The sequence below is a fragment of the Mesorhizobium robiniae genome (assembly GCF_040545535.1).
In the GTDB taxonomy this organism is placed as follows: domain Bacteria; phylum Pseudomonadota; class Alphaproteobacteria; order Rhizobiales; family Rhizobiaceae; genus Mesorhizobium; species Mesorhizobium robiniae.
Map to the genome: position 1 here is coordinate 113,608 of NZ_JBEPMC010000011.1, position 56,699 is coordinate 170,306.

Genomic DNA, 56,699 nt, shown 5'->3' on the forward strand with positions numbered 1-56,699 from the left:
ACCTATATCGAGCTCAAGCTCGCTGATATCGAGCGGCTGTTCGGCAGGCGCTAGCTTGAATGCGAAAAGAGCCGCTCTGCGGCGGCTCTTTGAGTCACCCCAAGCGTTTGAATCACCTATTCAAATTCACCACGATCACGCCGCCAAGCGCCAGCGCTCCACCGAGAATGCCGAGCAGTGTCGGTACCTCGCCCAACCAGAAAAAGCCGATCAGCGTCGCCACCGGCGAAACCAGATAGAGGAAGTTCGAGGCGCGCGCCGCCGGCAGCCGGGAAAGTGCCGTTGCCCAGGCGGCGTAGGCGATGAGGCTCGGCACGATGCCGAGAAAGATGACGGCGCCAAGGCCGGCGGTGTCGGCGACCGCTGCTTGCGAGAGTGCGTTCGGCAGGAATGGTGCAAGGCAGAGCGCGCCGAGCACCATGTTGGAAGCGGCAATGGTCAGCGGGTGATGGCGGGCAAACAACGGTTTCTGGACGATGGTGTTGACGGCCGAGCACAGGGCTGAACCAAGCACCAGCAGCGCACCGATGTTGAAATGCAGGCCCTGCCCCTCGCCCATGGCTATAATTCCGATGCCGGCGAAGGAGATGGCGGTGCCGGCCCAGGCCATGCCCGAAAAGCGCTCGCCGAGCAGCGCCATGGCCATGATGGCGGTGAAGATCGGGCTGACATTGATGATGAAGCCGGCCGCACCCGCCGAGACCGTCAGCTCGCCGAAATTGAGCATTGCCGTGTACAGCGCGACGAAGATGGCGCCACCGAAGGCAAACCGCCACAATTCGTCGAGCCGGGGCAGCGCCGGCCGCTTGACGGCAAGGAAGATCGCCGCCGGCACCGCCGCGATGGCAAAGCGCAGCGCGCCGAGTTCCAGCGGATCGAAGGCGGCGAGACCGGCGCGGATGGCCGGGAAAGCGGAGGCCCAGCCGATGACTGTGAGCGCCACCGCGATGGCCGCCGTGGTATCCATGCGCTGTGTCGGATTCAACGTGCCGGTATAGACGCTCATCTCGCTGTCCTTGCTCTTCGATGCCATGAAGAGAGAAAACGCCATTCCGGGGCGGTTGACAAACGACCAAATCGAGAGCCACCTGTGAGTATGGATCACAGCTCAGAACCGATGCTGCCGCTAGAGACCTTGCGCGCCTTCGACGCCGCAGCGCGAACAGGGAGTTTTTCTGCCGCCGCAGAAAAGCTCAACCTCACCCATGGTGCCGTCAGCCGGCAGATCGCCAAGCTCGAGGACTGGCTCGGGCTGAAAGTGTTCGACCGTGGCGCGCGCGGCGTCTCGCTCACCATCGAGGGGACTCGCCTGCATCTGCGGACCACCGAAGCCTTCTCGCTGATCGCAAGCAATTCGGACCGTTGGATCGAGCCGCGCGGCACCGCGGTGGTGCGGCTGGCCTCGATCCCCTCGGTCAGCGGCCTGTGGTTGATGCCGCGTATGGCCGCGCTTGAGAACAACCCCAGCAAGCTGCGCATCGTGCTCGATGTCGACAACCGCCAGGCCGACCTTGCCGACGAGGGCATCGATCTTTCGGTCCGCTGTGGACGCGGCCGTATTCCGGGCCGCGTCTCGGTGCGGCTTTTCGAGGAACATGTTTTCCCCGTCGCCTCGCCGGAACTCGCCAAGGAAATCGGGCGCGGCGACCCGGCCCGGCTGCTCAAATTTCCGCTGATCAACGATTCCGACGCCTCGGCCTGGCGCGCCTGGTTTGCCGCGCAGGACATGGACTACCGCCCTCGCCCGCAGGACCGCCGCTTCGAGGACTACAATCTGGTGCTCGATGCGGCAGCCCACGGGCTTGGCATCGCGCTGGCACGGCCACCACTGACCGTGGATCAGCTAAAGTCGGGCCGCATCGTCGCAGCCGACCAGCGCAGCGTTCTGAGCCCAATATCCTACTGGCTCGACCGGCCGCTGGGACGACCTCGCGCCGCCGCAGCCGAGCTCGCCCGGCGCATCGCGATGCAGGCCGGGCTGCCGGCGGAGAAGATCGAGGATTTCATCGTGGCCGAACAGTAAGATGCCCGGCGTCCGCTTTGCCGGCTTGCTAGGCTGGTTGTCGTGCAAACGGAGCCGACTAAACCCAACCTGCCTCGCTCCAAGCTTGACCTTGCCGGCAATTTGTGGCGATGACATCGTCATGAACCTTGGCTCCATGTCATGATGAACCGTTTCGAAGGCCCCGGCGGCAAGGAAGCCCGTATCCGCTACCTGGACGGCGACTTCCAGGTGACCAGCCCCGGCGCCTTCGTGCGCTGCGCGGTCACCGGCGAAAGCATCCCGCTCGATGAACTCAAATACTGGAGCGTCGCCAGGCAGGAGCCCTATGTGAGTGCCGCGGCCTCGCTGCGCCGCGAGATCGAGGCACATCCCGAATTGCGCAGCCGACGGTAGGACGCCAGCGCAGAACGAAACCTGTTCTGTAGCGATCCGTCGCGCCCCCCTCTGCCCTGCCGGGCATCTCCCCCTCAAGGGGGGAGATTGGCAGTTTCGGCGCTACGCCCTTTCTTGCAACGATGGAGATTGGCGAAGGCCCGAGATGACAGCTGATCTCCCCCTTGAGGGCAGGGCAATCGCATATGGCGCTCCCCCTCTCCGTCTCGGCTTCGCCGAGCCACCTCTCCCCCACTTTGTGGGGGCGAGGAACCAAGCTTTCCATGGCTGCGAGCTCGGCGATTGGCGCTCCTCGCCCCCATGAAATGGGGGAGAGGTGGCCGCGCAGCGGCCGGAGAGGGGGCTGGCGCTGCCATATGCGATTCCCCTGCCCTTGAGGGGGAGATGTCCGGCAGGACAGAGGGGGGCGCTGTCCCGCTGCATCAAAGGTCGGCATCGCCGCGACGCTGGAAAATCACCCCCGCAACTTGCGCTGCCGCCAAGCATCCAGCGTCTCTTCGATGATGCGTTCGGGCACGTGGTCGGGATCGAACACGGTTTCAATCTTCAGCACATCGAGCTGTCGGAGGAAATCAGCGAGCGCGGCATCGTGGCGCAGCCGGGCGGCGTCCTTGGCGGTGGTGATGAGGGCAAGTCCGGCACCTCGCGCTGTCGTTGCCAGTTCGGCAAGCTCGTCCTCGCCATAGAAATGATGGTCCGGAAACGACCGGGTCAGCACGACTTCACCGCCAGCTTCACGGACCGTGTCGAAGAACTTGTCGGGATGGCCAATGCCGGCAAAGGCCAGAAACCGCTTGCCGGCCAGCCCCGCCGTGCTGCTTGGCCGCGTATACGCCTCGAAGATCGGCCGGCCGGCACGCGCCGCCTGGCGCACGACCGCGTCGGCAGCAAGGCCCTCGCCCATTTTCAGCAGCGCGCTGGTGAACACCAGCTGGTCGACGATACCAGCCCTGAGCGGACCGCCAGGAATGACGCGGCCGTTGCCGACGCCATAGCGCGCGTCGACGACGACCAGCGCGTAATCGATATGGATGCGCGCGCTCTGGAAGCCGTCATCCATGATCAGGAAATCACAGCCATGCTTTTCCAGCAGAAGACGCGCGCCGGCTGCGCGATTCGGCGTCACCGCGACCGGTGCGTGCTCGGCCAAAAGCAGCGGCTCGTCGCCGACATGCTTGGCGGCGTCGTGATGCGGATCGACGACATGAGGCTGTGCGAAGGAGCCGCCATGGCCGCGCGACAGGAAACCGGGATTGAGCTGCATGCGCCTCGCCTGTCCGGCGAGCGCGATCGCCACCGGCGTCTTACCGGTGCCGCCAACGGTGAAGTTACCGACGCACAGCACCGGCGCCCCAACTTTTTCACGTGCCGCCGAGCGCATGCGGCGGCCGGCAACGAGGGCATAGATCGCGGACAGCGGCGCCAGCGCCAGCGCGCGCCAGTCCGGTTCTTCCCACCAGAAGGGTGGTGCTTCGCTGGCCACCTTAGCGGCCGTTGGCGCCCTTGAGGCGCGACTTGACGACCAACGGCTGGATGTAGGGCTCGAGCGATTTCAGCGTGCACGCCAGCGCGCCGCGCATCTCTTCGACGGTCGCCGCACCGGCTGCCATCATCTCGTGGCGAGCCACCTCATTGCTCAAAAGGAAATTGACCGCGCCGGCAAGCATGTCGCGGTCGCGCACCAGCTTGGCGCCGCCGCTGTCGAGCAGGCGCTGATAGGTCTCGCGAAAATTCTGAACATTGCGGCCGGCCAGAACTGCGGTGTCGAGCATGGCCGGCTCCAGCGGGTTCTGGCCACCCTCGGAGGTGAGCGAACGGCCGACGAAGGCGATCTCCGTCAGCCGGAGATAAAGCCCCATCTCGCCGATCGTATCGCCGAGCAGAATGTCCGTATCGGCGGTGATCCTGTCGCCCTTGCTGCGCCGAGCGACTTTCAGGCCCATCCCGGAAATCTGCGCGGCAAGCGCTTCGGCACGATCGGGATGGCGCGGGACGACGATCGTCAAAAGGCCATGGTGCCGCTTGTGCAGCATCGCGTGAACTTCGGCGGCCACCGTCTCTTCCCCTTCATGGGTCGAGATCGCCGCCCAAGTCGGGCGCGCGCCGATCTGACGCTTGAGCGCGTACAACGCCTTTTCATCGGCTGGCGGCGGCGTGGTGTCGACCTTGAGGTTGCCGGATACGGTGACCGGCCGGGCGCCCAGCGAGAGAAAGCGCTCGCCGTCGATTTCCGACTGGGCGACGACATGAGCGAGATTTTCGAACAGCGCCTCGGCGATGTTGGCGCGCTTTTTCCAGGATTTGAAGGAACGGTCCGACAGCCTGCCATTGACCAGCACCTGCGGCACACGGCGCGCGCCGAGCTCTAGGATGGTCATCGGCCAGATCTCCGATTCGGCGATGATCGCCAGATCCGGCCGCCAATGGTCGAGGAAACGGCTGACCGCCGGCTTGAGGTCGAGCGGCACATATTGATGGATGATGCGATCGCCGAGCCGCTCTTCGGCAACCTGAGCCGAAGTGACGGTCCCCGTCGTCAGCACGATGTTGACGCCGTAGTCGAGAATGCTCTCGACCAGCGGCACGACGGCAATGGTCTCGCCGACGCTCGCCGCATGAATCCAGATCACCGGCCCTTCGGGGCGCTCGCGCCCGGCGATGCCATAGCGCTCACGCCGGCGAACTCGGTCCTCCTTGCCCCTGGAGGTGCGCCAGGCAACATAAGGCCCGACCAGCGGATAGGCGGCTGCGCCTGCGAAACGATACGCCGTCAGGAAGGTGCGCGCCCAGCGCCCGCTCATTTCGAGCCATCCACGAGGCGGTAGGCTTCGGCGGTCGCGGCGTTGAGCGCGTCCGTGACCTCTTGGCGCTTGCGTTCCATTTCGGTCTCGTCAGCATTGGCCGGAACGAACACCGGCGTTCCCACGACGATCGAGGAGCGGCCGAACGGCAGATTGATCGTGGTCTTGTCCCAGCTGCGCTCGAGCACCTTGCGGCGGCTGGTGGCGATGGCGGCGGGCAGAATCGGCCGGCCTGAAAGCCGCGCCAGGAGAACGATGCCAAGCCCCGCATCGCGCGGCGTGCCATGCGGAATGTCAGCGATCATGGCGACGTTCTTGCCGGTGGCGAGCGACTTTTTCAAGGCAATCAGTGCCTTGGCGCCGCCCTTGTCGAGATGCTTCGAGCTTTCGCGCCCACCCGAGCCGCGCACTGCCTCGATGCCGAATTTCTCGATCATCAGCGCGTTGAGCTCGGCATCGGCACTGCGCGAGACCATGGCGACCAGCGGTCGCCCCTTTGGATAGTAGGCCGGAGTCAAAAGATGCTGGCCGTGCCACAGCGCAATGATGCCCGGCTCGAACTGCGAATAAGCGCCGCCCGATATCTGCGCCGATCCGTCGACAACACGATTGGTCAGGCGGATGAGACGAACGAACTGCGCAAACAGGCTGGCGATGGCGTTCTTGACGAATCGCGATTGCGCCAGCGGTTCGCGAATCTTGCGCCAGAATGTCCGTGGGGTGCCGCCAGGATGCCTTCTGACGCCGGACCTCGTCGCCGGTCCTTTCACCGCTTCATGATCCATCGATTTCAATCGGCAGCCTTGGTGTCGGGGTCGAGCAACCGATGCAGGTGAACGACGAAATACCGCATATGGGCATTGTCCACGCTGGCCTGGGCCTTGGCCTTCCATGCCGTTTGCGCAGATTGATAATCCGGATAGATGCCGACGATGTCGAGCGCGTCGAGATCACGGAATTCGGTCCCGCCTAGCGTCTTCAGTTCGCCGCCGAACACCAGGTGCAAAAGCTGCTTCTTTCCGTCTTCCGCGGTCATGTCGGTCCTTCACATATCGTGAGTTTGTGACAGGTCTAGACCAAAGCCGCCGACTTTGGAACCATTGATGATATGTTCAACCGTCCAGCCCGGCGATGATGCCGGCGAGGACGGCAAGCAGTTCGCCGCTGCCGGCCACCAGGGCGCCGTGGCTGATCACTTCGCCGGCATAGCGCGGTGCGCGGCCTTTCTGGTCGAGCAATGCGCCGCCTGCCTCGCGCAAAATGAGGTCCGCCGCGGCGATGTCCCAATCATGTGCGTTGGGTTTGACGAAGGTTGCATCGAGCGCGCCATTGGCGACCATCGCCAGCCGGTAGGCGAGCGAGGGAATATAGGGCACGCGGCTCAGCCGGCCCTGCCATTCGGCCGGCAGCAGGCCGACCAATGGCTTCGGCCCGCCGATTTCGACCATCGCTGCCGGACCGCGCACGGCGATGCGACGGCCATTCAGGAACGCCCCTTCACCGGGCAACGCCCAATAGGTCTCCTGCGTGGCTGGACATTCGAGCACGCCGGCAAGCGTGCGGCCGTCCTCGACCACGGCGACGCTGACGCACCACGAGCGAAGCCCGTCGAGGAAGCCGCGCGTGCCGTCGATCGGATCGACGACGAAGGTGCGGCGGGCAGCAAGCCTTGCGGGATCGTCGGCCGTCTCCTCCGAGAGCCAGCCATAGTCCGGCCGTGCCGCAAGCAAGGTCTCGCGCAGGTAGGCGTCGGCAGCGTGATCGGCCTCGCTTACCGGCGAGGTCCCGCCCTTCATCCACACTTGCGGGTTGTTGCCGAAATAGCGCATGGCAATGATGCCCGCCTCGCGGGCAGCGTCGCGAAGCAGCGGCAGATCCTCGCGGGCTCCGGCCGAGGTGACTTGGTCAAGCTCCGGCAAGGGTCATGCCTTCGATCAGAAGCGTTGGTGCGGCGGTGCCGAAATTGCGATCGAGATCGCTCGCCGGAACCATGTTGAGGAACATGGTCTTCAGGTTCGAGGCGATGGTCACTTCCGCAACCGGATAAGCGAGCTCTCCGTTCTCGATCCAGAAGCCGGAAGCGCCGCGGCTGTACTCGCCGGTCACCATGTCGACGCCCTGGCCGAACACTTCGGTGACGTAAAAACCTGATTTGAGCGACTTGATGAGGTCTTCGGGCGTCCGCTCGCCCGGCTCGATGGCGAGGTTGGTCGATGACGGGGAGACGGAGGAGCCGTTGCGCGAGCCGCGCCCGTTGGTGGTCAGTCCCAATTCCCGCGCGGCCGAGGTTGAGAGGAACCAGTGGTTCAAAATGCCTTTTTCGACCATGAGCAGTCTTTCGCCCTCGACGCCTTCACCGTCGAACGGACGCGACGCCTGGCCACGGCGCCGGAGCGGTTCATCGGTGACGGTGATCGCGGCCGCCGCTACCTGCTTGCCCATCATGTCGCGCAGAAAGCTGGTCTTGCGTGCGACGGACGCGCCGTTGATGGCGCTGGCGAGATGGCCGGCGATGCCGCGGGCGACACGCGGGTCGAATACCACATTGACCGGCCCGGTCGCCGCCTTGCGCGCGCCGATGCGGCGGGCAGCGCGTTCGCCGGCCTTGCGACCGATGTCCTCCGGCGCGTCGAGATCGGAATAGTGCTGGCGCGAGGAAAATTCATAATCGCGCTCCATGCCGGTGCCCTCGCCGGCGATGACACTGGCCGAGCGCGAAAAACGCGACGCGACATAGTGGCCGACAAAACCGTGCGAGGTGGCGAGCACCAGCCCGCCAAGACCGGCGCTGGCGCCGCTGCCGGCCGAATTGGTAACGCCATTGACGGCAAGTGCCGCCGCTTCCGCAGCCAGCGCTGCTTCCTTCAACTGGTCGGCCGAAACTTCGGTCGCGTCGAACAGATCGAGATCGCGCGGCTTCTTGACCAGCAAAGCCGGATCGGCGAGGCCCTGATAGGGATCTTCGGGCGAAACCTTCGCCATCGCAACAGCGCGCTCGGCCAGCGCTTTCGGGTCGGAGGCAGCGGTTGCCGAGACGCTCGCCACCCGCTTGCCGACGAAGACGCGCAGCGAGACATCCTCGCTCTCGGACGCTTCGGTCCCCTCGACCTTGCCAAGCCGCACCGACACACCGGTCGAGCGGCCGCGCACCGCAACCGCGTCGGCGGCGTCGGCGCCGGCCCGCTTGGCAGCCTCAACCAGGGCCGCGACGCGGTCGGTCAATTTCGCTGAGTCCAGCGTATCGGTCATGCACATAGTCCTGTTTTTCCGCCTGACATTAGTGGCGGCCGCTCCGCACCATCTATTGTTCCGATGTGGCTTGTGCAATGGCAGAAGTGGCAAGCAGAATAGATCGGCCAGCGGACATCGGCTTTAGGCGGCATGATCGAAGCGGCTCCTCAAAGGCTGCTTCGCGCCAGGTGCGGACTGGCCGACAGCCCCTTTGATGCCGTTCCTCGATCACGTGTGGACGTTCGATTGCGGTAACGTCGCCCTCGTCCTTTTTCCACTCATGATCGACCTCTGACCCAACCATTAAATTAGCAATTTCTTGTGCATCCTTGGAACTTTGTAGCTTGCGTTCCATTTTCAACCGCATGCGAGACTCTGTGATCCAAAGCATCAGGACTGCGGTGAACGTGTCGCCGCCGCGGTACTCGCTGGTCCTTCCCATATACAATGAAGAGCAGGTGCTGCCTAAACTGATCGAGCGGATCAGCTGGCTGATCTGCCGGTTGGACGGAGAGGCTGAGGCGATCTTCGTCGATGACGGAAGCCTCGATGGAAGCGTCGAATACCTTCAGAAGGTGGTCGCTGCCGAGCCGCGCTTCCGGCTGATCGAGCTTTCCCGCAATTTCGGCCACCAGGTCGCGATCACGGCCGGCATGGACGCGGCTGCGGGTGATGCGGTCATCGTCATGGATGCCGACCTGCAAGACCCGCCGGAGGTGGTTCTCGATCTGGTGGCGAAGTGGAAGGAAGGTTTCGAGATCGTCTATGCCCGCCGGGTCAAGCGTGAGGGCGAATCCTGGTTCAAGCGCATTACGGCGAATCTCTTCTACCGTCTGCTGGAGAAAATGACGTCGGTCGACATCCCGCGCGACGTCGGCGATTTTCGCCTGGTTGGCCGTAAGGCTCTGGAAACCTTCAAGCAAATGCCCGAACACGACCGCTTCGTCAGGGGCATGTTTGCCTGGATGGGGTTCAAGCAGACGGCGGTGCCTTTCGAACGCCCCGCGCGGACCCTGGGCCAGACCAAATATCCCTTCTGGAAGATGATGCACCTTGCCGTTCACGGCATCGTCAGCTTCTCCGAGAAGCCGCTGAGAATGGCGCTGTGGGGCGGATTGGCCATCTCCGCGCTTGCGGTACTGTTCGGTGCTTACGCCATCTTCGCCTGGATTTTTGAAACCGGCATCATCGCAGGCTGGACATCCACGGTGGTGATTGTGTCGCTCCTTTGCGGCATCAATCTTTTCATGACCGGCGTAGTCGGGCTTTATGTCGGCGGCATCCACGCCGAGGTGAAACGCCGTCCGCTTTACGTGATCGATCGGGCCACCGGCTTCGACAAGGCGATGCGTATCGCCACCCCTGGTGAGAGCCGTCGTTCAATCCGAAAACCCAGGAACGGAGCCTCGGCTGATGGCCGAACTCTTCGACAGCTATAAATCAAACTATGGCGAGGTGGTCGCAGGATCTGTCCGGTTTTCCGGACTCAAGCACGACTTCTTTCTGGCCGCCAAGGCCGACCTGCTGCGCCGCCTCATCGTCGAGCGAAAGCTTCGGCAGGGCGGGGCTGATGTGCGGGCGCTGGATGTCGGCTGCGGCGTCGGATCGCTCCACCCTTATCTCGAAGGCGCGTTCGAGAGCCTGGATGGCTGCGACGTCTCGAAGGAATCGATCCTGCGCGCCGGCCAAGACAATCCATTTGTGGCCTACAGGGCCTGCACCACGCCGGGCCTGCCTTATGAAGACGGCACGTTCGATCTGGCTTTCGCCAGTTGCGTCGTCCATCACGTTCCGCCGATCTCCTGGCTCGATTTCTTCCGGGAAATGCGGCGCGTCGTGCGGCCGGGTGGCGTCGCCTGCATCATCGAGCACAATCCCTATAATCCGCTGACGCGTCTTGCGGTGTTGCGGTGTCCATTCGACCAGGACGCGATTCTGCTCAACGCCGCCAAGGCAAGGTCCCTTTTTAAGGAGTCGGGTTTTCGGGACATCCGATCCGAGCACTTCCTGCTGCTGCCCTCGACCAGGTCTTTCGCCAGAAAACTCGAGCGCGTGCTCGCGCGCCTACCGCTCGGAGCCCAGTATGCGTGCAGCGCGCATGTCTGAGGGCCGTTCGACGGCCAGCGCCGGGCTGAAGCTGCTGGCACGCTTCGGATTGGTCGGCATCGCTGCGACGATCCTTTACGCTGGCTTGGCTACCGTCTTGATCAAATCGGAATGGATCGGCGTCACGCCCGTCCAGGCGTCGCTTTCGGCTTACGCCGCGGCCGCCGTGTTTTCATATCTCGCCCACAAGTCGGTAACATTCATGTCGAGCGGCTCGCATCGATCGGAAGCTGCGCGTTTTGTCCTGCTGACGGCGACAGGCTTCGCCATGGCATACGTGGTGCCGGCGCTTTTGACGATGAAACTCGGCCTGTCGCCCATCATTGGCATTCTGGTTACATGCTTGCTCATTCCGGCGATCAATCTTCTCATGCTCGACCGATGGGTTTTTGCGCAGGGAAGACCCGGCCGGCAAGGCGACCGCTAATCCGTCTCGACGGCATCCAGCCGGAACGACACCAGTTTGATGGCGCGGTTGTATATGTTGCTGGCTGCCGGAGTTTGCGGAATGCCGTCGAGATAATCGAAGGCGATGTCGAGTGCCTTGCTCTCGCCGAGAGCCGCCGGTGGGATGACGAACGAGACGATTCGTGCTTCCTTGCCAGACAGCGTCACCGCATGCGCCCGAACGCCGTTCACCGAGATCACAACCCTCTGCGTGATCTGTGGCGGACGAATGACGGCGGCCATTTGCAGCGTGGCAGCCAAGCCGTGACCGAGCGGCGGTATCCCCACGCGAAGCCGCGAGGTCTCGCCCAGCGAATGGGTGCCGTCGCCTGCCGGCCCCGACCAGCCGCAGACTTTCATGCTGGCTGCCTGTTTGGCGCCGTCGCTGCGGAAGGATACCGTCTGGCCAAGTATGTAGCCGCCGATCGCATCGCGGTTGAGGCAGGTCGTCGTCCGATCGATGTAGTAGGCGCGATAGTCGGCGTTGACGTTCGGATTGAGAGCAAGCGCAAGAATGACAATCTCGGACCCGGCCAGAACCGTCGCGAGCGCATAGCCGCTGAGCCAGGCGGCGTGCCGATACGGGGCCGGAATGCTAGACCAGGGCAAGGTAGCCTCCGATCCACGCCACGGTCATGAAATAACAGGCACCCAGGAAGAGAACCAAAGCAACTGGGTAAGTCAGCCTCGACGCCGATAGCAGGACGGCGAGCAACATTGTCAGAGGTGCAAGCCCAACCACATATCTGACCATGGAGGCCAGGTTGGTGATCAGTGGCAGGATGATGCAGAGCGCGCAGAACAGCGCAGCGCCATATTGCCTGCGAGCCGCCAGCACCGCCGACAGCGCCAATCCGGCAATTGCGGCCAGCGCGCTCCATTGCGGCGCGGTGGGCAGCCATCCTGTGGCCGGAACGGCGGAGAGCCCGTCCCATAGAAAGACGAGCGGATTGCCCGCTACCCGTCCGAATGCGCGCTGGACATGCAAGAACGCAAAGCCGTCCCCGATCGTCAGATAAAGAAACAGGATGTAGGCGAACAAGCCGGCGGGCGAGATGAGGATAGCGACGAGCAGATCCGGCCTGCCAAGCAGCCAGCGTGGAAAAGACAGCGCCGATCCGCCCTGCTCACGGTGTTGCCTGAACATCTGAATGACGGTCGCAAATACGACGAGGACCCCGACCAGCCTCGTCGCCGAGAGGAGCGCGGATGCAACGCCCGCGGCGAGATAGCTGGAGCGGTTTAGCGCGAGAAAAACGCATGAGGTCAGCAGCACGAAAAGAGGTTCGGTCAGGAAAGTGGTGAAATGGAAGGAGAACGGGCCGCTGAGCAGAAAGGCGCAGTACAGCACATAGGCCCGCATGTTCTTCTCCAGCAGCGGCCATGCCACCAGACAGGCGGCGTAGCTGCAAACAATGGAGGTGATGGTGGCGACCAGTATCGTCTGGAAAGGGAAAACGACCCGGATCGCCGCCACCAACATCGGATAGAGTGGAAAGAAGCCCCAGCGACCGACATTGCTTTGGTTTGGAATGGGAAAGCGTTCGTAACCTTGTTCGCTGATGTCAATGTACCAGGCGCAATCCCACCGGCAGAGCGCACGGGCATAAGCCGCGAAACCCGGCTCCTCCGATACAGAAGCAAATGCTGCATAGCGTATGGCCAGTCCGCTGACCACGAACAGCAACGGCACCGCCGCGACGGCTACGGCAATAGAGCGACCGCCAGCGCTCGGACGCGCGACATCTTCGAGCGCCAACTCTGCCTCCACCCAGTCGAGTGGCTGGAGCCACTCTCCCCTTTAAATTAGCGCCGTGGCGGCAAATTCAAGACGCTGCGTTTGCCGGCTCAAGATCCGCGGATCAGGAATCCCTCAGCCAGACGAGCATCTCGCCGGGATCGCGGTTGTCCCAGGCGAAATAGGGAACGGCGGTGACTTTCGCCTCCTCCACCGCCGGCGGTTCGGTGCGATACAGTCCGTCCTGCCAATTTTCAGAGGCTTCTTTGCTGGCGACGGCCGAGAGCGTGACGATGCCACCCAGAAGGTTCGGCTCCTCACGCACCTCGATCTTTGCCGTCCGTGGCAGAGCGATGCGGTGCAACTGGCCGGCATTGTCGGTCTCCTCGACGCAATAGATCAGCGGACCTCGGGCGAGCGCGACGCGGCCGATATCCTGCCGCACCTCAGGGTTGGCGTAGAGGCGGTCGACCGCCATTTCGAGGTCGAGCTCGACCCGATCGCCCTTGCGCCATTCGCGGCGGATTGCGGCATAGCCGTCGCTGGTTATGTCATCCAGATCGACTGCCTCTCCGTTCACCTTGAGCGCCGCCTTGCGGCACCAGGCCGGCAGCCGCAGGTGCAAGGTGAATTCGGTCGGCGCCTCGGGCTCGACGCCGATCCAGACCGCGCCGTCCCATGGATAGTTGCTGGTCTGGATGAGCTCTACCGGTCGGCCAGCGATATCGAAACGAGCCGTTCCGTTTCCATAGAGGTGGACGGCCAGCGCGTCATCCGACAGGCTGTAGAAATAGCTGCCGATCGAGGCGACCATGCGCCCGATATTGGGCGGGCAGCAGGGGCAGCGATGCCATTTCCAGCGGTTGTGCTTGCCCCGGCTTTCCAGCGGGTTCTCGTAGAAAAACAGCGAGCCGTCGAGCGACAGGCCCGAGATCGAGCCGTTGTAGAGCGCCCGCTCCATCATGTCGGCGTAGCGCGCGTTAGGGCCCATGCCGAGCATGCGGCTCGCCCAGAACACCAGTCCGACCGAAGCGCAGGTCTCGGCATAGGCGGTTTCGTTGGGCAGGTCGTAGTCTGATGTAAAGCCCTCATTGTGCGACGACGGTCCAAGTCCGCCGGTGATGTAGAGGTTCTTGGTCATGAGATCGTCCCACAACCGGTCAAGCGTCACCCGCAGCGTGTCGTCGCCATATTCGGTGGCGATATCGGCCATGCCGGAATAGAGATACATCGCCCTCACCGCATGACCGACGACCTTGTCCTGCTCGCGCACCGGTCTGTGCGACTGGCTGTATTCGTAGGTCTTGAAATGATAGGCCTTCGGGTCTTCACCCCGGGCCCGCGCCTCCTTGTCGAAATAGTGCGGCTCAAGCCCGCGCTGGTCGATGAAGTATTTTGCAAGGTCCATGTACTTCTGCTCGCCCGTGACCCGCGCGAGCTTGACCAGCGCCAGCTCGATCTCCTCATGGCCGCAATAGCCCTTTTTCTTGCCGGGCTCGGGGCCGAAGGTTTCGGCGATGTGGTCGGCGTAGCGGCACATGATGTCGAGCAGCTTGCGTTTTCCCGTGGCCTGGTAGTAGGCGACCGCGCCTTCGATGAGATGGCCGGCGCAGTAGAGCTCGTGACAATCGCGCAGATTGGTCCAGCGCAGGCCGGGCTGGATGCGCTGGTACCAGCTCGAGAGATAACCGTCGGGCTGCTGCAGCTTGCCGTACATGTCGATGACGGCGTCGATCTTCTTCTCCAGCTCGTCATTGCGTCGGCGATAAAGCGAATAGGCCGCGGTCTCGATGGTCTTGCCCCAATCTGAGTCCCAGAACATCTGGGTGGTCACCGTCGAGCCGGTGAACTCGTTGCCGGCGGCAGCGGCCTCGTCCGGCGAGGGTGAGTGGAACGGAATGACGACGCCGGGCGATGGCCGGTCCGGGTCGATCTGCTCCAGCATGCGCGCCTCGACGCAGCGGTCATAGAGGATGTCGGCGGTCCTGGTGGCGACGGCATCGACACGGTCGCCCCAGAAGCCTCTGATATCGACCTGCGGCACCGGCAGCGGGCGGAAGGCGAGCTTCGGCTTGCCCGAATTGGCGGCCGGTTTGGCGGATTGCGATGCGGTCATGATTTACTCCGTTCGATTGGTCACTTGACGGCCCCTGCCATGAGGCCGCGGATGTAGAAGCGCTGCAGCAGCAGGAAGAGCACCAGGCATGGCACCATCATCACGGTGACGCCGGCCTGCACCGCGCCCCAGTCGATGGCGCCGAAGCGGCCGGACTGAAGCGCCGTCATCATGATCGGCAGCGTGAATTTGGACTGGTCCGTCATCAGCACCAGGGCCGCCAGGAACTCGTTCCAGGCGCCGAGGAACGCGAACAGCGCGATGGTGACGATGCCTGGCCAGACCAGCGGCAGCATCACTTTCAAGAGCATGGTGACATTGTTGGCGCCGTCCATGCGGGCGGCTTCCTCGATCTCGCGCGGCACAGCGTCGAAGGCGTTACGCATCATGAAGATCGAGAACGGCAGCTGCAGCGTGACGTAGACGCAGACCAGCCCGGTCAGCGTGTTGTGCAGGCCGATCTTGGTCAGCACCAGGAAGATCGGCGTCAGGATCGACTGGAACGGGATCATGATCGTCGACAGGATGACGACGAACAGCAGGTTCTTCAGCGGAAAGCGGAAGCGTGAGAAGCCGTAGCCGGCCAGCACGCTGACGATCACCGACAGCACCACCGTCATGACAGAGACATAGATGCTGTTTTGCGCCGGCAGCCAGAGCCCGTCGCCGAACGTGTTGAGCGTGGCGTAGTTCTCGACCGAAAAGCCCGTCGTCGGCCAGGGCGGCAGCGGCGGCTTACGCGACTCCTGCGCCGGCTTGAACGCCGAAAGCACGGTCCAGACGATCGGCGCCAGGAACAGCAGCGAGGCGATGATGCCCGTCGCGTGCTCGGCAATCTGCATGCCGAGGCGGGTTTTGCGGCTGCGTGCCTGCGCCATCAGTCAACGCCCTCCGGTTGGCGCAGCAGCCGCAGCTGGATGAGGCTGAGCGCGACCAGGATAACCAGCAGAACCATCGACAGGGCGGCGCCGTAGCCGAGCTTGAACGACACGAACGACTGGTTGAAAATCCAGTAGACGGCGGTCAGCGTCTGGTTGCGCGGCCCGCCGCGCAGGATGATGTAGAACTGGTCGAAGGCGAGCACCGAGCCGGCAACCGACAGGATCAGCGCCAGCGCCAGCGTGCGGCGCATCAACGGCAGGGTGATGGCGCGAAACCGCGCCAGCGGCCCTGCCCCATCGATCATCGCCGCCTCCTGCAGATCCGGCGGGATGGATTGCAGGCCGGTCATCAGGATGATCATGGTGAAGCCTGCCACCTTCCAGACGACCATGGCGATGATCGACCAGAAGGCCGGCTGGAACGTCGCCAGCAGATTGACCTTCTTCTCGGTCAGGCCGAGTTCGAAGGCGGCCGGGCTGAACAGGCCGGAATCGACATTGAGCAGCCACGACCAGAGCAGGCTGGCCGAAGCGAAACCGATGACGGCCGGCATGAAGAAGGATGTCCGGTAGAAGCCGGTCATCTGCCGCGGCCGTTCAATGAACAGCGCCAGCGGAAAGGCGACGACGAAGATCGCGATGGTGACGATCACCGTGTAATAGCCGGTGAATTTGAGCGCGTTCCAGAACCTGGTGTCGCGCAGGATCGCCCAGTAATTGTCGAGACCAATGAAGGAGTGCGCGCCCATCAGCGGCCAGTTGTGCAGCGACATCCACGCGGTCATGCCGAGCGGGATGATGAAAAAGACGACGACCAGCGCCACGGCCGGCGCGACATAGAGCAGGCCGATCCACTGCCGACGGCCGGCGCCGACGAGTTTGCGGCGGCGGGCTGGGGCGGAGGTTGCTGCGATGGAGGTCATGGCTGGCCGCTCCCCTCCCCCTCGAGGGGAGGGTCCGGCCGAAGGCCGGGGGTGGGGTCCTGCGTGCAGCGCGCCGACGAAAAAGAACGTCGAGCACTTCGCAGACGACCCCACCCGGACCTGCGGTCCGACCTCCCCTCAAGGGGGAGGTGGGGCTGGCGCTCATCCGCCGAGGTGGTTGTAGTGATTAAGGTCATGCCAGTTCTTCCGTTAGCGCCAACGTCCCCCTCGAGGGGAGGGTCCGGCCGAAGGCCGGGGGTGGGGTCCTCTGCGAAACGCGCCGACGCAAAGAGAACGTCGAGCCACTGCCGCAATGACCCCACCCGGACCTGCGGTCCGACCTCCCCTCGAGGGGGAGGTAAGGCCGGCGCTTACTGCTGCGGCGCCGAGTCGATGATCGACTGCATGGTTTCCTGCGCGTTGGCGATGGCGCCATCGACGTCTTCGCCGAAGAAGACCTCGTTGACCATCTGGTTCCACGGACCGTTGGCGGAGTTGATCAGGTCGTTGAACACCACCGAATAGGGCGTGCGGCCCTTGGCCATGGCTTCTGCGGCGACCTTGTAGCGCGGGTCGAGGTCCTTCAGCGCCTCATTGGCGATGTCGCCGCGCACCGGAAGGCTGCCGTATTTCGCCAGGATGGTTTGGCCTTCCAGCGAGTAGGCGAAATCGAGGAACTCCTTCACCACCGCGATTTTCGTGGTGCCCTTGGTGACGACGAAATTGTCGCCGCCGGCAAAGGACGACCAGCCGCCATCCTTGCCCGGCAGGAAGGTGACGCCGTAGTCGATGTCAGGGTATTGAGTGTTCAGCGCGCCGATGGCGAAGGCGCCGGACGGCGAGATGCCGATATTGCCGCCGGCAAACGCCGCAAAGAAGTTGGAGCCGGTATCGGTCTGCGCGCCTGATGGCACCAGATCCTTCTTGACCATCGAGCGGTAGAGATCGATGGCGCCGCGCAGCTGCGGGCTGTCGAGCGTCGCCTTCGAGCCGTCCTCGGTGAGGATGTCGCCGCCCGAGGCCCAGATCAGCGGCGTGAAGGTGAAGATGTTGCAGCCGCCGCAATTGCCGGAGAAATAGAAGCCTTTTATATCGCCGCCAAGCGCGTTGACCTTTTCGGCATAGGCTTCGATGTCGGCCCAGTTGGTCGGGCCTTTTTCAGGGTCGAGACCGGCCTGCTTGAACAGCTTCTTGTTCCAGATCAGCACCGAACTATCGGCGGAGAACGGCAGCCCGTAGATGCGGTCCTTGTAGGTGCCGGTCTTGACGTGCGCCGGCGACAGGCTGTTGAAATAAGGCAGCGATTTCGCCCAGTCGGTGATGTCTTCCAGCTGGCCGGCGGCGGCGAAGGACGGCGTGTAGATCAGGTCGAGCGAGAGTGCATCGGGTGCCGTGCCGCCGGCGGCGGCAGCGCCATATTTCGGGATGATCTCGGCATTGGGGATGATGTCCAGCTTGACCTGGTTCTCATGCCCCTTGTTGAAGGCATCGACGATGCGCGGCATGAAGTTCGAGCCGTCGGCGCGAACCCAGATGTTGGCGGTCTCGGCTGCGGCGGACGGCCCGACTGTTGCCAGCGTGCCCAAAACGCTCGCGGCAAAGGCGAGCCCGGTAATGACAGTCCTCATGTTCTCCTCCTCATGGTTCTGTTTTCCTGAGGCCGCGCTCCCCGCGCGGCATCTTGATCTCAGCCGTCCGGCGGACGGCCGCATGACTGACGCACCACCAGCCGGCACGGCAGTTTTCGGATGCCCGGCGCGGCGGGTTGGCCGCCGACGAGCGAAAGCAAGGTAAGACCGGCCTCGCGCCCGAGTGCCGCCAGGTTCATGTCGACGGAGGTCAGCGGCGGGCGCGTTGCCTCGGCCACGATCTGCCAATTGTCGAAACCGATGACGCCGACATCATCAGGCACATCAAGCCCGCGCTCGCGCAGCGCATCGATGACGCCGCGCGCGATCTGGTCGTTGCCGCAAAAAACGGCATCGGGCTTTTCGCCCCCACTCTTCGACAGCTTGCCGTCGAAGAGCTTCTTCACCGCCTCGTGACCCCACGCTTCCGACCACGAGCCGAGCAATGGTTCCATGACCGGCAAGCCTTTCTCGGTCAGCACGTCACGATAGGCCTGTGCCCGCGCGTGCACCACCGCAAAACTCGCCGGCCCGGTGACATGAGCGATGCGCCGCCGCCCAAGCCGCCAAAAGTGCTCGACCGCCAGGCGCGCTCCGCCAGCGTCGTCAGACACGAACGCGATGGCGTCGGGATCGGGCTGGGTGAAGGCGTAGATCACGGGAACGCCGAGATTGGACAGGTCGACCGGCAGATGGCGGTCGATGCGCTTGCCGGTGGCGATGATGCCGTCGACGCGCTTGTCGAGCATGGCATCGACATGGAGCTGGCCGAGGCGCTGGTCGTCCTCGACATTGCACAGAAACACCGAGACGCCCTTGTCGACCAGCGCATCCGAAATGCCCGACATGACCGGCAGCGAAAAGCGGCCATAGGTGTCGTTGGTCAACAGCCCGACGGTAAAACTGCGCCGGCGCAACAGGCTCTGCGCCAGGCTGTTCGGGCGAAAGCCGAGACGCTGCGCCGTCTCGCGAATGCGCTCGCGCGTCTCGGCAGTCATCCGCCCCTGCCCGTTCAGCGCTTTTGAGGCTGTGGCGACGCTGACGCCGGCGAGTGCTGCTACCTCACGGAGGGTGACTGGTGTTTTGGCGGGCGCTGGCGCGGCGTCGGAGGACATGGAGTGCGGCGAATTCCTTAGTTTGAGAAAAGGTTTTCTCTTGTTGGCCTGCAGGGCGCTGATTGCTGAGGTCTGCGGATGCGAGTGATTTGGGAAAAGGTTTTCTCAAAGGGAGACTAGGACGAAGATGGGGGTATGACAAGTGGGTATGGAGAAAACGGGCGGACGACTCCCGCAATACCGCCCGAACGGGAGAGCGTTGTGTTTGTCGGTCGCCTGGGGCAGAGCACTTTCAATAGACAATGACCGTACTGCCTAGTCCATCGCGTTTGATTAATAGCTTGTGGGCGCCAGCACGGGTTTCATATCGGGGGGCCAGAATTGTGAGCAACAAAATCGTAGTCGGGACTGGTCTTCCGCCGTTACCAGAAGACCTTCTGCTCGCTCGAGATCGGGGCGAGGTGCTGTTTGTCGTTGGGGCCGGCGCATCCTACCCTGCCCCGTCCTCTTTGCCGGATTTTGGTGGTCTTGTTGCCGACATATACGCTGAAGTAGACGCATCGATGTCCGTGCCTCTCGCCACGTTGCGCACGCCAGGCGGCCCTAGTTGGGACAAGGTCCCGGATCTGCTCACCCATCAACAACGCACCGAACTGAAGTTTTTCTCTCAGAATGAATATGACGTCGTGCTCGGAATGCTGGAGCGTCGGATAGACGGCGATCCAAGTAAACAAAGTACGATGCGTCGAGCTGCGCAAAAGGTACTGGATCGAACGATAACGCCGAACATGCTCCATGCTGCGTTAGTTCGCTTGGGTCAGCGGTTTGGCCAAACACTCCTTGTGACTACGAATTTCGATCGTCTACTCGGACTAGCCGCGAAAAAGGCGGGTTATCTCGGCACCTCATATGCTTTGGGCCAAATTCCAAACCCAAGCCGGAGCACTGACTTTGCGGGAATCCTTCACATTCATGGGATGCTTCCACTCGGAAAAGAGAAGGGCTCAGCGCTCATTCTCACAGATCAGGACTTTGGCGATGCCTACTTGCGCCGTCATGCGGTGACTTCTTTCCTCTACGACGCGGCGAGGATATTTCACCTGGTATTGGTGGGATACAGCGCCAATGATTCGCCTGTCCGCTACCTTCTGAACGCCATTGCAGCCGACGAACGTCACTTCGTGGATCTGAAGCCACGATATGCATTCGTTGGATGCGACCCTACGGATGACCGCACTCCCATCGAATGGCAATCGCGCGGCATCACTCCAATAGCCTACGACAGAGCCAACAATCACAAAGCGCTCGAGGATGTCTTGATGCGGTGGTCCGAAATCATTCCCGACAAGAAAAATGGAATGCGTCTTAGAAAGTATCTGGCAAACGTCGCGACATTGGATCCGGACGGTGTCGATGGGAAAGCTGCCCAATCTTTTCTTCGGTATTATGTACGCCGCTCTAATCCTAGCGAGCAAGCAGAGCTGGCCGGCATACTTGCTAGGAAGGGATCGTCCCCGAAATGGCTCGCCTTCTTAAACCAAGTTATCCGCGATATGGCGAAAGGGAAATGACGTGAGCAGGCCTAGACTGTCGGATGCCGATTCAAAGATTGCTCAAACGACATGGGTTTTCGCGAAAGACCGATTGATGGATCGCGGGGTTTTGGAATGGGCACTCGAATTCACCGATCAACATTTGGCGGAACGTGCAACGTTCAGGCAATTGTTCGATTACCACTCGACCCAAGTGGCAGAACCGTATCGTCAAGCTTGGCGGTGGGTATTCGAGTTTTGGGACCGACCAGACGCGGGAACCAGTTACGACCGCCTGCTCATGAAGCGTGATTTGAGGTCAGGCGCCTCCCAAGCTGAGACAATCCGGCTTGTCGTGATGGCGGTCAAGCCGTGGTTGAAAATTGAAAGCCGAGGAAAGCTAGAGTCTATCTACAATGAGGTTAGGGCTAAGCGTCCAAAAACAGTAGATGACCTACTGTGGTTATCAGTTTCCAGTGGCGAGCGGCTAACGCCTGACGATCTCAACCTTGAAAACATCAAGGATCGAGACTTTCTCTTCGAGCTTGCGAATGCGCTGAACTCAGCATTGCTCAGCGGTCTAAACCTCGCCGCGCGAATTGGACATGTTTCCGAACGGCAGGATAGCACCAATTGGCAGGTCAATCGGGTCTACTTCGTGCCACCGGAACAATACCCCGATGGTGGCGGTGAACCGGATAGATATCATGACGGCTTTGCGCCGTCGGCCAAGCTGCTCTTCGCTGTCGTCGAGCAACTCGCGACCACTGATCGCGCCGCAGCGCAACGCGTCATCGCCTCTTGGGACATCGGTCGCTGGAAACTCTACAAAAGGCTCTGGGCGGCGGCGGCTAGGAATGATGAGCTCGTAATGTCGAGTGAGGTTGAGGGATTTCTTCAAAGGCTCGATGATCGCGAATTCTGGTCTGCAAGTTCGTATCCCGAGTTTGCTGAAGTTCGCGCGTTACGCTGGAACTCTCTTTCCGCAACCACTAGAGTCGCTCTTGAGCGTCGCTTGTTGAAGGGCGAGCCGCTACGATTTTTGCCAAAACGAATAGAACGAGCCGAGGCGACGATATATGCGAAGCGCCGAGCTGTAACGGAGTTGCAGCGAATCCAAGTGGCGGGGGCAATCCTCTCGGAGAGGACGCAAACTTTGCTCAATAGTGCGACCGCAAACCTTGCCCATCCTCCCGCAGTCAAATCGGTAACCGACGGCTTTAACCTCGGCGTAACGCTCGTGGCCAGCGAACGCCCAAGCGGAGAAAGATTCCACGATGTGCCGCGCGCCAAACTACTTGAGGAGCTAGAAAAAAATCTAAACGACGATGGGTGGAATGATCGGAGCCGTGAGGTGTCGGATTTTATCGGCCACAATCCTGAACTGACACTTGAGCTGTTGGGAGAGAGTGAAGCACCGTCCACTCTTGTCGCAAAGATCTGGCAATCTTTGGGGTATTATTTCCGCCCCACCGATCTGAATGCAACGATCGACAACGCGAGCGAGGAAGACAAGTCAAAAATACCGACGGCGATTAGAACTTGCGTCGCTATCGCGGCTTTGCCGGAAAGGACTGTAGAGAAAGCGATCGAGGGGCTTACATCGTGGATGTCGAGTTGGGATCGGCTTCTAAAGAACTCCAGCGAGTTTCTGTCAGCATGGCTTGCTCTGTGGCCGGTCGCTGTAGCTGCAGTCAATGAACGGCAGAAGGTAGACTCCACGCTGAGCGAGCGATCTTTCGCATCGCCGGTTGGAAATTTGATGCGCGCCTTCATGAATGCGTGTCCACAGATTTCACCAAATACCAAACCTTTCTCGATCGAGCCGTGGCCAAGGGTACTCCAAGCCGTCGAAGAAGCGGCTGGCGATGCCAAGCTCCAGGCCCAATACCAATTGGCAACGAGCCTTTGCTATTTTCTTGCGGCTCAGCCCGATTGGTCATTCAGAAACATTCTTGTCCCCCTTCGTGATGCTGAAGGAGAATCAATTGAGCTATGGAAGGCGGTCTCGCGAGCACGCTTGCCACAAAGGGAGTTTCTCGGTCAGATTGCGCCGGCTTTGATCAAAGCTACAATGAATGCAAAGCTGTCGAGTGACATACGAGGTCACCTCGCCGAGCTTGTCATCTGGTCTGCAATAGTAGACCGACACGATGGAATTTCTCCGACAATAGCGAAAAATTTGATTCAACAGATGCTTCGGATGGGGGGAGATCAAGTGCGCAGCCATGCACTCAGGTCTATGAAAAACTATATGAAGCGAGACGAGAAAGTACCGGAACACCCCGCAGACCGCTTTGTTCTTGTGAGTTCACTTTTTGACGAGGTATGGCCTAAGGAACTCACGCTTAACTCGCGTCAAGTATCCGATGCCCTCGCAGATTTTCCCGCGGCCGCTGGCGCCAGATTTGCCGAGGCGGTCGGCCTAGTGGCGCCTTACCTCACTCCATTCGACTGCTGGTCTTTGTGGGAGTATGGCGTATTTCAGCACGAAAACGAAGATCGCGCCATTCACCACGTGGAGACGGCGGCGGATGCCGACGCATTCCTAACGTTGCTCGACAAAACTGTAGGTGGCGAAGAAGGCGCGGTAGTTCCCAACGGGCTCGATAAGGCGCTACAGCATATTGGTTTGAAAGCGCCCAAACTAGAGAAGGATGTGCGCTATCAACGGCTCCTCACCTTGTCGCGTCGGTAAGAGTACGTACGTTTAGCCGATCTTTATGACTGGCCGGCATTTTTCAGATTCTGAATTAGTTCGCCGTTTCACATGACGCATGCGGTCGGACTGCCTGCAATGATGCCCCTCACCCAGCCCTCTTTCCCGCCCTGCCCCTCACTGCAGCGCCGGCCTTCGCCTCCATCACTAGCTAAATATCACGCTTCAGCTCGTTATTCATCGCCACGTTTCGCTCATTAGGGCGTCGATCTTCGTGAAATCGAGCACGCATATTTCGACACTGCGGGGCGCACCAGTATGTCGGCCGGCACTGTTTCAGCTTGTTGGCCCGGCTGCATCATCAATTGGCGCCGGGCATCCGGTCGACGCTCGCGTCTGACATCGGCTAAAAACAACAAAGCGCCGCGCTTTTTTCACGCCGCGTGTCGCATCGGCCCTGCCCCATCCGTCCTCTGACAGAAGCAGGAGAGCGCCATGAGAAAACTCATCGTCACCGAATTCATCAGCGTCGATGGCATCGCCGAGGTCGAGAAGCTGCCCGGCGTGACCTGGAACGATGAAATGCAAAGGTTCAAGGAGGACGAACTTGCCGACAGCGGCGCCATGCTTTTGGGGCGCACGACCTATGATATATTTGCCGGCTCGTGGCCCGAGGAAACCGGAGACTTCGCCGAGCGGTTCAACGCGCTGCCGAAATATGTCGCGTCGATGAGCCTTAAGACGCTCGACTGGAAACCGGCCGAGCTGCTGACGGGCGCACTGCCGGACGCGGTCAGAGAACTGAAGCAGGGCAGCGGCGGCAACATCTATGTGCATGGCAGTCTGAGCATCGCCCAGCAGTTGCTGAGCCACGGATTGGTCGACCGCATCAGGCTGCTCAGCTACCCCGGTGCCGTCGGCCAGGGGAAGCCGCTGTTCCCGCCCGGCGAGAAAGTGCCGCTCGCGCTGATTTCGACCACGCCCTTCAGCAACGGCGTGGTGGCGCTTGAGTATGCGCCGGGGAAGGCGTGATGGCGCCGATGACAGCCAATCTCCCCCACAAGCAGGCTATCGCACACGGGTAAGTACCCCTCACGGTTCAAGCCTTTGCGGCCGTCCTCGGCCAAGCGCACCGTCGGCGCGGGCTTGCAGGTAGGCGTAGATGTCGTCGATGTAAGGGGCGACGTTGGGATCGTCGGCGAAGCCCTTCATGACCGAAGGACCGCTGCGCACGCCGTCGCGAACGTTGCTGCGGAAGACCTCGATACCGGGCAGCCGGTCGACAAGCGCCGAGGCGAAGGTCGAGCCCATGCCGTCGGGGCCATGGCAGTGATTGCAGCTGCCATGGTAGCGACGGAAGCCATTATAGGTTCGCGCATCGACCTTGCCGCCGACAATTTCGTAGAACTTGCCCGTGGCCAATTTGCCCGTGGCCAGGTCAGCTTGCGAAGAGACACCGAAGCCGGCACCGACGGTGAAGACGACGACCGACGCGAGGACAAGCCACAGGGACATCCTCTGTCGCCCACGTTGCAGCCTCATCCAGCACCGCCGCAACGCGCGTGCAGCTGAAACCTTGGATCACTCGACCTTGGGATCACGCGACTTTGGATCACTCGGCGGGGGTCATCAGTCGACGGCGGCCTTCGGAGAAGAAACCACGATCCCGTCTATCGGTTGTGGGCTGACGACGAGCTTGCCGCCGACACGCGATATCTCGAGGATCTGGTCCGACTCTCCCAGCTTGCCCGGCACCGAGAGTGCGACCGTCTGGTTTTCGGTCAGTGTCGCCACGAAACGCACGGGCAAGCCCGCCTCGCCCTGCGCGATTGTGGTGACCACCCGATAGCCATCCTCCTGCGGCGTGTAATAGACGACACCAAGGAAGCCGGCGAGATCGATGCTTTCGGCCTTCATGGCTCCAAGCTCGCCGCCATGCGCTGGTATGGCCGTCATGCAAAATGCTGCAAAAGCAATGTACTTGTACATAATGCTGCTCCATCCCGAATTGGCCGGGTCGAGCCCAGCTCAAGGTTTTTCAGCAATAGACGGTGGCGCGCCGAGATAATCGGCGCACACAGGAAATTCTTGATTAGTCCCCCCGGCTGCTTGGCAGTGGCGACGGCCCACGAGCCGGGAACGGCGCTGAGCCCCACTGGTCGTCGAAGTCAAGTGCGACCTTTTCTTCTTGGCGCGAGTATTTCACCGCCCGGTTGCTTGCGCATCCCCTGTTTGGGGGAGATAATCGTAATTTAAGCGATCGCTAAAGTTTTGAGAGGCGAGAGCACCTGTGAGAGCGCGCGGCTTTCCGCGTCGGAGCGCTGTCGACATGCGGGGGGCCGTCGATGGCCAAGGCATTGTCGAACCATGAGCTGTCGAAGCTGATCGGCTCGATTTACGATTGCGCACTCGACCCGGAGCGATGGGAGGACGCGCTTGCCGGGATCAGGGATGCGCTCAACGCGCAGACTGCGGTGCTGCACCTTGACGATCTTACCAACGACCGGCTGCTGATCTACAGGACTGTTGGGATAGAGCCATACTGGCTGGAGCAACAGGCGAAACACATCCCCGAGATCCACGCCCGGCTGCTCGAGGATCTCTCGACGTGGCCTTCCCTCGATATGCCGCATGTGGTCTCACGCCATGTCCCTCAAACCGATCTGGAGACCTCCCGATACTTTCAGGAGTGCCTGAAGCCGCAGGGTGTAGTCGACATCATGTCGTTCTTCCTGATCCACACCCCGACACGATTTGCCGGCTTCGCCGTTACCCGGCATGAGCGGCAAGGCGTTATCACCGAGCACGAAATCAAGCTTGGCGGATTGTTGCTGCCGCATGTCCGTCGTTCCTTGATAATCAGCAACATGCTCGATATCGGCACGATCGAGCGCGCACGGATAGCCGAGGCGCTCGATGCGCTCACATGCGCCGTGGTCCTCACCGACGAGCGTGGCGTCCTCCTGCACGCCAACCATTCGGCCAAGCGCATGCTGCAGAGCGGCGCCCCGATCCAGGATGTCCACGGCATTGTGCAAGCGAATATCCCGTCGGCTTCCAAGGAGCTTCACAGCGCCATCATGCTTGCGGCTCAGGATGCGGCAAGCATCGGCAAGAGAGGGCTTGCCGTCCTTCTCACCGAACCCGGCCTGCCGCCCGTCTTCGCCCGCGTGCTGCCGATGGCCGGCGGCGATCCGCGCGCCGGTATGGAACCCGCGGCGGTAGCCGCGGTGTTCATCGGCAATGCACTGGACGAGCGCGACGCCGCCGATATGCTGGCGACAGCCTTCGGGCTTACGCTGGCCGAGACCCGCGTGCTCGCCAGCCTTCTCGCCGGGCACACGCTGGCCGAGACCGCCGCCAGCCTTCACATTGCCAGCACGACGACGAAGACGCATCTCGACAATATCTTCCAGAAGACCGGCGTCTCCCGCCAGGCCGATCTGATGCGCCTTGTCATGCAGATCGTTCCGCCCGCGGGGCAGCCCGTTCCCTGAACCGCACTCGTTCACCGCTTTGGATACAGGTATCCAACGCCGCGGATCGTCTTGATCAGATCCGGCTTGGCCGGATCCTTTTCGAGCCGGCGGCGCAGCCGGGTGATGCGGCTGTCGATGCTGCGGTCGAAGGGCTCGTCGCCCCTGGGCGGCGCCAGATCGAGCAATTCGTCGCGGCCGATGACCTGGCCGGCCCTGGTAGCGAAGGCCGCCACCAGATCGAGCTCCATCGGCGTCAGCGGAATGGCCACGCCGTCGGCATCGATGAGGTTCCTCGCGCGGGCGTCGAACGCATAGGTTCCGAAGGCGAAATGCCCGGCTGGCAAAGCGTCGGCGTCATTCGGCCCTTTCGGCCTGCGCCTGCGCAAAACCGCGGCGATCCGCGCTTCCAGCTCGACCGGCGCAAAGGGCTTTGCCAGATAGTCGTCGGCGCCGACCTCGAGGCCCGCCACCTTGTCGAAGACCGAATCGGCGCCCGTCAGCATCAGGATGCCGGTGTCGTGATGCTCGCGCAGCCAGCGGGCCAGGCTAAAACCGTTCTCGCCCGGCATGTTGAGGTCGAGAACGACAAGATCCGTCTTCGCCGCCGCGATCGCCTCGCGCAGTTCGGCGCCGCCGGACGCCGTGCGTATGCGATAGCCTTTCGCCTGCAGATAGTCGGCGATCATGAATGCCACGTCGGTCTCGTCGTCCACGACAATAATGTCGGCCATGCGTTTCCCCCGCGGCGAGCGACGCGGCAAACCTACAGGGCGCATCAACCCCGGGTCAATCGGCCCGTCTGTTCCGCTTCCGGGCGGGCTCGACACAATTGAAACAATCCAAGCCGGGAAACCCGGCTCACGGCATCATCGTGAAACATCCCGCGGCTAGTGTCGAAAGACGTCGGGCGGCAGGCCGGCTTGACAGGCCGCGGGCCGTTCAGTCCACTGGCCCGCACGGGAACAGCAACCGTCGTGACGGCGCATCCGTCTGTGGAGACCTCGCCGTGCCGACCTCCTCGAAGCTGTCCAGCCATTACGCATCGTTGATGGCGGCCTGCGTTTTGCCGCTCCTCGTGCTTGTCGCCGGCATCGGCCTCTACCAGTCCTACGCCCTGCAACAGTCGCTTCTACCCTATGCGCTCATTCTGGTCGGGTTGCTTGTCTCGGTGTTCGCTTTGCATCGAGTGCTTCTGAGAGAGATCGTCGGTCCGGCGATCTCGCTTGTCGACCATGTGCGCTCCGGCGCCGCCGGCGAAACCACCGACAATCCAGGCACCGCAATCAAAACCTCGGCGCTTTGGCAGCCCTGGATCGACATGGCTTCGAGCATCTTCGCCGAAAACCGCAGAGCGCTGCGCGAACTGGCCGACAGCGAGCAGCGCTACCGCAATGTTGTCGAGGCACAGACGGAATATATCATCCGGGTTGCGCCGGATGGGCGCATGAGCTTTGCCAACGACGCCTATTGCCGTCTTGTCGGCAAGACGCGCGAAGAGTTGCTGAGCCCGGACTGGCACTATTTCAACTCGTTTTCCGCCGATTTCGGCAGCTTCGACGAGATCATCGGTCGCGTCACCCCCGAGCGGCCTGTCTGTGAAGTGGAAGAGGCCGGCGCTCTGAGCGATGGCCGCGAGGTCCATATCCATTGGACCGATCGCGGTATCTTCGACAACAGCGGCAAGCTCATCGAAATACAGTCCATCGGTCGCGATATTGCCGAGCAGAAGCTCGCCCGTCAGGCGCTCGAGGCCAGTGAGCAGCGCTATCGCAGCGTGGTCGAGCTGCAGACCGAGTTCGTCGTCCGGATGTCGCCGGAGGGCCATTTGAGCTTCGTCAACGACGCCTATTGCCGGGCGTGCCGGATGACGCGCGAACAGCTTCTCGACCCGTCCTGGTGCGAACTCGATGTACTGCCGCCCGACGAACGGCGCCGGTTCCTGGACCACCTTGCCCGCCTGACACCGCAAGCGCCGGATGCCAGCATGGAACTTCTCAATGCGATGCCTGATGGCGCGCGCCGATGGCTCGCCTGGAACGATCATGGCATTTTCGACAGCGACGGGCGCCTTGTCGAAGTGCAGTCCGTCGGCCGCGATATCTCCGACCGCGTCCTGGCCGAGCAAGCCAGAATTGAAGCCGAGAAACTGTTGGCCGAAAGAGAGGCGCAGTTTCGCGCCATAGCTGAAGGCGTGCCGCTGCCGATCACCATCTCGGCAATCGAGGGGCCCGAAATCCTGTTCGTCAACGAACCGGCGCGCAGGACGCTCGGCATCGAGGTTGGCCAGACCGGAGCCGAAGCGACGGCGACCTGGGAAGATCTCTCGCAGCGAGACGATCTCATGCGGCTTTTGCTGAGAGATGGCATCGTCGATGCATTCGAAGCTGGCATGACCAATATGCAAGGCTCGAGAATGGATACGCTGGTTTCGGCGCGGCTGATCACGCAGGCCGGCCGTTCGGCCATGCTTGCCGCCGTCACCGACATCACCCGCCAGCGCGAAGCCGAGGCGGAGATCGCCCGCCAGCGCGAGACGCTGTACCAGTCGGAAAAACTCTCCGCCCTCGGTTCGCTGCTGGCCGGCGTGGCGCATGAGCTCAACAACCCGCTTTCGGTCGTCATCGGCTACAGTTCGATGCTGAAGGAATTCTCGACGGATAAGGTAACTGTGGGGCGCGCCGACAAGATCCACGCGGCGGCCGAGCGATGCTCGCGGATCGTCCGCACCTTTCTGGCGATGGCCCGCAAGAAGCCGCCGACCAGAGGCGCTGTCGACATCAATGAAGTCGTCGCCGCTTCGCTCGAGCTTGCCGCCTACAGCCTGCGCTCGGCAGGCGTCGAGATCCGCACCGAGCTGGCGGAACCGCTTCCCAACATCTGGGGCGACAGGGACCAGCTTCATCAGGTGATCACCAACCTTGTGGTCAATGCGCAGCAAGCTCTGCTGCAGGTCCCGCACCCGCGGCGGCTGACCATCGTCACGTCAGGGGAAGACGATGCCGTTGAAATTGTTGTCGCCGACAATGGTCCAGGCATGCCGGAAACGGTGCGCGCGCGTGCTTTTGAGCCTTTCTACACGACCAAGATGGCCGGTGAAGGCACCGGGGTCGGACTGTCCGTCTGCCAGGGCATCGTGACGGCTCACGACGGCAGCATAGAGCTGGATTCGACGCAGGGCGGCGGCGCACGCTTCACGGTCCGGCTTCCGAGCGGCAGAGCCGAAATCGTTGCTCCGCCCGAAGCTGCAGGCAAGATGCCGCCTCCCCCATCGGCCGCACGAATTCTGGTGGTCGATGACGATGCCGACATTGCCTCGATGATAGCAGAAATGCTCCGCCGCGACGGCCACGATGTCACCATCGCCGACGACGCGAATGCCGCCCTCAAGGCTGTGCGTGAGGATGGGATCGACCTGTTGATCAGCGACATACGCATGCCCGGCCTCGACGGCCCCGGCCTTTACCGCGCGCTGGAGCAACTGCGCCCCGGACTCACCCGCCGGCTGCTGTTCGTGACCGGCGACACGCTGGCGCCCGAGATCGACCGCTTCATCGGCGAAACGGGCGCGCCGGTGATCGAGAAACCGCTCGATCCGCAAACCTTTCGCAGGCTGGTGATGGAGCGCCTGAGGGCGATGGAGACCGGCGCAATGGAAGAGGCCCAAGCGTGACAAAACAGAAATTGCTCATCGTCGACGACGAAGCGCCCTTGCGCGAGATGCTGTCGGATTACCTGCTCGCGCACGGCTTCGATGTCCGAGCTGTTTCGGACGGAGCCGGCATGCATACCGAACTCGATCGCTTTGGCCCCGACCTGGTCATTCTCGACGTCAATCTCGTCGGCGAAAGCGGCTACGACCTCGCCCGCGAAATCGCCAAACGCAGCCGCGCCGGCATCCTGATGCTGACCGCTGTCGGAGACCTGCCGCATCGGCTCGAAGGTCTTGCCGCTGGGGCCGACGACTATATGGCCAAGCCGTTCGAGCCGCGCGAACTTCTGGCGCGTGTCAGGAGTGTCATCCGGCGCCTTGGTGAGGAAGAGCAGACGCCGGAAAACCGCATCCCTTTTGGCGGCTGCGTCCTCGATATGGCCGGCCGCACGATGGTCGACCCGGACGGCGCCGACGTGCAGTTGACGTCGATGGAATTCGACCTGCTATGCGTGTTCGCGCGCCACCCCCGGCAGATATTGTCGCGCGACCAGCTATGCAGGCTGGCCCACAACCGCGACCTCGAGCCGGGCGACCGAAGCATCGACATCCGTATCACCCGACTGCGCAATAAGTTCGAGACCGAACCTGACGCGCCGGCGGTCCTGGTGACGGTTCGCGGCGAAGGCTATGTCTATGAGCCTGCTCACGACGAAGGCCGGCGCCGCTAGAACAAGGCGTTGCCAAGAAAGAAGGAGCTGCGGTCCAGCGGGCTACCGGTCATTGCGCCTTATGCGACAGACCTGCACGCTTGCGAAATTCCCGTCGCAGGCTTCGCACGGTGTCCCGCACGACCGGCACGGTCCAGCGCGCTGTCATCGTTGCGATCAGCAGCCCGGCGACCGGATCGACGAAGCGGGCGATGATCGTGCCTTCCCAAATCAAGGCTGTTGCGAGCGATGCGGTGATAAGCAGGTTCGACGAAAGCTTGTCCGAGAACAGGCAGATTTGCGCGCGGGCCAGCGCTGAAGCGGCAGCATTGTTGCGGGCCTTCCACCGGCGCAGAATCCAGAAATTGATCGCCGCGTAGGCCCCGTTCAGGCTCATGGCGAGAACAATGCCGGGACCGTGGGGTTCGACGCCGCCGACGGTGATCCGCTGGATGGCGATGCCGGCGACGACTGCCATGGAAAAGCACATGCCGACGGCGGCCAGCCCATTGACTAGCGTCTCGGCCAGGGCTGCTCGCCGCTTGTTCAGGCCCAGTTTCTTGCTGCCGCCAGCCACAACCATGACTGAGACCAGCACCAGCATGTCCATCAGCGTCAGGGCGAGATCGGCACGGATGGTCAGCGACGTGGATGTCGCCGCTGCGTATGCGGTCAGCAGCAGGCCCGGGGCGCCCGCCAGCACCGCCAGACGTGCAGTCCGGGCCGCCGTCGCCTCGCCGGTCGGTCGGCCATTGGTTTTTCGCGAAGCTTGCATCGCCAGAAATCTCCTCGTTCTGGCGTCCCCAATGGCGCAGGAGTGTTGCGCGGATTTGCCGATTTGCCGGCCTAAGGTTTCCTTTGTGTCGTGCGCCGGTGCACCAGGCGCAGTGCCCGAGGGATCGCAACAAATGAAACAATTCGGACGGATTTCGGCATTCGTCCGAAACAGTCGAGAGCGAAAAGCCGCCGCATGGAGCGAACCCGATGGGATGGCTCCGCTGAAAAACGAAAAAAGGAAACTACTATGAATCGCTTCACAATTTACATGGCCGCAACCGTGGCGATGGCCTGCCTCGTCGCACCGGCCAGCGCTTCGGGTTCGATCGGCGCAAACGGCAAATCGCTGAACGGCCTGACGTACAATGCGGTAACCAGTAATTCGCTGACCAGCAATGCGGTGACCAGCAACGCGATTTTCGCGAACGGCCTCGGCGTCCTTACGCTCAACGGCGTGCATGCTGACGGCATCGTTCTGGCGAAGAGTCTCGCTCCGGCCAGCAAGTCTATCGTAGACCCGAATGTCCGCTCCATCATTGACCCAAATATTCGCAGTCTACCGGCTGTCCAGCACGGCAGCGGCTCGGTGATCGATCCTAATTTCGGCAATCTGCCGGCTGTCCAGAAGGGCAATGTCCGGGCATCGACCGCTGGTAAGAAAAGCAGCGGCCTTCCGTCTGGCCAGCACGGCACCGGCAGCGGCGCCGGGACCAACCATGACCGGCCAACCCCTTCGCCGAGGCGTTGATATCCCGCGTCCGTGATCAAGAGAACGGATGGCGTTGTGCCGTCCGTTCTCATTGGCTGAGCTTTCATTCCCAAGACCTGCCGTCAGGAGCCCAACGATGTCAGCCCACAAAAACCGCCTCGTCCATATCAGCCGCCACGCATTGCTCGCGGTCGCCGTAGCCATTTCCAGCATGGCCGCGGTGCCTTTTGCCAATGCCGGCACCGGGCAAGCGATCGGCTCGATCTCCGTTGTCGGCACAAGGTTCGTGGTGACGATGGAAGATGGTCGCATTGTCGCTCAAGAGGATCTCGTCGGCGCCGTTCTGACGATTGGTGGTGACGGACAGGACCGGATGCCGCTGCGCATCGACGCGGTCGAGATCGATCCGAGGAATCCGGATGGCGGGGTCATGCTCTACACCATGTCGACCCGCGACGCGGCTAGCGGCGCATGGCGCAACATCTGCGAGCCGGACATAGAGGGCCGGCGCATGGGTTTTCCACTTGCCGGCACTTGGACACAGGACGGCCGCCATTTGCCGTCCGACACGGCGTTCAGCATTACCTGCACCGGCGGCGCCCAGGCGAAATGCGTGCGCTTTGGATATCGGCCTTGGGAAAAATCGCCGGACGGCACGTCGCTGTGGGATCATCATCAGGCATGCACCCGCATGATCCGCGCCGATTATTGCGGCGATGGCGTCGGCCATACCCGCAACGGGACGCCGATCGTCATCTATGATCGCAAGGGCATTCAACAGGACGAGGCCGCGCCTGATATGTCGTTCGAGGCGGCGTGGGGTGCCAACGGCGCGCTTTGCGTCAGCCGCACGCGAATACCAGACGTGCTGACGATGGAGGGACTGGCGGCGGCCTGCCCTGATGTGCGGCAACAGCCACAGACAGCGGCGTGCGAAAGCGATGCCGCGGCGCTGATCCTCAACCGTTCGATCGACCCGCAAACGGTTCACTCCGCGGCGGAATAGTCATGCCGCGGAGAGTTTGTCGGACCGCGGATGTCCAGATGCTACTCGCTTGCGCCCGTTCCATTGAGGCCAGCAAGCGTCAGACTTTCCGCGCTACCCCCGCCTCCACCTGCTTGGTGCGCTTGCCTGTGTCAGCCTTGGCCCGCGCCTCCACCGCCTTTTCGATTTCCCGCTTCAGCTCGTCCTTGATATCAGCCGTTTCGGCCATCAAGGCGTCGATCTTCATGAAATCGAGCACGCGGTATTTCGATACTGCCGGGCGGACCAGAATGTCGGGCCGGCTCTGCATCAGCTTGCTGGCGATGATCGACTGCATCATCAATTGCGTTGCGCCGAACATCAGGTCGACGGAGGTCGGGTATTTGCGCCCGCCTTCGGTCGGCGCGCCGACGACGTCGACGGCGATGATGATGTCGGCGTCGAGCTCGATCAGGTCAAACGGCACCGGGTTGTAGATGCCGCCGTCGATCAGCAGCGTGCCGTCGCGCATCACCGGGCGGAAGACCGCGGGAATAGCCGCCGAGGCGGCCAGCGCCGAGTGCAGGTCGCCCTCGTCGAGCACGGCCAGGCTATGGCCGAAGAAATCCGTCGCCGTCACCTTCAGCGGTATGGACAGTTCGGCGAAGGTTTCGGGAATGGCGTCGGGCAGGAATGCCTTGAGGATGCGCTCGACATTGAACTGGCTGACCCGCAGTCCGCCTTGCAACACCTCGGCGAAGGTGCCGGGCCGTGCCCGCCACATGCGCGTCGCCACCTCGGCGCGGCGGCTGAGGATCGAGCGCGTATAGGCGTGCATGTCCTTGCCGGTCATGCCCGAGGCCATGCAGGCGCCCATGATGGCGCCGATCGACGAGCCTGATATGGCGACCGGTCGTATGCCCAGCTCGTCGAGCGTCTCGATGACATGGATATGCGCCAGCCCGCGCGCGCCGCCGCCGCCAAAGGCAATGCCGAAGCTCGGGCTCATTCCTTTTTGGCCTCGCCGGGTTTCGGCCCGACGACCATGATGGCCGGCTCGGCGGAGAGCAGCTTTTTCGCAGCCGCCTTGACCTGATCCAGCGTCACTCCGTCGATGAGGGCGGCGCGCCGCTGCATGTAGTCGATCCCGAGCTTGTCGAGCTGCAGTTCGAGCAGCGTCGCGGCGATGGCGCCCGAAGAGTTCAGATTGTTGATGGCGTAGGCACCGATCATGTATTGCTTGGTCGCCGCCAGTTCCGCTTCGGTCGGCCCCTCCTCAGCCATGCGCTTCACCACTTCGCGCACGACGGCAAGCGTCTCCGTCGCCCGGTCCGAGCGGGTCGCCGTGGTGATGGTCAACGCGTTGGCATGCTGGTAGTCGACAAGGTCGGAACTGACGCCATAGGTCAGGCCGCGCTTTTCGCGCACCTCGTCGAACAGCCGCGAGGTGAAGGTGCTGCCGCCGAGGATCTCGTTCATCAGAGCCGCGGCGAAGAAGTCCGGCGCACTGCGCTTGACGCCGGGATAGGCCAGCCGCAACGAGGTCTGCGGTTGGTCGTAATTGACCTCAAGTTGCTGGTTGAGCTTCGGCTCGATATCGGCGACCACGCTGAGCGCCTGGTGTTCCGGCAGGCCGCCGAAAACCATGTCGAGCTTGTTCTTCAACGTTTCGGCATCGATGGCGCCGACGACCGCCACATGCAGCCCGTCGCGGGCGAAGTTCGCCTTGTGAAAGGCGATGAGATCGGCCGGTGCGATCGTGGCGATGCTTTGCTTGGTGCCCTGGTCGGGTCGCGCATAGGGATGGGTGCCGTACAGTGCTTCCAGCCATTTGCGCTGGGCGACCGTGTCGGGGTCAAGCTCGTTGGCGATGATGCCTGACAGCACCTGGGCGCGGATGCGGTCGATTGGCGCCTGGTCGAAGCGCGGCTTCGTGACCGCCAGCCGCAACAGCTCGAACGCCGCGTCCCGCTGCTCGGCCAGCATGCGCATCGAGCCGTAGGTGCCGTCGCGCGCCGCTTCGAAGCTCATCTCGGCGCCGACGTCGTCCAGCTTGATCTGAAAAGCCTCGCTGTCGAGATCGCCGGCGCCCTCGTCGAACAGCCCGCTCATCAGATTGGCGAGCCCCTCCTTCCCAGCCGGATCCTGCGTCGTGCCGCCGTCGAAGACGAAGCGGATGGCGACGAGCGGCACGGAATAGTCTTCCACCAGCCAGGCGGTGATGCCCTTTGGGGACGTCACCTCCTGGATGCTCATGGCCGCGCGAGCCGTGAGTGACGGCAGGATCAGGAAGACGAGGGAGAGGAGCAGGGTGAGTACAGGTGCGACGGCGCGCCGGGCCTTCCCTTCTCCCCTTGTGGGAGAAGGTGGATTGGCGCGCAGCGCCAAGACGGTTGAGGGGTGTTGGACGGAGCCCGGTCGGTGCCAAGCTGGAACACCCCTCATCCGACCGAGCTTCGCTCGGCCACCTTCTCCCACAAGGGGAGAAGGGAAGTCGCCGCTGTGCTGTTTCATCATCAAATCAATTCCCTGCCTGTGTCTGCGGCAAGAGATAGCCTGATGTCGAATGGTTGAGATTGAGATAGCGCGCGGCAACCGCCTTGACTTCGTCGGCGGTGACCTTGCGGATGCGGCTCGGCCATTCCTCGACATCCCTGACGCTGCCGCCGGTGGCGAGCGTCGCGCCGTAGATGTTGGCCATCGAATCCTGCTTGTCGCGGGCGAAGATCATCGAGCGGACGAAACGATCCTTGGCCTTCTCCAGCTCGTCCGACGTGACGCCGTCCTTGGCGATGCGGGCGACCTCGACCTCGACCGCCGCCTGGACATCGGCCAGCTTGGCGTCGCCGCGCGGCGCGCCATAGACGGTGAAGTTGGTGGCATCGAGCATGGTGCCCTGAAAGAAGGCGCCGGCCTCGGCGGCGATGCCTTGCTTGACGACAAGCTGCTGGTGGAGCCGGCTGCGGCTACCGCCGCCGAGGATCTCCGCCAGCAGGTCCAGCGCCTCCGCTTCACCCGGCTTTGCAGTGTGATAGGAGGGAACCACCCATTGAGTCGAAAAGTTCGGCACACTGACACGCGCGTCAGTGAGCGTCACCGTGCGCCTGGTGTTCTGCTCCGGTTCGACCGGACGGATGCGCGGCGGCAGGTCTGGACCGCGCGCGATCTTGCCATAGGTCTTTTCGGCCAGCGCCTTGACCACTTCCGGCTCGACATCGCCAGCCACCACAAGCACGGCGTTGTTGGGCGTGTAATATTTGTCGTAGAAGGCTTTGGCGTCGGTGCGGTTCAGCTTCTCCATCTCCTGCATCCAGCCGATCACCGGAATGCGATAGGGCTGGTTCTGCCAGAGGGTGGCATCGATCTCTTCGCCGAGCACTGCCTGCGGATTGCTGTCGATGCGCGAGCGGCGTTCCTCGAGGATGACGTCGCGCTCGGTGGCGATGACATCGTCGTTGAGGATGAGGTTGCGCATGCGATCGGCTTCGAAATCCATCATCTGCTCGAGCGCCTGCGGCACCACCGTCTCGTAAAAGGCGGTGTAGTCGTAGGAGGTGAAAGCGTTGTTGGAGCCGCCAATGGCGGAGACGGCGCGGTCGAACGCGCCGGCGGGATGATTGGTCGTTGCCTTGAACATCAGATGCTCGAAGAAATGGGCGATGCCGGACTTGCCCGGCGGCTCATCCGCGCTGCCGATCTTGTACCACACCATATGAGTGACGATCGGCGCGCGGTGATCGGGGATGACGACAACCTCCATGCCGTTGTCGAGCAAGAAGTTCGTCACCTTGCCGTCGTCCGGCCTGGTGTCGGCCAGAACCGGGCCGGTCATCACGAGAGCCAGCGCCAAGACCGTTCCGCGCAGCCATTCAGCCTGAGATGTCATCAATGGCTCCGGTTGTCATGGGGTGGGACGATAGGCGGGGACGGCGACACAGGCAAAGTGATTTGTTCGTCATTTTCGCGCGCAAAGGAGGCCGAACTCAGGCGACCGAGTTTCAGGCGGCTTCGATGAAGCGGATGACGGTCTCGCCATAGCTGCGCTCGTCTACAACCGAAAAGCCCGGCCCTGCCTCGAAGGGCGCCGCCGCCGCCTCCTCGACGACGCAGAGCGCGCCGGGGACGAGCCAGCCGCCGGCCTTGGCCGAGCGCAAGGCAAGCTCGCCCAGGCCCTTGCCATAGGGCGGATCTGCGAACACCAGGCCGAACGCGGCCATCGTGCCGGCCTCGCCCAAAGCCGTGGCGTCGCGGCGGAATATCTTGGTACGCCCGGTGAGGCCAAAGGCCTCGACATTGGTGCGGATCAGGCCACGCCCTTCCGCCGATTCTTCGATGAAGACGCCGTAAGAAGCACCGCGTGACAGCGCTTCGAGGCCGAGCGCACCGGTGCCAGCGAACAGGTCGAGCACGCGCGCGCCGTCCAGCCGAATGGGAAAGCGATGCGCCAGCACATTGAAGACAGCCTCGCGGGTCCGGTCGGTGGTCGGGCGGATGGCGCTTGAGCGGGGCGCCACCAGCGGACGCCCGCGAAACTCACCGCCGACGATCCGCATTGCTTCCCCTTGATCCCCCAGGGCCGCTGCGCGGCCGGTCGCCATCACTCTTGCCGGAATTTGGGCGCTCGCCGCGCGGCTTGCCGAACGGCTTTGCGCCGCCGGGTTTTCCCGCTCCCGGTTTTCCACTGGCGGGCTTGCCGTAAGACGGCTTGAACGAGGCCTTGCGCGCCTTGGCTTCGGCTGCCTTGGCGGCATCGGCGTCCGCCCTGCCCTTGCCGATCGGCCGCGCGCCCGGCGCCATCCAGACGTTGGCCTTGCGCTGGCCCGGCGGCTCGATCGGGCGCTGCTCGCGTTCGGACTTTTTCCCACCGCCCGATTTGCCGCCGAATCCACCAGGCCCGCTACGTTCAGATTTGGGGCCGCGATCGCCGAAGCCGCCGCGTTCGGGCCCGCTACGTTCAGACTTGGGGCCACGCTCACCAAAGCTCTTTTCCGGCCCAAAGCTTCTGCCTGGACTTGTCGACAGCTTGCCCAGCGCCTCGTCGCGGCTGCCTTCGCGGCGCTTGCGGTTCTTGATCAATCCGCCTTCGCCGATCGGACGGCGTTCGCCGTCGCGGGTGAATTTCGGCCGCTCCGGTTCCGCTTCCCGCACCGCTTCACGCCGCACCGGCTTATTGGAGAACGGCTTGGTGATCTCGGCGTCGAAATTGGCGCCGGATTCTTCGACAAGACGTTCGCCGAGCTGGTCCCGCAGCACGCGGCCCTTGATCTCCAGCACATGGCCCTCGGGCAGGTCGTCGAGTTGGAACGGCCCGTAGGAAATGCGGATCAGCCGCGTCACGTCGAGCCCAAGCGAGCCCAGTATGTTCCTGACTTCGCGGTTCTTGCCTTCGCGCAGGCCGAGCGTCAGCCAGGCATTGGTGCCTTGCTCGCGATCGAGCGTCGCCTCGATGGCGCCGTAGAAGACGCCATCGACGGCGATGCCTTCGCGCAAGCCGGCGAGCGCACTTTCCTCGACCTTGCCATGGACGCGCACGCGGTAGCGCCTTAGCCAGCCGGTGGCCGGCAGTTCGAGCACGCGCGACAGGCCGCCATCGTTGGTGAGCAGCAGCAGGCCTTCGGTGTTGATGTCGAGCCGGCCGATGGTCATCAGCCGCGGCAGGTCGGCCGGCAGCACGTCGAAGACGGTTTTGCGGCCCTCAGGATCACGGTTGGTGGTGACCACGCCAGCCGGCTTATGGAACAGGAACAGCCGGGTGCGCTCGATCGGCGGGATCTCCATGCCGTCGAGATGGATGATGTCGCCGGGCATCACATTGAAGGCCGGCGAGGACAGCACTCTTCCATTGACCTTGACGCGGCCGGCCGCGATCAGCTCCTCGGCGTCGCGGCGCGAGGCAAGGCCGGCGCGGGCCAGCCGCTTGGCAATGCGCTCGCCAGCCTCTTCCGCCGCTTCGGCCGGACGCGGGCGCGGCTTGAAGCCACCGCCCGATGCTCCCTGAGGTCGCTCACCGCCAAAATCGGGCTTGGGCCGGTCGCCGAAGTCGCGCTTGGGGCGATCACTGAAGTCTCCCTTGGGACGGTCGAACTTGGGACGGTCGAAGCGCCTCTCGCCGCGCTCGCCTTCGGCAGCCGCTGGCCGGTCACTGCGTGGCGCATAGGGCTTGCGCGGCCCTTCGCGCTTCTCGTAAGGCTTGCCTTCCGCACGCGGCGCTTTGCTGAACGGCCTGTCGCCGCTTTTGAAATCACGCTTCGGCCGCTCGCCGTCAGCCGCCATCGGGCGTTCGCCGCGTGGCGCATAGGGTTTGCGCGGTCCTTCACGTTTTTCATAGGGCTTGCCTTCAGGGCGAGGTCCCTTGCTGAACGGCCTGTCGCCGCTTTTGAAGTCGCGCTTCGGCCGCTCGCCGTCAGCCGCAATCGGGCGGTCGCCGCGTGGCGCATAGGGTTTGCGCGGCCCCTCGCGCTTTTCATAGGGCTTGCCTTCAGGGCGCGGTCCCTTGCTGAACGGCCTATCGCCGCTTTTGAAATCGCGCTTCGGCCGCTCGCCGTCAGCCGCCATCGGGCGTTCGCCGCGTGGCGCATAGGGTTTTTTCGCGCCGAAAGACGGCTTACCGCCTTTGCCAGCAGCGGCATCACGACCACGCGGGCCCGACGGTTTCGGGCCGCTCTTGCGCGGGCCTTTTTGGCCCGGGAATTTCTTGTTTTTGTCGTCCATGTGGCCTTTGCTCGTTTGGGCGGGTAAATAACAGGATCACGCTTGAGTAGCGAGGAGATAATAGGAATGGAAACCGCTTGAAGCGGCCGGACTTCATGACGCTGGCGTTGAAAGAGGCCGAAACCGCCGCCTTGCGTGGCGAAGTGCCGGTCGGCGCGGTCATCGCCAGCGGTGATACGGTCGTTGCCAGTGCCGGCAACCGCACCCGCGAGCTCGCCGATCCCACGGCCCATGCCGAAATGCTGGTGATCCGCGAAGCCTGCAGCAAGCTGTCGAGCGAGCGGCTCACCGGTTACGATCTCTATGTGACGCTGGAGCCCTGCGCCATGTGCGCCGGTGCTATTTCCTTCGCCAGGCTGCGCCGGCTCTATTTCGGCGCCGCCGACGAGAAAGGCGGGGCTGTCGTCAACGGCGTGCGCTTCTTCGCCTCACAGACCTGCCACCATGTTCCAGACATCTATCCAGGCATGGCCGAAACCGACGCGGCGCTGCTTCTGAAGGATTTCTTCAGGGAGCGACGCGAACCGTAGCCAGCTCTCCCTGGAGCGCTTTCTTTTAACGCATTTTGTCGGACGCCAAACAAAGACGTTCGGCTGCAAAATGCTCTAGCGCCGAAAGCTTACCACGGCAGCCAGTCGAACATGCCGCCGCTCTTGTTCTTGGCGGCCGCTTCCTTCTTGAGGCGGCGTTCCTTCTTGTACTCGTCCTCGCCGAGATCGCCCGTCGGCGCGGTGTCGGCAGCGGCGCGGTATTGCACCGGCGGCTCGCTTAGATATCTGCGGGTGTTCGGGTCACCCTGCTTGGCTTCGGCGAGACGGCGCTTGACCTCAGCGGCGCGGCCCTTGTCCGAATCCGCCGGAGACCAGGCCGGCGGATGACTGGATCCCGACTGCGCCATCGCGGTCTTGATCGCCGTCGGATCCGTCTGGACGTCATCGACGATTTGCGCCTGGTAGGCCGGATCGTCCTGATGGAGCGTAGCATCGGCGCGTAGGCGAGCGCGGCGTTGCTCGGGCGATTCGGGCCAATCGGCGCTTGCCGTCGCGATGCTGTCCTGCGGCGGCGGCAGTTCCTTCTGCCCCGGCGCCGGCTTCACCAGTTCGGGACGCGGCTTGTAGTCGATCCTGTCCTTGTTCTTCGGCACGACTGAGAAAGCGCTGGTGAGATCGCCGGCAAGCTGGGCGGAGGCGGACTTGTCGGTTCCGTAGGTCGGCGAGCCCATGCAGCCGGACAGGGCCAAGCCGGATACGACAAGCGGCGCCAGCAGCGCAACGCGCACGCAAGTTCTTTCGGTCATGCCAAAAAGTCCCACTCTAGACAGCCTCTCGATCGCCACCGGCCAAAGGTCCGGTCCCCATCGCCTATGCTCTTCCGACGGAAATCCGGCGACAATTTGTCGTCCGGAGTTTCGCGTGTTTATCTCAACCACTCGTTAAGGGCAACGCGCCGGGGCCGATCAGCCGTCCGCCGTGGCATTTGTGCACCGATATGGCGGCTGTGCATGTCGTTATCCCAAAACCGCTACGCACCCCCGGGTCAGGCCCGGGGGCATGCTTTTGGGCGACATGCATTAAATCCGACCAAGCGCCTTCAATTCATGCAGGACCGCCGCATCCCGGGCCGAAACATCGGGGAATTCCGCGTCGCTGCCGACATCGGCGGTATAGCGCCAGGAGCGCGCGCATTTGACCAGGCCCCTCGCCTCGGCCTTCTCGACCACGACGGCGACGCCCCTGACGTCGTCCAGCGCGAAGGCGCCGGAAGGCGCGCTGCCGTGGACAATGACCAGATCGCTGGTGATCGCCATCTCGGCCATGTCGACATCTGAAATCGCCGCTTCGAGCGCCGCATCGTCGAGCCTGACGACCGGCACCGCTTCCAGCGACGAGCCGATGACCTTCTGCGCACGTGCGATCTCCAATGCGCCGGTGACGACACGGCGAACCTGCCGGATCTTGCGCCATTTTTCCGCCAGCACCTCGTTCTTCCAGTCGGCCGGGATTTGCGGAAACTGGTCGAGATGCACCGAGACGGCACCCGGATGACGGTCAAGCCAGGCCTCCTCCATGGTGAAGGGCAGCATCGGCGCCAGCCATTTCACCAGGCAGTCGAAAAGATGGCGCACCACCTGCACGGAGGCCTTGCGCTTCACGCTGGACGGGGCTTCGCAGTAGAGCGCGTCCTTGCGGATGTCGAAATAGAAAGCCGACAGCTCGACCACCATGAAGTCGAGCAGCATGCGGGTGATGCGCTTGAACTCGAACGCGTCGTAGCCCGCGCGAACGACTTCATCGAGTTCGGAGAGCCGGTGCAGCATCAGCCGTTCCAGTTCCGGCATCTTGTCCAGTGGCACTTCCTCGCCATCGTCATGGGCAAGCGTGCCCAGCATCCAGCGAATGGTGTTGCGCAGCTTGCGATAGGCGTCGATGTTGGTCTGCAGCACATTCTTGCCGAGCCGCTGGTCTTCCCAATAATCGGTCGTCACCACCCATAGCCGCAGGATATCGGCGCCCGACTGCTTGATGACGTCCTGCGGCACCACGGTGTTGCCGAGCGACTTCGACATTTTCCGTCCCTCTTCGTCCATGGTGAAACCATGGGTGACGACGGTGTCGTAAGGCGCCCTGCCCCTGGTGCCGCAGCTTTCGAGCAGCGAGGAATGGAACCAGCCGCGATGCTGGTCGGAGCCCTCCAGGTAGACGTCGGCCGGCCACTTCAGGTCCGGACGATCCTCGAGCGTAAAGACATGGGTCGAGCCCGAATCGAACCAGACGTCGAGGATGTCCATTACCTGCTGCCATTTCGAGGCATCGTGATTACCGAGGAAACGCTCCTTGGCGCCGGCCGCGAACCATGCGTCGGCGCCTTCCTTCTCGAAGGCGTCCATGATGCGCTGGTTGACCGCCTCGTCGCGCAGGACATTTCCGTCTTCATCGGCGAAGACGGCGATCGGCACGCCCCAGGCGCGCTGGCGCGACAGCACCCAATCGGGACGCTCCTCGATCATCGCGCGGATGCGGTTCTGGCCGGCGGCCGGCACGAAACGGGTGTCGTCGATCGCCTTCAAGGCACGGCTGCGCAGGGTCGTGCCGTCGCCCAGCTCCTTGTCCATATAGACGAACCATTGCGGCGTGTTGCGGAAGATGATCGGCTTCTTCGAGCGCCACGAATGCGGATAGGAATGCTTCAACCGCCCGCGCGCGAAGAGCGCATTGCGCTTGATCAATTCGTCGATGACCGCCTGATTAGCGTCGCCTTTCTTGCCATTGTCGTCGATGACACGCGCAGCACCGCCCTCGCGATCCGGACCAAAGCCCGGCGCGTCCTTGGTGAAAAAGCCGGCATCGTCGACGGGGAACGGGATCGCCGTGTCGATGCCGCGCGCCTGCAGATCCGATACGGCATCCGTCCAGGCATCGAAATCCTCACGACCATGGCTTGGCGAGGTGTGGACGAAGCCGGTGCCGGCCTCGTCGGTGACATGGTCGCCGGCGAGCATCGGCACAGGGAATTCATAACCACCGTTCAAACCCTTGAAGGGATGGGAAAGCGTAAGGCTTCCAAGCTGTTCCGCCGAAACGCTATGAAGGCGATTCAAGGTGACTTTTGCCTTGGCTGCGGCATCCTCGGCCAGCGCGTCGGCGAAGATCAGCTTTTCGCCGGGCTGTGGGCCGAAGGCATTTTCGGCCGCGGTCACCTCGTAGAGGCCATAGTTGATGCGTGGTGAATAGTTGACGGCCCGGTTGCCGGGGATGGTCCAGGGCGTCGTCGTCCAGATGACGACATGGGCCTCCAGCAAGTCCAGTGACGTCTCCGTCAGCTTCGGATCCAGGGCTGGCTGCCCGTCTTCGATGTTGGTGACCTGCCGAGCGAGGCTGACGACCGGAAACTTCGCCCATATCGTGTCGCTCTCATAGTCCTGGTACTCGACCTCGGCCTCAGCCAGCGCGGTGCGCTCGACCACGCTCCACATTACCGGCTTGGAGCCGCGATAGAGCTGGCCCGACATGGCGAATTTCAGCAACTCGCCGGCGATCCGCGCCTCGGCATGGAACGCCATCGTCATATAGGGGTTGTCGAAATCGCCGACGACGCCCAGCCGTTGAAATTCTGCGCCCTGCACCTTGATCCAGTGCGCGGCGAACTCGCGGCATTCCTTGCGGAACTCGTTGACCGGCACCTCGTCCTTGTTCTTGCCCTTGGCGCGATACTGCTCCTCGATCTTCCATTCGATCGGCAGGCCGTGGCAATCCCAGCCGGGCACGTAGTTCGAATCGTAGCCGCGCATCTGGAACGAGCGGGTGATGACGTCCTTGAGGATCTTATTCAGCGCATGGCCGATATGAATGTTGCCGTTGGCGTAGGGCGGGCCGTCATGCAGGACGTATTTTTCGCGGCCGGCAGCGTTTTCGCGCAGCTTGCGGTAAAGGTCCATGTCCTGCCAGCGCTTGACCAGCAGCGGCTCCTTCTCGGGCAAGCCGGCGCGCATCGGGAAATCCGTCTGCGGCAGATAAAGCGTCTTGGAATAGTCGATCGTTTCGCCAGTGTCGGTCATTGGGGCGTCGGTCGTCGTTGGGGTGTCGGTCATTGGTCTGCCATATGCATTGCCCGGCGGCAAAAGAGCCCGGGTGTTGAAGTCTTCGCTTTGACACATATCGTTTTCCCAAAACCGGACCCACTTTTGGGCGATATGCGTTGATGATCTGGAAAAAGCGCGAGAGGGCACGCGCAATATTCCCGGCGGTTCCGGCGGCGCTCAGGCCGCAGGGAACACCGGGCTGGTAATTCGTATCGCAATCGCCAAAGCGCGAGTAAAATGCATCATAACCGGGCTTTTAGACGAGGCCGGCCCTGTTGGAAAGCCCGAACTCGTGGCCGCTTTCCTGTCAGCGGCGTATCTGTCGACGTTCTTGCAGTCTGTGCCAATTGCGCCTATGTACATGGGCAAATGGCAGTGGAGCCAAACTATGTCCAGTTTGCACATCAAGGTCCAGTCGAACTCGAACACAGAACGAGCCGGCGCGAATGCCGCAATCCCCGATGCAGCAACAGAGCGGTTTCTGGTTCACATCTCCAGGGTCGAAGGACTTCGTCAGATCGGCTTCAGCAATGATGAGATCTTTCAAATCGTTGGACCGCGGCGCACGCTGGCTCGGCGCAGGGAGCGAAACGAGACGCTGACGATCGCCGAATCCGACCGCGTCGTGCGACTTGAGCGGATCTCAGCGATGGCGGATCGGGTTTTTGGCAATCACGAAAAGGCGCAGCGTTGGCTACGCAAGCGCAGCAGAGTGCTCAACGAGACGCCAATCAACCTGCTGCAGTCGGAGACGGGTGCAGTCCTGGTGGAGGAAGAGCTCCATCGTATCGACCACGGCATCTTCGCCTGACTTATGAGGCTTTGGCGCATTTCCGGCTACGCGGACCTTTTAGGCGTTGGCGGATTGGTCAGCTCCGGCCGTTGGCACGTCATGGGAATACCTATCGTCTACTGCGCCGATCATCCAGCCACCGCGCTTCTCGAGATCCTGGTGCATGTCGACGCGGAAGACATGCCCCAGACTTATCAGCTCCTGGAGATCGACGTGCCGGACGACATTGCTGTCGCGTCTGCCGAATTGCCTGGTGACTGGAAGGATGACCTGGCCACAACGCAGCGCCTCGGGACGGACTTTGTCACTGCTGCCATCCACTCCGTCATGCAAGTCCCTTGTGCAATTGTCCCGTTCACAAGGAACTATCTCCTCAATCCGGATTTGCTGGGTCGCGACGGCATCCACATCGTGAGCACCACGACGCACCCAGTCGATACCCGCTTGCTGGGATAGAACTCACATCGAGAAATCGAACCGATAGGTCGTCGACACGCCGATCGTGAACTGGTTCCGGTCGCCGCGTTCCTTGACTAGGCTGGAATCGGCCGCTGGACCCATCAGGCGCGAATATTCGCCGAACAGGCTGGCCGTCATCGGCTCGGTCACCTTCCAGGTCACCGCGCCGCCAAGGCCCGCCGACTTCACTCCGCCGCCCGGATGGTATTCGCTGAGGCCCGAAGCCACGGCTTCCTCGGCGTTGACGCCATAATAGGTATCGAAATAGTCCGATGAGGCGAACGAAACGCGCGGCCCGCCCGAGATCCTGACCTCAGGCGTCACATCGTAGAAGGCGTCGGCGGCGATGTCGGCAACAAAGCCGCTATGGGCACGAATGCCGTGGCGCAATTCGGCGCGGGCGCGCAACCAGTCAAGAGGATAGAATTCGAAGAAGCCGCCTGCCTCGCCGCCCCAGCGCACCGGGTCGAGGCCCTTCAGTTCGTCGGCGTCGCCGCCATCGCGCGAAAACAGGATTTTTCCGGCCAGACCGGCGCGGACGCCGCCGTCGTCGATCAGCGCCAGCGAGATGTTGTCGTTGCGCGAGGTGAAGCGCGCCGCGGGACCGGCCTTCCCGAGCGAGATGATCGGCGAGGCACTGAGCAGGTACTTTTTGCTGCCCTCGAAATCCGGCGCGACCATGCCAGTGGCGCCGACCGTCAGATACCAGTCGCCGGACAACCAGCCCAAGGCGCCCTCGCCTGCTTCGGCGGCACCGGTCGGGCCCAGCATGATGGTGGCCAAGACCACCTGAAACAACCTGGCAGAACGCATCGTCACTCCATACGCACGGAACACCGGCAGGAACAACCGGCTTTGCCAAGAGCCATGGCGCCGGTTCGGTAAAATTTGATTTAAGTTCGAAACGCTGGCTCGCTTTTTTGGCGTGGATCCGGCGCAAGCTGCTCGCTGGACGGGCAACGCCTTCGGCGCTACCCTCCAATTGGCAAGATGCCAGGCAACTTCGGTGGAGATGGCGGCAATGACCCTGCAAGGCGATGCTTTAAAGGATGCGATTGGCCAGACGCGGGCGAAATGGGGATGGTTCGTTGGGCTCGGGGTGCTGCTGCTGATCCTCGGCGGCATTGCCTTCGGCAATCTGTTCATCGCCACGGTCGCCTCGGTCTATGTCGTCGGCTGGCTGATGCTGATGGCCGGCATCATCGAGATCATGCATGCCTTCGGCGTGAAGACATGGAGCCGGTTCTTCTACTGGCTGCTCAGCGGCCTTCTCTATGCAGTTGCCGGGTTCTTCGCCTTCTATAACCCGCTGCTGGCCTCGGCGGTGCTGACCTTCCTGCTGGCAGTCGCCCTTCTCGCTTCAGGCGTACTCAGGGCCTGGGTCGGGTATAAGCACAGACCGGACAAAGGCTGGGGCTGGCTTGTTGCGGCCGGCGTGATCAGCGCGCTGGCAGGCCTGGTCATCGCCATGGGCTGGCCAGTCAACAGCGTATGGGTGCTGGGGCTGTTTCTCGCCATCGACCTGATCTTCCAGGGCTGGGCCTTCATTGCGGTCGGCCTGGCGTTGAAGAAGTAGGTTCAAAAAGCAACGGCTGCGTCGAGCTCGGAAAGCGGGCTGACGCCGGCAAGCAGCGCCCTCGCCTCGGCTTCGTCGCGCTTCATCTGCGCGACCAGCGCATCCAGCCCCTCGAACTTCACCTCCGCGCGCAGGAAACCGAAGAAGGACACCGCGCATAGCTCGCCGTAGAGATCGCCGGAAAAGTCGAAAACGAAGGTTTCAAGAAGCGGCGCGCCGTTGTCGTCGACGGTCGGGCGGCGGCCGAAGCTGGCAACACCGTCATAAAGCGTGCCGTCGGCGCGACGGAAGCGGACGGCATAAATCCCTTCCTTCAGAGAGGCTTCCGGCGAAAGCCTCATATTGGCGGTTGGAAAGCCGAGCGTCCGGCCAAGCCGTTGGCCGCCGATTACCTCGCTCTCGACCGTGAAGCGATAGCCGAGCAGGCCGGCTGCTTCAGCCACCGCGCCTTCGCCGAGCTGCGCGCGGATCCGGCTCGACGACACCACCTCGGCGCCCTCGTCGCGAAACGCGTCGACCAGCGTGACGCCGAAGCCGTGGCGCTCGCCGGCCGCCATCAGATAGGCCGGGCCGCCCTGTCGGTCCTTGCCGAAGTGAAAATCGAAGCCGGTCACGGCGTGAATGATGCCGAGATTCCTGTCCAGCACGTCGGTCACGAATGCTTCCGCCGATAACGAAGCGAAGTCGCGCGTGAACGGCTGTTCGACGAGTGCGGCAAAGCCCAGATACGACAGCAGCCGTGCCTTCATCGGCGGCGGCGTCAGCACGAACAGCGGCATATCAGGCCGGAACACCTTTCTGGGATGCGGCTCGAACGTCAGCACCAGAGCCGGCACACCACGCCGGCGGGCCTCGGCAAGCGCGCGCTCGAGCACGGCCTGATGACCGCGGTGAACGCCATCGAAATTGCCGATCGCCACCACGCCGCCCCGCAAAGGGGCCGGCAGCGGCGAGATTGCAGAAACGCGTTCGAAGGCTTCCGTCATTTAGAGGCTTCCGTCATCGAGCGATCCTATAGCAGTCTTGGCCCTATAGCAGTTTTGGCCCTATTGCAGTTTTGGAATGACCGCGACCGGCCGATAGCCGTGCTTTTCAAGAAAGGCTGTTAGCCTGGCCGGATCCGGTTGTAGCGGATTGCCGTAGTCGCGGGCATGGATGCCGCCCGACACGTAGAGCACGTCGAAGCCGTTGTCGGCAGCACCTTTGATGTCAGTCATCATGCCATCGCCAATCGCCAGCACATCCGAACGCTCGACCGGACGGCCGAGCAGGTCAGCGACCTCCTTCATCGCGACGTCGTAGACCGGCGCATAAGGTTTTCCAGCGATCAGCGTGCGCCCGCCGAGCTGGGCATAGTCGCGAGCCAGCGCCCCGGCGCACCAGATCATCCGTTCGCCGCGCTCGACCACGATATCGGGATTGGCGCAGATGAACGGCAGGTCCCTAGCGCGTAGCCGCCGCAGAAGATCGGCATAGTCCTCCGGCTTTTCCACCTCGTCGTCGAACAGCCCGGTGCAGACGACGCCCGATGCTTCAAACTCCTCGACCAGCTCGACATCGAGACCGCCATAGAGCGTGAAATCGCGATCGGCGCCGATGTGGAAGATTTTTCGCGGCCCTTCGGCGATCAGGTCGCGGGTGACGTCGCCGGAGGTGACGACGCGGTCGTAGGCCGCCGCGGGAACGCCGATCGCGTCCATCTGCGCCACCACATCGGCGCTTCGACGCGGCGAATTGGTGATCAGGACCACAGCTATCTTCGCTTCGCGCGCGGTGGCCAACGCCAGAGCCGCGGCCGGAAAATGCCGTTCGCCATTGTGGACCACGCCCCAGACATCGCACAGAATGGCAGAATAGGCTTCCGACAAAGCCGCGAGCGAGCCGATGATATCGGGCGAATCCGCCATATCGTTTCCCAAATCATGATGGTTGCGAGTGCCGCCGCCGACGGTCCGCCGCAGCATGCCCGCATTAACCGAAGCTCTTCACCCTGTCACCAGCTTTTGCAAACGTTCAGGATTGCCGCCAGCGATAAAGCCAAGATTGCAAGCACAAAAGTCCCTCATTTTCCGGAGCTTTAGCCGTCCTGGAGGCTTCGCGGCGATCCAGTTCGTTGTCGCCACCGGCGTGGTTAACGGGTTTTGAAAAAATGTGCTGATCTTGGACGCATTTTAGCAATCCGAAATTTAAACATTCATGGCATCGTTCGCCGACAAAGGGGTTCTGGCGGGGTGCTGAAGGCAATGATCCGGAAATTCGGTAGGGACCGGCGTGGCAACTATGCGCTGATGACGGTCATCACCATGGTGCCGCTGATGGGCGGATTGGCGCTCGGCATCGATTACTCGGAACTGCTTCGCCAGAAGCACAACACCCTGAACGCGCTGGATGCCGCCGGCATCGCCACCGCTCAGCAGATCGTTGCCGGCGCAAGCGACGACGACGCCAAGGCCTATGCCAAGACCTTCTTCGAAGCCAATCTTGGCCACGTCAATCCGGCGAATACGTCGCTTACCATCACCCTGCCCAACAGCAATGCGGGTGGCGGCACGTTGAAGCTTTGCAGCGCCGTGACGTATAGCCCCTATTTTCTACCGGCTGCCGCCATGCTGACGGGTGGGACCGCCAGCGATACAACCTTCACGGCCTGCTCGGAGATCCGCCTCAAGAACACGCTGGAAGTAGCCCTTGTGCTCGACAATTCCGGCTCGATGAACGACCTTGGTTCGGGCACCGGTGCGAAGCGAATAGACCTGCTGAAAACCGCCGCCAAGCAGCTTGTCGATACGCTGGCGCTGCAGGCACAGCAGATGAGGCAGGTCAACAAGCCGGTGCAGTTCTCTCTTGTGCCGTTCGCCGCGTCGGTCAATGTCGGCCCGACCCATGACCAGGATGGTTGGATGGATCAGGACGGCATCTCCCCGATCCAGCATGAGGATTTCGACTGGACGACGATGACCGCGGCCAACGACCCGAACAGATATGCCGAGAAGCTCAACGGCGTCTGGTACAAGCGCGGCACCGGCTGGGGAGACACCGAGGACCAGCCTCTGACCCGCTTCAGCCTGTACGCCGACATGACGGTCGAGTCCGGCCGCGAGGAGGTGCCCAACACCAAGCAGTATATCTGCGACGAATACAGGAGAAACGGCACGTGCCGGAGCGGCCATTGGACCACGCCGGAATACATCTACACCACCAGCCGCTATGCGAGCTGGCAGGGCTGCGTGGAGGCACGGCCGTATCCGTATAATAACGACGACACGACGCCCAATGCCGCCACGCCGGCCACGCTGTTCGTGCCGATGTTCGCACCGGACGAGGCTGGCACCCTCTGGCTCGATTTCAACCGCGACGGTGTCAACGACGTCAACAGCACGTCGTATAATTACGGCAACAACTGGTGGGCCGACTGGCCCTACATCGCAAATCCAACCGCCTCCGAGCGGCAGTCGGACATGCGTAAATATTTCCTGGTCAAGCCTTACGGCTCGAAGTCGGCTGCCTCGGGCGACGGCCCGAACTCGTCCTGCACGACCAACCCGATCACGCCGCTCAAAGATGTGAGCCAGCTTGCCCAGAAGGAGGAGATCAACGACGCCATCGACGCCATGGTCCCGAACGGCAACACCAACGTGCCGGAGGGCCTTGCCTGGGGCTGGCGGACCGTGTCGAGCAACGAACCGTTTACCGAGGGCCGGACGAACACCGAAAAGGGCAACGACAAAGTCGTCATCGTGCTGACCGACGGCGCCAATACTTACAGCGCCGTCAGCGACAGCGGCTATGCCAATAACAGGTCGACCTACGCCGCTTACGGTTACACCGGCCTGACATATCCGGGGTCGGGAAGCGTGACGCGCCTGTTCATGAACACAAGCAGCGACATCGGCAAGACCACCTACACCGGCACCAACTACACGGCCGCGCTGGACGAGCAGATGCAGATGCTTTGCGCCAACGCCAAGACTTCGAACATTCTCGTCATGACCGTTGCGCTCGACCTGTCGACCACCGATACCGGCGACAAGAAAGCACTCGACGCACTGAAGGCCTGTTCCTCGAATTCGCGCTTTCGCAAGGATCCCACCGATCCGACCAAGCCGGCCAAGCTGTTCTGGAACGCGACCGGGGCGACGCTGTCGGACAATTTCAAGGAAATCGCCAACGAATTGTCGAACCTGCGCATCGTCGGCTGAGCGGCGCGCCATTGCCCAGAAGCCACAGGCTGGCGGGACAGCGCCCCCTCTGGCCTGCCGGCCATCTCCCCAGCGGGGCGCGAAGGATCGCTGATTAACCGTTCTTCCGGCTGATAGCGGGCTGGCGCAAAGGCTATCGCCACCTTGCCCTTGCGGCGGTTGAACGGACATGGTGAGTGTCCTCCACCATCGGAGATGCGCCTGTGCCCGACGCCGCCAACCATCTCGCTTTCGCGCTGGTCTGCCTCGGCATGGTGCTGACGCCCGGCCCGAACATGATCTATTTGATCTCGCGGTCGCTGTCACAGGGACCGAAGGCCGGCCTGATTTCGCTCGGTGGCGTGGCGCTCGGCTTTGTCTTCTACGTGTTGTCGGCGGCATTCGGCATCACTGCACTGCTGCTCGCCGTGCCTTACGCCTACGATGTGCTGCGCTTTGCCGGCGCGCTCTATCTGCTGTGGCTTGCCTGGCAAGCCGTGAGGCCGGGCGGACGCTCGCCGTTCCAGGTCCGGGAACTGCCTAAGGACGGGCCGCGCAAATTGTTCGCCATGGGCCTGATGACCAATCTGCTCAACCCGAAGGTGGCGGTGCTTTATCTGTCGCTGCTGCCGCAGTTCATCAGCCCCGGCAAGGGCCATGTGCTGTCGCAGCTTCTGGTCCTCGGCACCACGCAGATCGCGATCAGCCTCACCGTCAACGCGATCATCGCAGTGACGGCCGGCTCGATCGCCGTCTTCCTCGCTGGCCGGCCGCTGTGGCTGGTGATCCAGCGCTGGATGATGGGCACGGTGCTGACCGCGCTAGCCCTGAAGATGGCGACCGAAGCGCAGCGCTAGCCCTGCGTCTGCTTACATCGGCCGCCGGTCCTGCTGCACCCGCTCCGGCTCGACCACCCTGCGATAGAGGTGCCACGTCGCATGGCCAAGCACCGGCATGACGACAGCGAGCCCGGCAAACAGCGGAATCGAGCCGATGACCAGCAACACCGCCACTATCAGGCCCCACAGCGCCATCTGCAGCGGGTTAGCCATCACCGCCCGTGCCGATGTCTCGATTGCCGAGACCGCGCCGACATCGCGGTCGAGCAGCAGCGGGAAAGCGACGACGGTCGTCGCCAGCACGATCGCGGCGAAGACGAAGCCAGCCGCATTGCCGAGCAGGATCAGCGTCCAGCCTTTGGGCGTCGTCAGCACCTCGCGCACAAAGCCGCCGATCGAAGCCGGCGGCTGATTGCCGAACAGGCCGGTGTAGATGGATTGCGCGGTGTACAGCCAGAGCAGGAACAGTGCGACGAGCATGACGCCGATGACCGCGATCGCCGGCAGCGCCTTGGAGTGGCGCACGTCGAGCGCGTGCCACCAGGACGTGTCCATGCCGAGCTCACGTCGGCGGCTGATCTCGTAGAGACCGATCGCGGCGAAGGGTCCAAGCAGGGCGAAGCCGGACATCAGCGGGTAGAGGAGCTGGATGGCATAGGAACCGGATGTCGTCCACTGCGCCAGGATCAACCCGACCACCGGATAGATCAGGCACAGGAACACGTAATGCGATGGTTTTGCCCAGAAGTCCTCGACGCCGAGCCGCAGCACATCCATCAGATCCGCCGTGGTGATGCGGCGCACCGTGGGGTGCACGTGCATTCCGCGCGCGTCCGACATGACATGAAAGCTGGCCATGACCATTCTCCCGTGTGTCGGGGCGGTCACCGCCAGGATGGCCGCCCGTAGCTGCCACTTCTCATACAAGCGCTATGATAGCCGATTTAGGGGTGATTGTCGCCAAGTCGACGGTCGCGACGGTAATCCGGCTAGAGCGGGATGCATTTGGGTTGAACGGGGCATCCCGCTTTATCTGTTTGTTTCAGCCGCATTTGTGCGACGCCAAGTGTAACCACTTGGCTGCAAAATGCCCTAGAGATTTCCGACGCCGCCATCGACCAGCAGTTCCGTGCCAACGACGAAGCTCGACTCATCCGATGCCAGAAATACCGCCGCCTTGGCGAGCTCCCAGGGTTTGCCCATCCGGCCGATCGGCACCAGCGCGCGTATCCGATCGCCCAGCGCCCTCTCTTCCGCTTCGGGCAGACCCAGCTTGCCCAGCGCCGGCGTCTCGGTCGGCCCGGGGCTGAGGCCATTGACGCGAATACCGCGCTCGATCATCTCCCCCGAGAGGGTGCGCGCCAACGACAGGAGGCCCGCCTTGCTGGCGGCGTAGGCGCTGCTCTGGGGCAAGCCGATATGGGCACTGACCGAGCCGCACAGGATGATCGACGACGGATTGGAGAACATCGGCAACAGGGCCTGGATCAGAAAGAACGGCCCCTTGAGATTGGTCTGCATCAGACGCTCATAGACCGCCTCGTCCCAATCCTGCAGCGGTTGGTGCATTACATCGCCGGCGTTGATGTTGAGTATATCGAGCCGGGGCCAGCGCTGCGCGAGCTCGGCGGCAAGCGCGCGCTGATCGGCGAGATTGCCGGCATCATTCCTGATCACCTGCGCCGATCCGCCCAGCTCGCGCTGCGCTGCTTCGAGCCCGGACGGGCTTCTGCCAGTGATTGCCACCGTAGCGCCCTCGGCCAGAAACTGGCGCGCGGTTTCGAGACCGATGCCGCTGGTTGCGCCGGTGATGAGGGCATATTTGCCTTTTAAGCGACCCATGATTTGCCTTCCCAATGAGATGAGAACGGCATTGTCGGCATGATAGTATGCTTTGTATAGTAGGCACCGAATGGGTACTAAAGGAAATAATTTCATGGCACAGGCAAAAGCCATCGAGGTCCCGCCAGTCGAAGGCGGAAATGGTGCGACCGATCGTTGCCCGATGATCGATTTCGTCAATCTGGTTTCGGGAAAATGGGCCATTCCCATTCTTTACCGCCTGATCGTCACCGGTTGCCCAATCCGCTTCGGCGAGCTCCAGCGGGCCGTCGCGCCGATTACGCAAAAGGAGCTGACGCGGCAGTTGCGCCTGTTCGAACACCGCGGCCTGGTCTATCGGAGGGTCTATGCCGAGATGCCGCCGCGCGTGGAGTATGAGATAACGCCGCTGGGCAGAACCTTGCGCGGCACGCTGGATTCGCTGGCCGACTGGATGCGTGCCAACGCATCCCACCTGATCACCTGACTGGACGGATCCTCAACCCTGACCCGGCAAACCACAGCCGGTCACCGCGCGGCGCCACACTTTGGCGCCATACGGTGAGACGCGTGACAAACTAGGCAGCGAAGCATCGATCATCTCGGCCAATGGGACATGGCCGAGGCAGGCGCCCGAACCAGCGGGCTTTTCGCCATCCTCGATGGCTTGCGCATACCGCACGGCCGGATCGGCTTCAATCCTGCCGCGCAACGCAGCCAGCTTGGGGTAGCTCGCCCCGTCGACGGCCTGGTGGAACTCCACCCAGCGCGCCACGCCAGTCAGCGTGGTATCGGCAAGCGTCAGGCGGCCGCCGACCAGAAAGCCGCTGTCTGATATCATTGCCTCAAGCCGGTCGTAGCGATCGCTAACAGCTTTGCGGCCGAAGTCGCGCAAGGTGGCCAGCAGGGCCGGTTCGCCCGATTCCATTTCATATGCCACCCAGAGCGGAGTGAAAGCGGCGGTGAAGCCGGTGTTCACGAAAGCAAGGCTCGTGGCGGCGGAATAACCAGTGGGAAAATCTGATTCCTGATACCCGAGGCTAAACAACCGGCTTGGGTGAGACTTGATGTCCGTGCCGAGTATCGGAATGCGCGGGCAGCGGACTGCCGACGCTCTGCGCCTAGAACAATGAACGTGCAATCGAGAGCCATTTGGGCTAAAGCGGCCATTCCTGAACCGACCTCTTTGTAGACCTTGAAGTATGGCAGGCCATCGAGAATCTGCCCAAGGTATTCGACGACATCGGAAACACCCGTGCCGCTAAACTTGATCTTAGATTTCTAAAGGTCGCTTCCGATATCCTATGTTGACGGCAAACACAGTGGTATTATTCGGATCCGATGGAAAATGCTAATCTGGCCTTTATGGCACGAAGATATAGCTGACCTCCTGGGTCAGATCCGGCTGGCTGACGTAGTGAAGTGTCGTTCGCCTGATTTCGGCATGACTGGAGCTGATGCCCGCGGCGGCGAGCAAATTCAACACATCTTGAGATAGCTCACCCGTTGATACCGCGACAACAGGCTGTCTTATACGAGATGCCGCGCCCGGCATCGCCGGATAGGCAACGACCAAGTCTGGATCGTATAGCCGCAGATTCCCTGGAATCTGCGGTCCCTCGGAAACCACGACCTGAAAGTCTCCTGCTTCCCGCAACCGTTCGTAAAGGCTCTTGTAATCCAATTGCCCGATCGGCGGCTTTCCCGCCCTTCCGTAGGAAAGGTTGAGTGCCAGCACCGGCATGATGACAAGAGCGGCCATAGCGCTCCAGAACGCGATCTGCCGCAGGCCCCTGTCGCCGCGGATATGACACGAAAAAAGCAGCGCCAACAAAAGCGGCAAAAGAAAAAGGACTGGCAGAAGCCAACGGTCCTCGATGCGCGTCGCCCCGCTGATGACGATACCGACGAATACCACCCCAAGGCTCCATGACACGAGC

Annotated in this window: 53 protein-coding genes (2 of these 53 only partly in view); 21 read left to right on the forward strand and 32 right to left on the reverse strand. The window is 62.5% G+C overall.

Going from position 1 to position 56,699, the window contains the following annotated elements:
* On the forward strand, positions 1–54 hold the end of the coding sequence (gene mutL, locus ABID19_RS26470) for a DNA mismatch repair endonuclease MutL (RefSeq protein WP_354493861.1). 1,821 nt of this gene lie to the left of the window's left edge; 54 of the gene's 1,875 nt are visible here — the last part of the coding sequence; the start codon falls outside the window, past its left edge; it ends in the stop codon at positions 52–54.
* Positions 55–112: 58 nt separating this feature from the next.
* On the opposite strand, the gene ABID19_RS26475 is transcribed toward mutL, so the two are convergent.
* Entirely contained in the window at positions 113–1,006 is an 894-nt protein-coding gene (locus tag ABID19_RS26475; RefSeq protein ID WP_354493862.1) for a DMT family transporter, read from the reverse strand.
* A 90-nt stretch (positions 1,007–1,096) separates the two neighbouring features.
* Here ABID19_RS26475 and ABID19_RS26480 point away from each other — a divergent pair, with 90 nt between their 5' ends.
* Positions 1,097–2,023 carry a LysR substrate-binding domain-containing protein gene (locus ABID19_RS26480; protein ID WP_354493863.1) on the forward strand — a complete coding sequence of 309 codons (927 nt, stop codon included), beginning with the start codon at positions 1,097–1,099 and terminating at the stop codon, positions 2,021–2,023.
* Positions 2,024–2,164: 141 nt separating this feature from the next.
* Complete coding sequence (locus ABID19_RS26485) at positions 2,165–2,398, forward strand: DUF2093 domain-containing protein (protein WP_027153867.1); 234 nt, start codon at positions 2,165–2,167, stop codon at positions 2,396–2,398.
* 454 nt (positions 2,399–2,852) lie between these two features.
* Here the strand turns inward: ABID19_RS26485 and lpxK are convergent, their stop codons facing one another.
* The 6 genes from lpxK to ABID19_RS26515 all read right to left on the reverse strand — a co-directional run bounded on the left by lpxK (position 2,853) and on the right by ABID19_RS26515 (position 8,448).
* The gene (gene lpxK, locus ABID19_RS26490; protein WP_354493864.1) at positions 2,853–3,881 is read right to left on the reverse strand and encodes a tetraacyldisaccharide 4'-kinase; all 1,029 of its coding nucleotides are present in this window, start codon (positions 3,879–3,881) and stop codon (positions 2,853–2,855) included.
* A 1-nt stretch (position 3,882) separates the two neighbouring features.
* A complete protein-coding gene (waaA, locus tag ABID19_RS26495; protein WP_354493865.1) occupies positions 3,883–5,199 on the reverse strand; it encodes a lipid IV(A) 3-deoxy-D-manno-octulosonic acid transferase in 1,317 nt (438 codons plus the stop codon).
* Complete coding sequence (locus tag ABID19_RS26500; protein WP_354493866.1) at positions 5,196–5,984, reverse strand: lysophospholipid acyltransferase family protein; 789 nt, start codon at positions 5,982–5,984, stop codon at positions 5,196–5,198. The genes waaA and ABID19_RS26500 overlap by 4 nt, the downstream gene beginning before the upstream one ends.
* 5 nt (positions 5,985–5,989) lie before the next feature.
* A complete protein-coding gene (locus tag ABID19_RS26505; protein WP_095485661.1) occupies positions 5,990–6,235 on the reverse strand; it encodes a DUF4170 domain-containing protein in 246 nt (81 codons plus the stop codon).
* Between the two features lie 76 nt (positions 6,236–6,311).
* Complete coding sequence (locus tag ABID19_RS26510) at positions 6,312–7,118, reverse strand: 3'(2'),5'-bisphosphate nucleotidase CysQ (protein WP_354493867.1); 807 nt, start codon at positions 7,116–7,118, stop codon at positions 6,312–6,314.
* Positions 7,105–8,448 (reverse strand): TldD/PmbA family protein, encoded by a 1,344-nt coding sequence (locus ABID19_RS26515; protein ID WP_354493868.1) that lies wholly within the window; start codon positions 8,446–8,448, stop codon positions 7,105–7,107. Before ABID19_RS26515 ends, ABID19_RS26510 begins: the two co-directional genes overlap by 14 nt.
* 347 nt (positions 8,449–8,795) lie before the next feature.
* On the opposite strand from ABID19_RS26515, the gene ABID19_RS26520 reads away from it, so the two are divergent.
* The 3 genes from ABID19_RS26520 to ABID19_RS26530 are packed head-to-tail and all read left to right on the forward strand — an operon-like array spanning position 8,796 to position 10,963.
* Positions 8,796–9,869, forward strand: coding sequence for a glycosyltransferase family 2 protein (locus tag ABID19_RS26520; protein ID WP_354493969.1), 1,074 nt, complete (start codon positions 8,796–8,798; stop codon positions 9,867–9,869).
* Positions 9,844–10,536 (forward strand): class I SAM-dependent methyltransferase, encoded by a 693-nt coding sequence (locus ABID19_RS26525; protein ID WP_354493869.1) that lies wholly within the window; start codon positions 9,844–9,846, stop codon positions 10,534–10,536. The genes ABID19_RS26520 and ABID19_RS26525 overlap by 26 nt, the downstream gene beginning before the upstream one ends.
* Positions 10,514–10,963 (forward strand): GtrA family protein, encoded by a 450-nt coding sequence (locus ABID19_RS26530; RefSeq protein WP_354493870.1) that lies wholly within the window; start codon positions 10,514–10,516, stop codon positions 10,961–10,963. Before ABID19_RS26525 ends, ABID19_RS26530 begins: the two co-directional genes overlap by 23 nt.
* On the opposite strand, the gene ABID19_RS26535 is transcribed toward ABID19_RS26530, so the two are convergent.
* From ABID19_RS26535 to ABID19_RS26565, 7 genes are all read right to left on the reverse strand, one after another.
* Positions 10,960–11,592 (reverse strand): hypothetical protein, encoded by a 633-nt coding sequence (locus ABID19_RS26535; RefSeq protein WP_354493871.1) that lies wholly within the window; start codon positions 11,590–11,592, stop codon positions 10,960–10,962. The two genes, ABID19_RS26530 and ABID19_RS26535, sit on opposite strands and share 4 nt — an antisense overlap.
* Entirely contained in the window at positions 11,579–12,742 is a 1,164-nt protein-coding gene (locus ABID19_RS26540) for a hypothetical protein (protein WP_354493872.1), read from the reverse strand. Before ABID19_RS26540 ends, ABID19_RS26535 begins: the two co-directional genes overlap by 14 nt.
* A gap of 103 nt (positions 12,743–12,845) precedes the next feature.
* A complete protein-coding gene (locus ABID19_RS26545; RefSeq protein WP_354493873.1) occupies positions 12,846–14,837 on the reverse strand; it encodes a glycoside hydrolase family 127 protein in 1,992 nt (663 codons plus the stop codon).
* Positions 14,838–14,857: 20 nt separating this feature from the next.
* The gene (locus ABID19_RS26550) at positions 14,858–15,715 is read right to left on the reverse strand and encodes a carbohydrate ABC transporter permease (protein WP_354493874.1); all 858 of its coding nucleotides are present in this window, start codon (positions 15,713–15,715) and stop codon (positions 14,858–14,860) included.
* Positions 15,715–16,641, reverse strand: coding sequence for a carbohydrate ABC transporter permease (locus ABID19_RS26555; RefSeq protein ID WP_354493875.1), 927 nt, complete (start codon positions 16,639–16,641; stop codon positions 15,715–15,717). Before ABID19_RS26555 ends, ABID19_RS26550 begins: the two co-directional genes overlap by 1 nt.
* Before the next feature lie 371 nt (positions 16,642–17,012).
* A complete protein-coding gene (locus tag ABID19_RS26560; RefSeq protein WP_354493876.1) occupies positions 17,013–18,269 on the reverse strand; it encodes an ABC transporter substrate-binding protein in 1,257 nt (418 codons plus the stop codon).
* Between the two features lie 59 nt (positions 18,270–18,328).
* Positions 18,329–19,384: a LacI family DNA-binding transcriptional regulator gene (locus ABID19_RS26565; protein WP_354493877.1), complete on the reverse strand. Its 1,056-nt coding sequence runs from the start codon at positions 19,382–19,384 to the stop codon at positions 18,329–18,331.
* Between the two features lie 323 nt (positions 19,385–19,707).
* On the opposite strand from ABID19_RS26565, the gene ABID19_RS26570 reads away from it, so the two are divergent.
* From ABID19_RS26570 to ABID19_RS26580, 3 genes are all read left to right on the forward strand, one after another.
* Positions 19,708–20,895 (forward strand): SIR2 family protein, encoded by a 1,188-nt coding sequence (locus ABID19_RS26570; RefSeq protein WP_354493878.1) that lies wholly within the window; start codon positions 19,708–19,710, stop codon positions 20,893–20,895.
* A gap of 1 nt (position 20,896) precedes the next feature.
* On the forward strand, positions 20,897–23,554 hold the full coding sequence (locus tag ABID19_RS26575; protein ID WP_354493879.1) for a hypothetical protein: 2,658 nt from the start codon (positions 20,897–20,899) through the stop codon (positions 23,552–23,554).
* Positions 23,555–24,010: 456 nt separating this feature from the next.
* Positions 24,011–24,547, forward strand: coding sequence for a dihydrofolate reductase family protein (locus ABID19_RS26580; protein ID WP_354493880.1), 537 nt, complete (start codon positions 24,011–24,013; stop codon positions 24,545–24,547).
* A 60-nt stretch (positions 24,548–24,607) separates the two neighbouring features.
* On the opposite strand, the gene ABID19_RS26585 is transcribed toward ABID19_RS26580, so the two are convergent.
* Both ABID19_RS26585 and ABID19_RS26590 read right to left on the reverse strand, forming a co-directional pair.
* Entirely contained in the window at positions 24,608–25,030 is a 423-nt protein-coding gene (locus ABID19_RS26585; protein WP_354493881.1) for a cytochrome c family protein, read from the reverse strand.
* A gap of 114 nt (positions 25,031–25,144) precedes the next feature.
* Positions 25,145–25,471 carry a hypothetical protein gene (locus ABID19_RS26590; RefSeq protein WP_354493882.1) on the reverse strand — a complete coding sequence of 109 codons (327 nt, stop codon included), beginning with the start codon at positions 25,469–25,471 and terminating at the stop codon, positions 25,145–25,147.
* A gap of 389 nt (positions 25,472–25,860) precedes the next feature.
* Here ABID19_RS26590 and ABID19_RS26595 point away from each other — a divergent pair, with 389 nt between their 5' ends.
* Positions 25,861–27,012 (forward strand): helix-turn-helix transcriptional regulator, encoded by a 1,152-nt coding sequence (locus ABID19_RS26595; protein ID WP_354493883.1) that lies wholly within the window; start codon positions 25,861–25,863, stop codon positions 27,010–27,012.
* An 11-nt stretch (positions 27,013–27,023) separates the two neighbouring features.
* Here the strand turns inward: ABID19_RS26595 and ABID19_RS26600 are convergent, their stop codons facing one another.
* Entirely contained in the window at positions 27,024–27,725 is a 702-nt protein-coding gene (locus tag ABID19_RS26600; protein WP_354493884.1) for a response regulator transcription factor, read from the reverse strand.
* Between the two features lie 275 nt (positions 27,726–28,000).
* Between ABID19_RS26600 and ABID19_RS26605 the strand changes: the two genes are divergently transcribed.
* Together ABID19_RS26605 and ABID19_RS26610 are read left to right on the forward strand one after the other, a co-directional pair.
* A complete protein-coding gene (locus ABID19_RS26605; protein ID WP_354493885.1) occupies positions 28,001–30,664 on the forward strand; it encodes a hybrid sensor histidine kinase/response regulator in 2,664 nt (887 codons plus the stop codon).
* Positions 30,661–31,374, forward strand: coding sequence for a response regulator transcription factor (locus ABID19_RS26610; RefSeq protein WP_354493886.1), 714 nt, complete (start codon positions 30,661–30,663; stop codon positions 31,372–31,374). The genes ABID19_RS26605 and ABID19_RS26610 overlap by 4 nt, the downstream gene beginning before the upstream one ends.
* Positions 31,375–31,423: 49 nt before the next feature.
* Here ABID19_RS26610 and ABID19_RS26615 read toward each other — a convergent pair whose 3' ends face one another.
* On the reverse strand, positions 31,424–32,128 hold the full coding sequence (locus ABID19_RS26615; protein ID WP_354493887.1) for a cation diffusion facilitator family transporter: 705 nt from the start codon (positions 32,126–32,128) through the stop codon (positions 31,424–31,426).
* A gap of 195 nt (positions 32,129–32,323) precedes the next feature.
* On the opposite strand from ABID19_RS26615, the gene ABID19_RS26620 reads away from it, so the two are divergent.
* Positions 32,324–32,878 carry a hypothetical protein gene (locus ABID19_RS26620; RefSeq protein ID WP_354493888.1) on the forward strand — a complete coding sequence of 185 codons (555 nt, stop codon included), beginning with the start codon at positions 32,324–32,326 and terminating at the stop codon, positions 32,876–32,878.
* 97 nt (positions 32,879–32,975) lie between these two features.
* Positions 32,976–33,845 carry an ADYC domain-containing protein gene (locus tag ABID19_RS26625; protein ID WP_354493889.1) on the forward strand — a complete coding sequence of 290 codons (870 nt, stop codon included), beginning with the start codon at positions 32,976–32,978 and terminating at the stop codon, positions 33,843–33,845.
* A 79-nt stretch (positions 33,846–33,924) separates the two neighbouring features.
* On the opposite strand, the gene ABID19_RS26630 is transcribed toward ABID19_RS26625, so the two are convergent.
* The 5 genes from ABID19_RS26630 to ABID19_RS26650 all read right to left on the reverse strand — a co-directional run bounded on the left by ABID19_RS26630 (position 33,925) and on the right by ABID19_RS26650 (position 40,514).
* Positions 33,925–34,812, reverse strand: a complete 888-nt coding sequence (locus ABID19_RS26630) for a patatin-like phospholipase family protein (RefSeq protein ID WP_354493890.1) — start codon at positions 34,810–34,812, stop codon at positions 33,925–33,927.
* A complete protein-coding gene (locus ABID19_RS26635) occupies positions 34,809–36,059 on the reverse strand; it encodes a M16 family metallopeptidase (protein WP_354493891.1) in 1,251 nt (416 codons plus the stop codon). The genes ABID19_RS26630 and ABID19_RS26635 overlap by 4 nt, the downstream gene beginning before the upstream one ends.
* Positions 36,060–36,324: 265 nt before the next feature.
* Positions 36,325–37,689, reverse strand: a complete 1,365-nt coding sequence (locus tag ABID19_RS26640; protein WP_354493892.1) for a M16 family metallopeptidase — start codon at positions 37,687–37,689, stop codon at positions 36,325–36,327.
* A 112-nt stretch (positions 37,690–37,801) separates the two neighbouring features.
* Positions 37,802–38,356 carry a 16S rRNA (guanine(966)-N(2))-methyltransferase RsmD gene (rsmD, locus tag ABID19_RS26645; protein WP_354493893.1) on the reverse strand — a complete coding sequence of 185 codons (555 nt, stop codon included), beginning with the start codon at positions 38,354–38,356 and terminating at the stop codon, positions 37,802–37,804.
* A complete protein-coding gene (locus tag ABID19_RS26650) occupies positions 38,337–40,514 on the reverse strand; it encodes a pseudouridine synthase (protein WP_354493894.1) in 2,178 nt (725 codons plus the stop codon). The genes rsmD and ABID19_RS26650 overlap by 20 nt, the downstream gene beginning before the upstream one ends.
* Before the next feature lie 77 nt (positions 40,515–40,591).
* On the opposite strand from ABID19_RS26650, the gene ABID19_RS26655 reads away from it, so the two are divergent.
* Positions 40,592–41,044 (forward strand): nucleoside deaminase, encoded by a 453-nt coding sequence (locus ABID19_RS26655; RefSeq protein WP_354493895.1) that lies wholly within the window; start codon positions 40,592–40,594, stop codon positions 41,042–41,044.
* An 89-nt stretch (positions 41,045–41,133) separates the two neighbouring features.
* On the opposite strand, the gene ABID19_RS26660 is transcribed toward ABID19_RS26655, so the two are convergent.
* Positions 41,134–41,811 (reverse strand): hypothetical protein, encoded by a 678-nt coding sequence (locus tag ABID19_RS26660; protein WP_354493896.1) that lies wholly within the window; start codon positions 41,809–41,811, stop codon positions 41,134–41,136.
* Positions 41,812–42,084: 273 nt separating this feature from the next.
* Positions 42,085–45,069, reverse strand: a complete 2,985-nt coding sequence (ileS, locus tag ABID19_RS26665) for an isoleucine--tRNA ligase (RefSeq protein ID WP_354493970.1) — start codon at positions 45,067–45,069, stop codon at positions 42,085–42,087.
* A 316-nt stretch (positions 45,070–45,385) separates the two neighbouring features.
* On the opposite strand from ileS, the gene parS reads away from it, so the two are divergent.
* On the forward strand, positions 45,386–45,904 hold the full coding sequence (gene parS / locus ABID19_RS26670) for a type II RES/Xre toxin-antitoxin system antitoxin (RefSeq protein WP_354493897.1): 519 nt from the start codon (positions 45,386–45,388) through the stop codon (positions 45,902–45,904).
* 3 nt (positions 45,905–45,907) lie between these two features.
* Complete coding sequence (locus ABID19_RS26675; RefSeq protein WP_354493898.1) at positions 45,908–46,342, forward strand: RES family NAD+ phosphorylase; 435 nt, start codon at positions 45,908–45,910, stop codon at positions 46,340–46,342.
* 3 nt (positions 46,343–46,345) lie between these two features.
* Here ABID19_RS26675 and ABID19_RS26680 read toward each other — a convergent pair whose 3' ends face one another.
* A complete protein-coding gene (locus ABID19_RS26680) occupies positions 46,346–47,158 on the reverse strand; it encodes a MipA/OmpV family protein (RefSeq protein WP_354493899.1) in 813 nt (270 codons plus the stop codon).
* Between the two features lie 208 nt (positions 47,159–47,366).
* Here ABID19_RS26680 and ABID19_RS26685 point away from each other — a divergent pair, with 208 nt between their 5' ends.
* Positions 47,367–47,921 carry an HdeD family acid-resistance protein gene (locus tag ABID19_RS26685; RefSeq protein ID WP_354493900.1) on the forward strand — a complete coding sequence of 185 codons (555 nt, stop codon included), beginning with the start codon at positions 47,367–47,369 and terminating at the stop codon, positions 47,919–47,921.
* Between the two features lie 2 nt (positions 47,922–47,923).
* Here ABID19_RS26685 and ABID19_RS26690 read toward each other — a convergent pair whose 3' ends face one another.
* Positions 47,924–48,907 carry a bifunctional riboflavin kinase/FAD synthetase gene (locus tag ABID19_RS26690; RefSeq protein ID WP_354493901.1) on the reverse strand — a complete coding sequence of 328 codons (984 nt, stop codon included), beginning with the start codon at positions 48,905–48,907 and terminating at the stop codon, positions 47,924–47,926.
* 60 nt (positions 48,908–48,967) lie between these two features.
* Positions 48,968–49,828, reverse strand: coding sequence for a TIGR01459 family HAD-type hydrolase (locus ABID19_RS26695; protein ID WP_354493902.1), 861 nt, complete (start codon positions 49,826–49,828; stop codon positions 48,968–48,970).
* 336 nt (positions 49,829–50,164) lie between these two features.
* Between ABID19_RS26695 and ABID19_RS26700 the strand changes: the two genes are divergently transcribed.
* Entirely contained in the window at positions 50,165–52,120 is a 1,956-nt protein-coding gene (locus tag ABID19_RS26700) for a pilus assembly protein (RefSeq protein WP_354493903.1), read from the forward strand.
* A gap of 251 nt (positions 52,121–52,371) precedes the next feature.
* Positions 52,372–52,956 (forward strand): LysE family translocator, encoded by a 585-nt coding sequence (locus ABID19_RS26705; RefSeq protein WP_435528777.1) that lies wholly within the window; start codon positions 52,372–52,374, stop codon positions 52,954–52,956.
* 12 nt (positions 52,957–52,968) lie between these two features.
* Here the strand turns inward: ABID19_RS26705 and ABID19_RS26710 are convergent, their stop codons facing one another.
* Positions 52,969–53,796, reverse strand: a complete 828-nt coding sequence (locus tag ABID19_RS26710) for a DUF2189 domain-containing protein (protein WP_354493904.1) — start codon at positions 53,794–53,796, stop codon at positions 52,969–52,971.
* Between the two features lie 234 nt (positions 53,797–54,030).
* Positions 54,031–54,780, reverse strand: coding sequence for an SDR family oxidoreductase (locus ABID19_RS26715; RefSeq protein ID WP_354493905.1), 750 nt, complete (start codon positions 54,778–54,780; stop codon positions 54,031–54,033).
* 163 nt (positions 54,781–54,943) lie between these two features.
* Between ABID19_RS26715 and ABID19_RS26720 the strand changes: the two genes are divergently transcribed.
* Positions 54,944–55,246 (forward strand): winged helix-turn-helix transcriptional regulator, encoded by a 303-nt coding sequence (locus ABID19_RS26720; protein WP_352869470.1) that lies wholly within the window; start codon positions 54,944–54,946, stop codon positions 55,244–55,246.
* Between the two features lie 12 nt (positions 55,247–55,258).
* Here ABID19_RS26720 and ABID19_RS26725 read toward each other — a convergent pair whose 3' ends face one another.
* On the reverse strand, positions 55,259–55,738 hold the full coding sequence (locus ABID19_RS26725; protein WP_354493906.1) for a glutathione binding-like protein: 480 nt from the start codon (positions 55,736–55,738) through the stop codon (positions 55,259–55,261).
* 384 nt (positions 55,739–56,122) lie between these two features.
* On the reverse strand, positions 56,123–56,699 hold the 3' end of the coding sequence (locus tag ABID19_RS26730) for a glycosyltransferase family 39 protein (RefSeq protein WP_354493907.1). 914 nt of this gene lie beyond the right edge of the window; the window shows 577 of its 1,491 coding nt (coding positions 915–1,491); its start codon lies off the right edge, out of view; the stop codon is at positions 56,123–56,125.

What these genes read in the sequence shown, in the direction of transcription:
- ABID19_RS26635 (WP_354493891.1), bottom strand. Translation starts at nt 36,059, where the DNA reads ATGAGCATCCAGGAGGTGACGTCCCCAAAGGGCATCACCGCCTGGCTG.
- ABID19_RS26560 (WP_354493876.1), bottom strand. Translation starts at nt 18,269, where the DNA reads ATGAGGACTGTCATTACCGGGCTCGCCTTTGCCGCGAGCGTTTTGGGC.
- ABID19_RS26480 (WP_354493863.1), top strand. Translation starts at nt 1,097, where the DNA reads ATGGATCACAGCTCAGAACCGATGCTGCCGCTAGAGACCTTGCGCGCC.
- ABID19_RS26595 (WP_354493883.1), top strand. Translation starts at nt 25,861, where the DNA reads ATGGCCAAGGCATTGTCGAACCATGAGCTGTCGAAGCTGATCGGCTCG.
- ABID19_RS26640 (WP_354493892.1), bottom strand. Translation starts at nt 37,689, where the DNA reads ATGACATCTCAGGCTGAATGGCTGCGCGGAACGGTCTTGGCGCTGGCT.
- ABID19_RS26590 (WP_354493882.1), bottom strand. Translation starts at nt 25,471, where the DNA reads ATGACGGCCATACCAGCGCATGGCGGCGAGCTTGGAGCCATGAAGGCC.
- ABID19_RS26505 (WP_095485661.1), bottom strand. Translation starts at nt 6,235, where the DNA reads ATGACCGCGGAAGACGGAAAGAAGCAGCTTTTGCACCTGGTGTTCGGC.
- ABID19_RS26625 (WP_354493889.1), top strand. Translation starts at nt 32,976, where the DNA reads ATGTCAGCCCACAAAAACCGCCTCGTCCATATCAGCCGCCACGCATTG.
- ABID19_RS26485 (WP_027153867.1), top strand. Translation starts at nt 2,165, where the DNA reads ATGATGAACCGTTTCGAAGGCCCCGGCGGCAAGGAAGCCCGTATCCGC.
- ABID19_RS26545 (WP_354493873.1), bottom strand. Translation starts at nt 14,837, where the DNA reads ATGACCGCATCGCAATCCGCCAAACCGGCCGCCAATTCGGGCAAGCCG.
- ABID19_RS26615 (WP_354493887.1), bottom strand. Translation starts at nt 32,128, where the DNA reads ATGCAAGCTTCGCGAAAAACCAATGGCCGACCGACCGGCGAGGCGACG.
- ABID19_RS26520 (WP_354493969.1), top strand. Translation starts at nt 8,796, where the DNA reads ATGCGAGACTCTGTGATCCAAAGCATCAGGACTGCGGTGAACGTGTCG.
- ABID19_RS26720 (WP_352869470.1), top strand. Translation starts at nt 54,944, where the DNA reads ATGATCGATTTCGTCAATCTGGTTTCGGGAAAATGGGCCATTCCCATT.
- ABID19_RS26585 (WP_354493881.1), bottom strand. Translation starts at nt 25,030, where the DNA reads ATGTCCCTGTGGCTTGTCCTCGCGTCGGTCGTCGTCTTCACCGTCGGT.
- ABID19_RS26700 (WP_354493903.1), top strand. Translation starts at nt 50,165, where the DNA reads ATGATCCGGAAATTCGGTAGGGACCGGCGTGGCAACTATGCGCTGATG.
- ABID19_RS26675 (WP_354493898.1), top strand. Translation starts at nt 45,908, where the DNA reads ATGAGGCTTTGGCGCATTTCCGGCTACGCGGACCTTTTAGGCGTTGGC.
- ABID19_RS26500 (WP_354493866.1), bottom strand. Translation starts at nt 5,984, where the DNA reads ATGGATCATGAAGCGGTGAAAGGACCGGCGACGAGGTCCGGCGTCAGA.
- ABID19_RS26600 (WP_354493884.1), bottom strand. Translation starts at nt 27,725, where the DNA reads ATGGCCGACATTATTGTCGTGGACGACGAGACCGACGTGGCATTCATG.
- ABID19_RS26685 (WP_354493900.1), top strand. Translation starts at nt 47,367, where the DNA reads ATGACCCTGCAAGGCGATGCTTTAAAGGATGCGATTGGCCAGACGCGG.
- waaA (WP_354493865.1), bottom strand. Translation starts at nt 5,199, where the DNA reads ATGAGCGGGCGCTGGGCGCGCACCTTCCTGACGGCGTATCGTTTCGCA.
- ABID19_RS26695 (WP_354493902.1), bottom strand. Translation starts at nt 49,828, where the DNA reads ATGGCGGATTCGCCCGATATCATCGGCTCGCTCGCGGCTTTGTCGGAA.
- ABID19_RS26680 (WP_354493899.1), bottom strand. Translation starts at nt 47,158, where the DNA reads ATGCGTTCTGCCAGGTTGTTTCAGGTGGTCTTGGCCACCATCATGCTG.
- ABID19_RS26710 (WP_354493904.1), bottom strand. Translation starts at nt 53,796, where the DNA reads ATGGCCAGCTTTCATGTCATGTCGGACGCGCGCGGAATGCACGTGCAC.
- ileS (WP_354493970.1), bottom strand. Translation starts at nt 45,069, where the DNA reads ATGACCGACACTGGCGAAACGATCGACTATTCCAAGACGCTTTATCTG.
- ABID19_RS26555 (WP_354493875.1), bottom strand. Translation starts at nt 16,641, where the DNA reads ATGACCTCCATCGCAGCAACCTCCGCCCCAGCCCGCCGCCGCAAACTC.
- ABID19_RS26515 (WP_354493868.1), bottom strand. Translation starts at nt 8,448, where the DNA reads ATGACCGATACGCTGGACTCAGCGAAATTGACCGACCGCGTCGCGGCC.
- rsmD (WP_354493893.1), bottom strand. Translation starts at nt 38,356, where the DNA reads ATGCGGATCGTCGGCGGTGAGTTTCGCGGGCGTCCGCTGGTGGCGCCC.
- ABID19_RS26705 (WP_435528777.1), top strand. Translation starts at nt 52,372, where the DNA reads ATGGTGCTGACGCCCGGCCCGAACATGATCTATTTGATCTCGCGGTCG.
- ABID19_RS26530 (WP_354493870.1), top strand. Translation starts at nt 10,514, where the DNA reads ATGCGTGCAGCGCGCATGTCTGAGGGCCGTTCGACGGCCAGCGCCGGG.
- ABID19_RS26550 (WP_354493874.1), bottom strand. Translation starts at nt 15,715, where the DNA reads ATGGCGCAGGCACGCAGCCGCAAAACCCGCCTCGGCATGCAGATTGCC.
- ABID19_RS26630 (WP_354493890.1), bottom strand. Translation starts at nt 34,812, where the DNA reads ATGAGCCCGAGCTTCGGCATTGCCTTTGGCGGCGGCGGCGCGCGCGGG.
- ABID19_RS26565 (WP_354493877.1), bottom strand. Translation starts at nt 19,384, where the DNA reads ATGTCCTCCGACGCCGCGCCAGCGCCCGCCAAAACACCAGTCACCCTC.
- ABID19_RS26690 (WP_354493901.1), bottom strand. Translation starts at nt 48,907, where the DNA reads ATGACGGAAGCCTTCGAACGCGTTTCTGCAATCTCGCCGCTGCCGGCC.
- ABID19_RS26660 (WP_354493896.1), bottom strand. Translation starts at nt 41,811, where the DNA reads ATGACCGAAAGAACTTGCGTGCGCGTTGCGCTGCTGGCGCCGCTTGTC.
- ABID19_RS26620 (WP_354493888.1), top strand. Translation starts at nt 32,324, where the DNA reads ATGGAGCGAACCCGATGGGATGGCTCCGCTGAAAAACGAAAAAAGGAA.
- ABID19_RS26475 (WP_354493862.1), bottom strand. Translation starts at nt 1,006, where the DNA reads ATGAGCGTCTATACCGGCACGTTGAATCCGACACAGCGCATGGATACC.
- ABID19_RS26715 (WP_354493905.1), bottom strand. Translation starts at nt 54,780, where the DNA reads ATGGGTCGCTTAAAAGGCAAATATGCCCTCATCACCGGCGCAACCAGC.
- ABID19_RS26580 (WP_354493880.1), top strand. Translation starts at nt 24,011, where the DNA reads ATGAGAAAACTCATCGTCACCGAATTCATCAGCGTCGATGGCATCGCC.
- ABID19_RS26650 (WP_354493894.1), bottom strand. Translation starts at nt 40,514, where the DNA reads ATGGACGACAAAAACAAGAAATTCCCGGGCCAAAAAGGCCCGCGCAAG.
- ABID19_RS26525 (WP_354493869.1), top strand. Translation starts at nt 9,844, where the DNA reads ATGGCCGAACTCTTCGACAGCTATAAATCAAACTATGGCGAGGTGGTC.